Source organism: Microbulbifer regidiadema (SeqCode) (assembly GCF_052467605.1).
This window is the reverse complement of sequence record NZ_CP174316.1, coordinates 1,784,649-1,842,319: the sequence shown is the minus strand read 5'-3', so window position 1 is coordinate 1,842,319 and position 57,671 is coordinate 1,784,649. Positions and strand designations below refer to the sequence as shown.

52 protein-coding genes (2 of these 52 cut by a window edge) are annotated in these 57,671 nt (G+C 51.8%); 41 read left to right on the top strand and 11 right to left on the bottom strand.

Annotated features, from left to right (window positions below; genetic code table 11):
- Positions 1 to 403: the 5' portion of a type I methionyl aminopeptidase gene (gene map / locus ACJJIF_RS08705; protein ID WP_444931828.1), read on the bottom strand. 368 nt of this gene lie to the left of the window's left edge; only the first 403 of its 771 coding nucleotides appear in the window; its start codon is at positions 401 to 403; its stop codon lies beyond the left edge, outside the window.
- 323 nt (positions 404 to 726) lie between these two features.
- Here map and rpsB point away from each other — a divergent pair, with 323 nt between their 5' ends.
- From rpsB to rnhB, 15 genes are all read left to right on the top strand, one after another.
- Positions 727 to 1,473, top strand: a complete 747-nt coding sequence (rpsB, locus tag ACJJIF_RS08700) for a 30S ribosomal protein S2 (protein WP_444931827.1) — start codon at positions 727 to 729, stop codon at positions 1,471 to 1,473.
- Positions 1,474 to 1,587: 114 nt separating this feature from the next.
- Positions 1,588 to 2,451, top strand: coding sequence for a translation elongation factor Ts (gene tsf / locus ACJJIF_RS08695; RefSeq protein ID WP_444931826.1), 864 nt, complete (start codon positions 1,588 to 1,590; stop codon positions 2,449 to 2,451).
- Between the two features lie 161 nt (positions 2,452 to 2,612).
- On the top strand, positions 2,613 to 3,350 hold the full coding sequence (gene pyrH / locus ACJJIF_RS08690) for a UMP kinase (RefSeq protein WP_444931825.1): 738 nt from the start codon (positions 2,613 to 2,615) through the stop codon (positions 3,348 to 3,350).
- Positions 3,347 to 3,904 carry a ribosome recycling factor gene (gene frr / locus ACJJIF_RS08685; protein WP_444931824.1) on the top strand — a complete coding sequence of 186 codons (558 nt, stop codon included), beginning with the start codon at positions 3,347 to 3,349 and terminating at the stop codon, positions 3,902 to 3,904. Before pyrH ends, frr begins: the two co-directional genes overlap by 4 nt.
- Complete coding sequence (uppS, locus tag ACJJIF_RS08680) at positions 3,904 to 4,659, top strand: polyprenyl diphosphate synthase (RefSeq protein WP_444931823.1); 756 nt, start codon at positions 3,904 to 3,906, stop codon at positions 4,657 to 4,659. Before frr ends, uppS begins: the two co-directional genes overlap by 1 nt.
- A gap of 122 nt (positions 4,660 to 4,781) precedes the next feature.
- The gene (locus tag ACJJIF_RS08675) at positions 4,782 to 5,627 is read left to right on the top strand and encodes a phosphatidate cytidylyltransferase (RefSeq protein WP_444931822.1); all 846 of its coding nucleotides are present in this window, start codon (positions 4,782 to 4,784) and stop codon (positions 5,625 to 5,627) included.
- 111 nt (positions 5,628 to 5,738) lie between these two features.
- Positions 5,739 to 6,923, top strand: coding sequence for a 1-deoxy-D-xylulose-5-phosphate reductoisomerase (gene ispC / locus ACJJIF_RS08670; protein WP_444931821.1), 1,185 nt, complete (start codon positions 5,739 to 5,741; stop codon positions 6,921 to 6,923).
- 60 nt (positions 6,924 to 6,983) lie between these two features.
- Complete coding sequence (gene rseP / locus ACJJIF_RS08665; protein ID WP_444931820.1) at positions 6,984 to 8,339, top strand: RIP metalloprotease RseP; 1,356 nt, start codon at positions 6,984 to 6,986, stop codon at positions 8,337 to 8,339.
- Positions 8,340 to 8,456: 117 nt separating this feature from the next.
- The gene (gene bamA / locus ACJJIF_RS08660) at positions 8,457 to 11,057 is read left to right on the top strand and encodes an outer membrane protein assembly factor BamA (protein ID WP_444931819.1); all 2,601 of its coding nucleotides are present in this window, start codon (positions 8,457 to 8,459) and stop codon (positions 11,055 to 11,057) included.
- Positions 11,058 to 11,125: 68 nt separating this feature from the next.
- Positions 11,126 to 11,641: an OmpH/Skp family outer membrane protein gene (locus ACJJIF_RS08655; RefSeq protein WP_444931818.1), complete on the top strand. Its 516-nt coding sequence runs from the start codon at positions 11,126 to 11,128 to the stop codon at positions 11,639 to 11,641.
- Between the two features lie 14 nt (positions 11,642 to 11,655).
- Complete coding sequence (lpxD, locus tag ACJJIF_RS08650; protein ID WP_444931817.1) at positions 11,656 to 12,717, top strand: UDP-3-O-(3-hydroxymyristoyl)glucosamine N-acyltransferase; 1,062 nt, start codon at positions 11,656 to 11,658, stop codon at positions 12,715 to 12,717.
- A 78-nt stretch (positions 12,718 to 12,795) separates the two neighbouring features.
- The gene (gene fabZ, locus ACJJIF_RS08645) at positions 12,796 to 13,236 is read left to right on the top strand and encodes a 3-hydroxyacyl-ACP dehydratase FabZ (protein WP_444931816.1); all 441 of its coding nucleotides are present in this window, start codon (positions 12,796 to 12,798) and stop codon (positions 13,234 to 13,236) included.
- A gap of 106 nt (positions 13,237 to 13,342) precedes the next feature.
- On the top strand, positions 13,343 to 14,122 hold the full coding sequence (lpxA, locus tag ACJJIF_RS08640; RefSeq protein WP_444931815.1) for an acyl-ACP--UDP-N-acetylglucosamine O-acyltransferase: 780 nt from the start codon (positions 13,343 to 13,345) through the stop codon (positions 14,120 to 14,122).
- 99 nt (positions 14,123 to 14,221) lie between these two features.
- Positions 14,222 to 15,394: a lipid-A-disaccharide synthase gene (gene lpxB, locus ACJJIF_RS08635; protein WP_444931814.1), complete on the top strand. Its 1,173-nt coding sequence runs from the start codon at positions 14,222 to 14,224 to the stop codon at positions 15,392 to 15,394.
- A 6-nt stretch (positions 15,395 to 15,400) separates the two neighbouring features.
- Positions 15,401 to 16,018, top strand: a complete 618-nt coding sequence (rnhB, locus tag ACJJIF_RS08630; protein ID WP_444931813.1) for a ribonuclease HII — start codon at positions 15,401 to 15,403, stop codon at positions 16,016 to 16,018.
- A gap of 15 nt (positions 16,019 to 16,033) precedes the next feature.
- Here the strand turns inward: rnhB and ACJJIF_RS08625 are convergent, their stop codons facing one another.
- Positions 16,034 to 17,305 carry an HlyC/CorC family transporter gene (locus ACJJIF_RS08625; RefSeq protein ID WP_444931812.1) on the bottom strand — a complete coding sequence of 424 codons (1,272 nt, stop codon included), beginning with the start codon at positions 17,303 to 17,305 and terminating at the stop codon, positions 16,034 to 16,036.
- Between the two features lie 79 nt (positions 17,306 to 17,384).
- Positions 17,385 to 18,185 (bottom strand): cytochrome C assembly family protein, encoded by an 801-nt coding sequence (locus ACJJIF_RS08620; RefSeq protein WP_444931811.1) that lies wholly within the window; start codon positions 18,183 to 18,185, stop codon positions 17,385 to 17,387.
- Between the two features lie 205 nt (positions 18,186 to 18,390).
- Between ACJJIF_RS08620 and ffh the strand changes: the two genes are divergently transcribed.
- The 6 genes from ffh to ACJJIF_RS08590 all read left to right on the top strand — a co-directional run bounded on the left by ffh (position 18,391) and on the right by ACJJIF_RS08590 (position 23,024).
- A complete protein-coding gene (ffh, locus tag ACJJIF_RS08615; RefSeq protein WP_444931810.1) occupies positions 18,391 to 19,812 on the top strand; it encodes a signal recognition particle protein in 1,422 nt (473 codons plus the stop codon).
- A 155-nt stretch (positions 19,813 to 19,967) separates the two neighbouring features.
- A complete protein-coding gene (gene rpsP, locus ACJJIF_RS08610) occupies positions 19,968 to 20,207 on the top strand; it encodes a 30S ribosomal protein S16 (RefSeq protein ID WP_444931809.1) in 240 nt (79 codons plus the stop codon).
- 22 nt (positions 20,208 to 20,229) lie between these two features.
- On the top strand, positions 20,230 to 20,769 hold the full coding sequence (rimM, locus tag ACJJIF_RS08605) for a ribosome maturation factor RimM (RefSeq protein ID WP_444931808.1): 540 nt from the start codon (positions 20,230 to 20,232) through the stop codon (positions 20,767 to 20,769).
- Positions 20,770 to 20,781: 12 nt separating this feature from the next.
- Positions 20,782 to 21,546 (top strand): tRNA (guanosine(37)-N1)-methyltransferase TrmD, encoded by a 765-nt coding sequence (gene trmD, locus ACJJIF_RS08600; protein WP_444931807.1) that lies wholly within the window; start codon positions 20,782 to 20,784, stop codon positions 21,544 to 21,546.
- Positions 21,547 to 21,619: 73 nt separating this feature from the next.
- Complete coding sequence (rplS, locus tag ACJJIF_RS08595; protein ID WP_444932332.1) at positions 21,620 to 21,976, top strand: 50S ribosomal protein L19; 357 nt, start codon at positions 21,620 to 21,622, stop codon at positions 21,974 to 21,976.
- 295 nt (positions 21,977 to 22,271) lie between these two features.
- Positions 22,272 to 23,024 (top strand): DsbC family protein, encoded by a 753-nt coding sequence (locus ACJJIF_RS08590; RefSeq protein ID WP_444931806.1) that lies wholly within the window; start codon positions 22,272 to 22,274, stop codon positions 23,022 to 23,024.
- 262 nt (positions 23,025 to 23,286) lie between these two features.
- On the opposite strand, the gene ACJJIF_RS08585 is transcribed toward ACJJIF_RS08590, so the two are convergent.
- Entirely contained in the window at positions 23,287 to 23,913 is a 627-nt protein-coding gene (locus ACJJIF_RS08585; protein WP_444931805.1) for a transposase, read from the bottom strand.
- 1,639 nt (positions 23,914 to 25,552) lie between these two features.
- Here ACJJIF_RS08585 and ACJJIF_RS08580 point away from each other — a divergent pair.
- The 4 genes from ACJJIF_RS08580 (at position 25,553) to ACJJIF_RS08565 (ending at position 33,488) form a co-directional block, all read left to right on the top strand.
- A complete protein-coding gene (locus tag ACJJIF_RS08580) occupies positions 25,553 to 26,671 on the top strand; it encodes a hypothetical protein (RefSeq protein WP_444931804.1) in 1,119 nt (372 codons plus the stop codon).
- A 135-nt stretch (positions 26,672 to 26,806) separates the two neighbouring features.
- Entirely contained in the window at positions 26,807 to 28,696 is a 1,890-nt protein-coding gene (locus tag ACJJIF_RS08575; RefSeq protein ID WP_444931803.1) for an RHS repeat domain-containing protein, read from the top strand.
- Positions 28,697 to 28,798: 102 nt separating this feature from the next.
- Positions 28,799 to 30,586, top strand: coding sequence for a hypothetical protein (locus ACJJIF_RS08570; protein WP_444931802.1), 1,788 nt, complete (start codon positions 28,799 to 28,801; stop codon positions 30,584 to 30,586).
- Positions 30,587 to 30,656: 70 nt separating this feature from the next.
- Positions 30,657 to 33,488, top strand: coding sequence for an RHS repeat-associated core domain-containing protein (locus ACJJIF_RS08565; protein WP_444931801.1), 2,832 nt, complete (start codon positions 30,657 to 30,659; stop codon positions 33,486 to 33,488).
- Positions 33,489 to 34,145: 657 nt separating this feature from the next.
- On the opposite strand, the gene ACJJIF_RS08560 is transcribed toward ACJJIF_RS08565, so the two are convergent.
- The 4 genes from ACJJIF_RS08560 to ACJJIF_RS08545 all read right to left on the bottom strand — a co-directional run bounded on the left by ACJJIF_RS08560 (position 34,146) and on the right by ACJJIF_RS08545 (position 38,877).
- Positions 34,146 to 35,132, bottom strand: coding sequence for a transposase (locus ACJJIF_RS08560; protein WP_444931800.1), 987 nt, complete (start codon positions 35,130 to 35,132; stop codon positions 34,146 to 34,148).
- Between the two features lie 237 nt (positions 35,133 to 35,369).
- Complete coding sequence (gene aspA / locus ACJJIF_RS08555) at positions 35,370 to 36,836, bottom strand: aspartate ammonia-lyase (RefSeq protein ID WP_444931799.1); 1,467 nt, start codon at positions 36,834 to 36,836, stop codon at positions 35,370 to 35,372.
- A gap of 106 nt (positions 36,837 to 36,942) precedes the next feature.
- Positions 36,943 to 37,758 (bottom strand): helix-turn-helix domain-containing protein, encoded by an 816-nt coding sequence (locus tag ACJJIF_RS08550; protein WP_444931798.1) that lies wholly within the window; start codon positions 37,756 to 37,758, stop codon positions 36,943 to 36,945.
- A 102-nt stretch (positions 37,759 to 37,860) separates the two neighbouring features.
- Positions 37,861 to 38,877, bottom strand: a complete 1,017-nt coding sequence (locus ACJJIF_RS08545) for an asparaginase (RefSeq protein ID WP_444931797.1) — start codon at positions 38,875 to 38,877, stop codon at positions 37,861 to 37,863.
- Positions 38,878 to 39,274: 397 nt separating this feature from the next.
- Here ACJJIF_RS08545 and ACJJIF_RS08540 point away from each other — a divergent pair, with 397 nt between their 5' ends.
- The 16 genes from ACJJIF_RS08540 to ACJJIF_RS08465 all read left to right on the top strand — a co-directional run bounded on the left by ACJJIF_RS08540 (position 39,275) and on the right by ACJJIF_RS08465 (position 54,638).
- Positions 39,275 to 40,597 (top strand): homoserine dehydrogenase, encoded by a 1,323-nt coding sequence (locus tag ACJJIF_RS08540; RefSeq protein ID WP_444932331.1) that lies wholly within the window; start codon positions 39,275 to 39,277, stop codon positions 40,595 to 40,597.
- Between the two features lie 87 nt (positions 40,598 to 40,684).
- Positions 40,685 to 42,085 carry a threonine synthase gene (gene thrC, locus ACJJIF_RS08535; RefSeq protein WP_444931796.1) on the top strand — a complete coding sequence of 467 codons (1,401 nt, stop codon included), beginning with the start codon at positions 40,685 to 40,687 and terminating at the stop codon, positions 42,083 to 42,085.
- Between the two features lie 61 nt (positions 42,086 to 42,146).
- A complete protein-coding gene (gene recJ / locus ACJJIF_RS08530) occupies positions 42,147 to 43,874 on the top strand; it encodes a single-stranded-DNA-specific exonuclease RecJ (RefSeq protein WP_444931795.1) in 1,728 nt (575 codons plus the stop codon).
- 75 nt (positions 43,875 to 43,949) lie between these two features.
- Entirely contained in the window at positions 43,950 to 44,864 is a 915-nt protein-coding gene (locus ACJJIF_RS08525) for a DMT family transporter (protein ID WP_444931794.1), read from the top strand.
- A gap of 9 nt (positions 44,865 to 44,873) precedes the next feature.
- Complete coding sequence (locus tag ACJJIF_RS08520) at positions 44,874 to 45,497, top strand: LysE family translocator (RefSeq protein ID WP_444931793.1); 624 nt, start codon at positions 44,874 to 44,876, stop codon at positions 45,495 to 45,497.
- 33 nt (positions 45,498 to 45,530) lie between these two features.
- On the top strand, positions 45,531 to 45,989 hold the full coding sequence (locus ACJJIF_RS08515) for a hypothetical protein (protein ID WP_444931792.1): 459 nt from the start codon (positions 45,531 to 45,533) through the stop codon (positions 45,987 to 45,989).
- Between the two features lie 22 nt (positions 45,990 to 46,011).
- Positions 46,012 to 46,404 (top strand): MerR family transcriptional regulator, encoded by a 393-nt coding sequence (locus ACJJIF_RS08510; RefSeq protein WP_444931791.1) that lies wholly within the window; start codon positions 46,012 to 46,014, stop codon positions 46,402 to 46,404.
- 93 nt (positions 46,405 to 46,497) lie between these two features.
- Positions 46,498 to 47,593 (top strand): peptide chain release factor 2 gene (prfB, locus tag ACJJIF_RS08505; RefSeq protein WP_444931790.1). Its coding sequence is split into 2 segments (ribosomal slippage): positions 46,498 to 46,569 and positions 46,571 to 47,593, totalling 1,095 coding nucleotides; the frame shifts between segments, so codons are not numbered across the junction.
- 79 nt (positions 47,594 to 47,672) lie between these two features.
- The gene (gene lysS / locus ACJJIF_RS08500) at positions 47,673 to 49,157 is read left to right on the top strand and encodes a lysine--tRNA ligase (protein WP_444931789.1); all 1,485 of its coding nucleotides are present in this window, start codon (positions 47,673 to 47,675) and stop codon (positions 49,155 to 49,157) included.
- Positions 49,158 to 49,308: 151 nt separating this feature from the next.
- Positions 49,309 to 50,199: a hypothetical protein gene (locus ACJJIF_RS08495; RefSeq protein WP_444931788.1), complete on the top strand. Its 891-nt coding sequence runs from the start codon at positions 49,309 to 49,311 to the stop codon at positions 50,197 to 50,199.
- 299 nt (positions 50,200 to 50,498) lie between these two features.
- Positions 50,499 to 51,056, top strand: a complete 558-nt coding sequence (locus ACJJIF_RS08490) for a hypothetical protein (RefSeq protein WP_444931787.1) — start codon at positions 50,499 to 50,501, stop codon at positions 51,054 to 51,056.
- Positions 51,057 to 51,336: 280 nt separating this feature from the next.
- Complete coding sequence (locus ACJJIF_RS08485) at positions 51,337 to 51,663, top strand: type II toxin-antitoxin system Phd/YefM family antitoxin (RefSeq protein ID WP_444931786.1); 327 nt, start codon at positions 51,337 to 51,339, stop codon at positions 51,661 to 51,663.
- 225 nt (positions 51,664 to 51,888) lie between these two features.
- Complete coding sequence (petA, locus tag ACJJIF_RS08480) at positions 51,889 to 52,458, top strand: ubiquinol-cytochrome c reductase iron-sulfur subunit (RefSeq protein ID WP_444931785.1); 570 nt, start codon at positions 51,889 to 51,891, stop codon at positions 52,456 to 52,458.
- A 205-nt stretch (positions 52,459 to 52,663) separates the two neighbouring features.
- Complete coding sequence (locus ACJJIF_RS08475) at positions 52,664 to 53,446, top strand: YwqG family protein (protein WP_444931784.1); 783 nt, start codon at positions 52,664 to 52,666, stop codon at positions 53,444 to 53,446.
- Between the two features lie 47 nt (positions 53,447 to 53,493).
- Positions 53,494 to 54,090 carry a BRCT domain-containing protein gene (locus ACJJIF_RS08470; protein ID WP_444931783.1) on the top strand — a complete coding sequence of 199 codons (597 nt, stop codon included), beginning with the start codon at positions 53,494 to 53,496 and terminating at the stop codon, positions 54,088 to 54,090.
- Positions 54,091 to 54,269: 179 nt separating this feature from the next.
- Positions 54,270 to 54,638 (top strand): lysozyme inhibitor LprI family protein, encoded by a 369-nt coding sequence (locus tag ACJJIF_RS08465; RefSeq protein WP_444931782.1) that lies wholly within the window; start codon positions 54,270 to 54,272, stop codon positions 54,636 to 54,638.
- A gap of 504 nt (positions 54,639 to 55,142) precedes the next feature.
- Here the strand turns inward: ACJJIF_RS08465 and ACJJIF_RS08460 are convergent.
- From ACJJIF_RS08460 to ACJJIF_RS08450, 3 genes are all read right to left on the bottom strand, one after another.
- Positions 55,143 to 56,213: a hypothetical protein gene (locus ACJJIF_RS08460; RefSeq protein ID WP_444931781.1), complete on the bottom strand. Its 1,071-nt coding sequence runs from the start codon at positions 56,211 to 56,213 to the stop codon at positions 55,143 to 55,145.
- A gap of 143 nt (positions 56,214 to 56,356) precedes the next feature.
- Positions 56,357 to 57,427 carry a hypothetical protein gene (locus ACJJIF_RS08455; RefSeq protein ID WP_444931780.1) on the bottom strand — a complete coding sequence of 357 codons (1,071 nt, stop codon included), beginning with the start codon at positions 57,425 to 57,427 and terminating at the stop codon, positions 56,357 to 56,359.
- Positions 57,428 to 57,440: 13 nt separating this feature from the next.
- Positions 57,441 to 57,671, bottom strand: the 3' portion of a protein-coding gene (locus ACJJIF_RS08450; RefSeq protein WP_444931779.1) for a hypothetical protein. Its footprint extends 1,095 nt past the window's final position; the window shows 231 of its 1,326 coding nt (coding positions 1,096–1,326); the start codon falls outside the window, past its right edge — the gene reads right to left on this strand; it ends in the stop codon at positions 57,441 to 57,443.

Here is a 57,671-nt window from a genome sequence, read left to right as displayed (position 1 = left end):
TGTACATGCACTCCTGGGTGATTTTCACCAGGCGCTCGGCGTGAGCGGCGGGCTTGCCGACAAAAAACATCTTGCTGGTGTCACCGTACCAGCCATCTTTGATAACGGTTACATCGATATTGATGATGTCGCCCTTCTTGAGAATTTTGCTCTCGGAGGGGATGCCGTGGCAGACCACTTCGTTGACGGAAGTGCAGATAGATTTTGGAAAGCCGCGATAGCCGAGGCAGGCCGGGATCGCTTTTTGTACCTTCACGATATGTTCGTGGCAGCGTCTATCCAGTTCTTCAGTGGTGACTCCTGGAACGACATACTCGCCAATCATTTCCAGCACCTCTGCGGCCAGGCGGCCAGCGGTGCGCATCTTGGCGATTTGTTCTGGGGTCTTAATGGCTGAGGTCATGCGTATCCTTTGTTTCTGGGTTGGGGCGGGTAGCGCCCAAGAGGCGGGCTATTGTAGCGGATTGCTGGCTGTAGGACACATTTTGCCGCTATTGGCGCAGGGATGATCCAGGCGTCTCGGGAATGCGGTGTCGGCGTGACCCTTTGCGCGAAATTGGTGTCACGCCTTCACTAAGGGGGCCGATTGTGGTATAAAGCGCGCCGCCTGGGGGTGCTCCCCGGGTGAGTAAAAGCCGCACACGCATCGACACATGTGTCTGGGTGCCCTCAAGGGTTGACGCATGGGATACGTGGAGGACTAACCCGTATAGATAGAGGTTTATTATGCCGCAAGTAAGTATGCGCGATATGCTGCAGGCTGGTGTTCACTTTGGTCACCAGACCCGCTACTGGAACCCGAAGATGGGTCAATTCATCTTTGGTGCCCGCAACAAGATTCACATCATCAACCTTGAGCACACTGTACCGGCTTTCAACGAAGCCCTGCAGATCATCAAGGGTATGACTGCTCAGAAGAAAAAGATTATGTTTGTTGGCACCAAGCGTGCCGCTCAGAAATCTATCAAAGAGCAGGCAGAGCGTTGTGGCCAGCCTTACGTCAGCAACCGCTGGCTGGGTGGTATGCTCACCAACTACAAAACCATCCGCGCTTCTATCAAGCGTTTCCGTGAGCTGGAAGCCCAGTCTCAGGACGGTACTTTCGAGAAGCTGACCAAGAAAGAAGCTCTGATGCGTACCCGTGCTATGGACAAGCTCGAGCGCTCCATCGGTGGTATTAAGGATATGGGTGGCCTGCCTGACGCGATCTTCGTAATCGACGTTGAGCACGAGCGCATCGCTATCCAGGAAGCTAACAAGCTGGGTATTCCCGTAATCGGTGTTGTCGACACTAACAGCGATCCCGCTGGTGTTGATTACGTGATCCCCGGTAACGACGACGCTATCCGCGCAATCAAGCTGTACACCACCGCTGTAGCCGACGCAGTACTTGCCGGCGCCGCAGAAGCTGGTAACAGCGTTGCGAAGGACGAGTACGTCGAAGCTAGCGATGACGAAGCTGCTGCAGAGTAATTTGCAGGGCTAAGTGGTGTAACACGCTTGTTTTACACTGCGAACTCAAAAAGGGGCCCGAATTACGGCCCCTTTTTTCTAATTTTTTAGTGACAGAACCCCGAGGATTGAATCATGGCGATTACCGCGTCTATGGTAAAAGAACTGCGCGAGCGCACCGGCCTGCCGATGATGGAGTGTAAGAAGGCTCTGACCGCTGCCGATGGCGATATCGAAAAGGCGATCGAAGACCTGCGCAAAGCCTCCGGCCTGAAGGCCGCTAAAAAAGCTGGCCGTACCGCTGCTGACGGCGTTGTTGCCGCTAAAGTTGCAGAAGACGGCACCTACGGCGTACTGGTTGAAGTGAACTCCGAGACCGACTTCGTTGCCCGCGATGAAAACTTCCAGGCGTTTGTTGCCAAGGTTGTAGAGAAGGCATTTGCCGATCGCCAGCAAGACGTTGCCGCGCTGATGGAAGGCGAGCTGGAAAATGCTCGTGAAGCTCTGGTACAGAAAATCGGTGAGAACATCGGCGTGCGTCGAATCGAGCTGGTTGAAGCGCCGGTAGTTGGCGCTTACGTTCACTCCAACAACCGCATCGCTGCCCTGGTAGCTCTGAGCGGTGGCGAGATCGAGCTGGCTAAAGATGTTGCTATGCACGTGACTGCGGTTAACCCGCAGGTGAACAAGCCGGAAGATATGCCTGCTGACGTCCTGGAAAAAGAAAAGGACATCATCAAGGCTCAGCCGGATATGGAAGGCAAGCCGGCTGAAATCGTAGAGAAAATGATGGGCGGCCGTATCAAGAAGTTCCTGAAAGAGAACAGCTTGGTAGAGCAGCCTTTCGTTAAGAACCCGGATGTAAGCATCGGCAAGCTGGTTAAAGACGCCGGTGCCGATGTGGTTTCCTTTGTTCGCTACGAAGTGGGTGAAGGTATCGAGAAGGAAGAGGTGGACTTCGCAGCGGAAGTTGCGGCCCAGGTTAAGTCCTCTTCTTAATCGCACACTATTGGGTGCCCTCGGGTACTCATTCGCAGGGGGTGCTTCCACTGGGGTTTTTTGCCCACAGTGGGGCGCCCCTCTGTGTAAATGACTGAAATTGTTGTAATGTTCAGCGGCAAGGCCTGGCCACTAACAGGTACATTGAAGGGGACTAACGAATGCCCGGTATTAAAGACCGCAAATATAAGAGAATTTTGTTAAAGCTCAGCGGCGAAGAGCTGATGGGTGATCAGGGTTTCGGTATCAGTCCCAAGGTGCTGGACAAAATGGCCCTGGAGATCGGACAGTTGGTCGGTATCGGCGTCCAGGTGGGCCTGGTTGTTGGCGGTGGCAACCTGTTCCGCGGGGCCGCGCTGAGCGCTGCGGGTCTCGATCGCGTGACTGGCGACCACATGGGAATGCTCGCCACGGTAATGAATGCCCTGGCACTGCGCGACGCCCTGGAGAGATCTGATATCTCCTCGAGAGTGATGTCCTCGATTCAAATGAGCGGCATTGTCGATCACTACGATCGCCGTGCGGCCATTCGCTACCTAGAGCGTGGCGAAGTTTTGATCTTTGCTGCCGGCACCGGCAACCCGTTCTTTACCACCGACTCCGCAGCCTGTTTGCGCGGTATCGAAATTGAGGCCGAGCTGGTCTTGAAGGCCACCAAGGTTGATGGCGTCTACTCTGCCGATCCCAAGCTCGACCCGACAGCAACTCGCTACGACCAGTTGACTTACGATGAGGTTCTCGACAAGAAGCTCGGCGTGATGGATTTGACCGCTATCTGCCTGTGTCGCGAGCACAATATGCCGGTGCGCGTATTCCGTATGGATAAGAGTGGCGCGCTGCTGAATATTGTGGTCGGCGGCGAGGAAGGCACCTTAATTGAAGAGGAAGTGAAATCGTGATTGAAGATATAAAAACAGACGCGAAAACCCGTATGGGCAAAGCGCTCGACGCCCTGGCTGGAAATTTCAACAAGATTCGCACCGGCCGTGCCCACCCGAGTATTCTCGATGGTATTCAGGTTTCCTATTACGGCTCTGATACCCCGCTGTCCCAGGTGGCCAATGTGACTGTTGAGGATGCGCGCACCCTCTCCGTAACTCCCTGGGAGAAAAACCTGGTTCCCGATATCGAAAAGGCCATTATGAAGTCCGATCTGGGCCTCAATCCCAGCACGGCCGGTGCGGTTATTCGCATCCCGATGCCGATGCTGACTGAAGAGACCCGCAAGACCTTTATTCGCCAGGCCAGGGGTGAGGCGGAGACCGCGCGAGTTTCCATCCGCAATATTCGCCGCGATGCGCTGGCGGATGTGAAGTCACTGGTCAAGGACAAGGAAATTTCTGAGGATGATGAGCGCCGCGCTGGTGACGACATCCAGAAAATTACCGACCAGTTTGTCGCTGATGTGGACAAAGCACTGGCAGCGAAAGAAAAAGACCTGATGGAAATTTAATGAGCATCGGTGGTACCGAGCTAAATGCTCCAGGCCCGCGCCACATCGCCATTATTATGGATGGCAATGGGCGCTGGGCCGCCCGCAAGGGCCTCCCCCCTTCAGCCGGCCACAAGGCCGGTGTCGAGCGTATCCGCGAGTTGCTTTCAGCCTGTAAAGCTCGCGGAGTAGAAGCGCTCACCCTGTTTGCCTTCTCCAGCGAAAATTGGCAGCGGCCCCCGAAGGAGGTCGAGCTGCTGATGAGCCTGTTTAATTCCTACTTGCGCAAAGAGGCCCGACGGATGCGGGAGGAGGGCGTGCGCCTGAGAGTGATTGGTCGGCGGGACCGCTTCTCGCCGCGTCTACAGCGCGCCATTGCCGAAGCGGAAGAGATCACTCGGGCGGGGACCGAGGGGGACTTAATTATTGCCGCCGACTACGGCGGGCGCTGGGATATTGCCCAGGCGGCGCGCAAGTTGGCGCAAGAGGTCGCCGAGGGCACACGCGATCCGGATTCAATTACAGAGGATGCGCTCGGCGAATATATGCAGCTCGAAGATCTGCCCCCGGTCGATCTTCTGATTCGCTCCAGTGGCGAGCAGCGTATCAGCAACTTTATCCTGTGGCAGGCCGCTTACAGCGAGTTCTATTTTACTGATACGCTCTGGCCGGATTTTGACGAGGCCGCCCTGGATAAAGCGATTGCGGCATTTGGGGTGCGCGATCGCCGCTTTGGTGGTCGCACCGAGGGGGATGACGCGATCGCCCAGGCGTGATTCGGGCGGGCCCGCAATACCGGGTTTGCCGTATAAATTGATTGGAAATCTTTGCCGACATGCTCTCGGTCTGTGCAGTGTATCCAGACGGGGCGGTCAAGCTACTTACAAAGGGGTTTGCGGTGCTAAAACAAAGAATAATGACTGCTGTGGTGCTATTGGCACTGTTTGTGGGGGTCTTGTTTTCGCTTCCAATGCAGTGGTTTTCGCTGGTATTTGTCGGGGTGATCCTGCTGGGGGGCTGGGAGTGGGCCAATCTCTCAAATCTGAACCGGGCCCTGCGCTTTGTTTTCCTGGGTGCATTGGGTCTCTCCCTGATGGCTACCGCCCAGTACGTCTTTTCTATGAATTTTGATGCCCCGGATATCGATCGCGGTCGCCAGATTTTGGCGGTGGCCTGTGGTTGGTGGGCGCTCGCTTTTTTGTGGGTGCAGAGCTATCCGTCGAGTGCCGTGCTCTGGGGCAACCGCTGGGTGCGGGGCCTGATTGGCCTTGTGGTGCTGGTGCCGACCTGGCTGTCGCTGGTGGTTTTGCGCGGTTTGGATCACGGCCCCTGGCTGGTTCTCTATGTGGTGGCGATCGTTGCGGCGGCGGATGTGGGGGCCTACTTTGTCGGGCGCAAGTTCGGCAAGCGCAAGTTGGCTCGTGAGGTCAGTCCCGGCAAGTCCTGGGAGGGCTTTTTTGGCGGCCTGGGGGCCTGTCTAATCCTGGCTCTGGGCACGTGCTTCCTGTTTGAGCTACCGCTAAAAAACACTATCTTGTTTACCTTTGGGGTTTTGGTAACGGCTCTGGCCTCGGTCATCGGCGACTTGGTGGAGAGTATGTTCAAGCGGCATCGCGGCATTAAAGACAGCAGCCATATGTTGCCCGGCCACGGCGGTCTCCTCGACCGGATAGATAGTCTTTCCGCTGCCCTCCCAGTTTTCACCATGGCCGCACTGGCCAGCGAGCTGCCGAAATATCTATAGCCGGCGTTTCTATCGCCAACTCCCTGAGTTTCATTCGAAAGTGCCCGGCGAGTCCCGGGCATACAATTGTTGGGGGCCTTAGCGGTGCCCCCAGAGGTACGATAAGGGCTTATGCAAGTTACACCCCAGCAAAATATCACTGTCCTTGGCTCCACGGGCTCAATCGGTGTCAGTACCCTGGATGTGCTGGCGCGACATCCGGAAAAATATTCTATTTTTGCCCTGACTGCCCGCGAGCGCGTTGCCGAGCTCGCCCAGCAGTGCCGGCGATTCAACCCTCAATTTGCGGTTGTCGTAGATGAGGTGCGCGCTGAGGAGTTGCGCCAGTCGCTCGTTGGGGAGGTGGATACGCAGGTGTTGAGTGGGGTGGAGGGCTTGTGTCGCGTGGCCTCCGATGCTCAAGTTGACACTGTAATGGCGGCAATTGTGGGGGCGGCGGGGTTGCGCCCAACACTGGCGGCGGTAGATGCCGGCAAGAAGGTGTTGCTCGCCAATAAAGAGTCCCTGGTTATGGCGGGACCTATATTTCAGAGGGCGCTGAGTGAGAGCGGCGCGCAGTTGCTGCCAATCGATAGTGAGCACAATGCGATTTTTCAGTGCCTGCCATTTCCGTGTGAAAGTCTCGATCGGGCTGGGGTAGAGAAAATACTGCTCACGGGTTCGGGCGGTCCCTTCCGCACGCGGGCGGCGAGCGAACTGGTCGCCGTCACGCCGGATGAGGCCTGTGCGCACCCGAACTGGTCGATGGGGCGGAAGATTTCTGTCGATTCCGCCACAATGATGAATAAAGGGCTCGAATTTATCGAAGCGTGCTATTTGTTTAATGCGCGTCCCGAGCAGATTGAGATTGTGGTGCACCCGCAGAGTATTATTCACTCGATGGTGCAGTATCGGGATGGCTCGCTGCTGGCACAAATGGGCAATCCGGATATGCGCACGCCGATTGCCCATGCTCTGGCATTTCCCCAGCGTATTGATGCGGGTGTAGCGGCGCTGGATCTGATCGCCCAGGGGCGGCTGGATTTTGAAGCCCCGGATTTCAACCGTTTTCCCTGCTTGCGTTTGGCGCGAGAGGCGGTGGATGAGGGAAAGAGTGCTCCAACAGTACTAAATGCAGCGAATGAAATTGCCGTAGAGGCTTTCCTTGAGGGGCGCTTGGCGTTTACCGATATTGCCGTCGTTATAGAAAAAGTGATGAATAGTGCCCCGACGGTTGAACTGTCGGGACTCGAGGCAGTCGAAGCCATTGATCTCACTGCGCGAGAACTGGCCAAGCAGGCGCTTGCCGCCCTATAAACTTATTGCCCGGCGTATAATGGCCGTTAAATTGCGTATGACAAGAAGTTGTAGCTGAGTATGGATCTAATTCAGACAGTAATCTGGGCCTTGGTGGCTCTCGGTGTGCTGGTGTCTTTCCACGAGTTTGGGCACTTTCTTGTGGCGCGCCTGTGTGGTGTCAAGGTGCTGCGCTTTTCTGTGGGGTTTGGTCGCCGGCTGATCTCCCGCTACGATCGCCACGGTACAGAATTCACCATTTCAGCAATTCCCCTGGGCGGCTATGTCAAGATGCTCGACGAGCGCGAGGGTCCCGTGGCTGCCGAAGAACAGGATCGGGCACTCAATAGTAAGAGTGTCTGGGCGCGGATGGCGATTGTCGCCGCCGGTCCCGCCGCCAATTTTCTTTTGGCTATCGTCTTTTTCTGGGCAGTGTTCCTCGGCGGTACAGCGGGCCCGGTGCCTATTGTGAAATCTGTTACACCCGAGAGCATCGCCGCAGCGGCGGGACTTGAACCGGGGCAGGAAATTGTGGCGGTCGATGGCGAGGCCACGCCTACCTGGCAGGCTCTCAACTGGCGTCTCGCAAACCGCCTGGGTGATAGTGGCACTATAGAATTTTCTGTACGCTACCCGGATTCCAACCTCGAATATCATATGGTGGCGGATATCAACCGCTGGCTGGCGGGCCGCGAAGTTCCCGATCCGCTGGGCGAGATCGGTCTACAGCTGTGGACGCCGCCGGTGAGTATGACCCTTTACCGCGTGGTTGAAGGGAGTCCGGCCGCTGCGGCGGGCCTCAAGGCCGGGGACAAGATTGTCTCCACCGATGGCCGTGAATTTTCATCGTTCCAGGGGTGGAGCGAGTATGTGAGAGCGCGCGCCGGCGTGCCGATGGATATTGCGATTGAGCGCGAAGGCAAAATACTTGAGGTGTCAGTGACACCGGCAGAAGTCAAGCTGGAGAATGGTGAGACTATCGGGCAGGTGGGGGTTCAGCCGCAGTCCGAATCCTGGCCGGAGGACCGGGTTCGCGTCTATCACTACGGGGTAGGCGGCGCTCTGGCAAAGGGGTTGCAGGAGACCTGGGACAAGACGGTTTTTACCCTGAACAGCTTGAAAAAACTACTGCTCGGGCAGCTGTCGACCAAAAACTTGAGCGGCCCAATTACCATTGCTAAAGTGGCGGGCACTTCCGCAGAAGCGGGATGGCAGTCATTCTTGTCACTGCTGGCGTTGCTCAGTATTAGCCTGGGTGTACTTAACCTTTTACCTATACCGGTACTCGATGGTGGTCACCTTCTTTACTACGGTATTGAGGCGATCAAGGGCTCCCCTGTGTCAGAGCGAGTACAGACAATCGGCTCGCTGGTGGGGATGGTTCTGGTGTTCTGTATGATGGGGCTGGCTCTATATAACGATATTTTGCGTTTATAGTCGGCAAAACGCTATTGTTCCTACTGCACGGAGTGCGAGAGGAAAAGTGTACTGGGGAGTTGGCAGTATTTTTGTTCGAACTCCTCTGTTGCGATAAAAAAGACTCGGAATTAGTAGATGAAACATTTCCTGAAAGCGGCTTCTCTTAGCCTGGCGCTGCCTCTCAGTGCTTTAGCACAATCATTTGTGGTTGATGATATTCGTGTGGAAGGGCTGCAGCGCGTCTCTGCCGGTACCGTATTCTCTGCGCTCCCTGTGCGAGTCGGTGATGAGGTGGAGGCCCTGGAGATTCAGAGCGCTACCCGGGCCCTGTTTCGTACCGGCTACTTTGAGGATATCCAGATCGGCCAGGAAAATGGTGTCCTGGTTATCACTGTGCGCGAGCGCCCTGCAATTTCCAAGATCAATATCACGGGCAACAAGGCGATCGGAACTGAAGACCTGTTAAAGGGGATGAAGGAAAATGGCCTTGCCGAGGGTCAGATTTTTAAGCGCGCGACCCTTGAAGGGCTGGCCCAGGAGCTGCAGCGTCAATACGTTGCTCAGGGCCGCTATGACGCCAGTGTCAAAACAGAGGTCAAAGAGCTGCCGCGCAACCAGGTTGAACTCCGGGTTATTGTTGATGAAGGGTCAGTTGCTGCAATTAAGCACATCAATATTGTTGGCAATGAGGTGTTTTCCGATGAAGAGCTGGGAGATATTTTCGAGCTGCAAACCACCGGCTGGTTGTCCTGGCTGCGCAGTGATGACAAGTATTCCCGTGAAAAGCTGACCGGGGATTTGGAGCGCCTCGAATCCTACTATCTGGATCGCGGCTACCTGGACTTTAAAATTGACTCCACCCAGGTTTCCCTGAGCCCGGATAAAGAGAGTGTTTTTATCACGGTCAATGTGAGTGAGGGCGATGTCTACACCATTAGCGAAGTGGACTTGGCCGGTGATCCGATTATCCCTGAGGAAGAAGTTAAGCGCCTGCTGCTGGTGCGAGAGGGGCAGACTTTTTCCCAGGTGCGCATGACCACCACTTCCGATTACATTACCAAGCGCCTGGGTAATGAGGGCTACACCTTTGCCGAAGTCAACGGTATTCCTGAGCCAAATAAAGAAGAGAAAACGGTAAAAATCACCTTCTTTATCAATCCCGGCAAGCGGGCCTATGTTCGCCGAATCAATTTCCGCGGCAACACTCGCACTACAGATGAAGTGCTGCGCCGCGAGATGCGCCAGATGGAATCCGCTTCAGCTTCCTCGGCGCGTATAGAGCAATCCAAGGTTCGCCTTGAGCGCCTGGGCTACTTTAAGGAAGTTGCCGTAGAGACCACAGAAGTACCGGGTACCTCTGATCAGATTGATGTTGAATACACCGTTGAAGAGCAGCCCTCGGGTTCAATTGGCGGTACTATCGGTTGGGCCCAGAGCAGTGGTTTGGTACTGGGCGCCAATATCCAGGAAAATAACTGGCTGGGTACGGGCAAGTCGGTTGGCATTGGCTTGAATGCCTCAACCTATCAAACCTCGCTGAATTTTTCCTACCTGGACCCCTATTTTACCCCCGATGGGGTGAGCCGCGGTTTTAGTGTTTTCTATACGGAAAATGATTACTCCGAGGTAAACCTGTCCGACTACAACACCACGACTTACGGTGGTGGGGTTAGCTTTGGTTACCCGATGTCGGAAATCTCCCGCGTTGGCCTGAATATTAACTTTAATCACCTGGAGCTATCGGCCTCGAGCTACTCCGTACAGGAGATAGTTACAACCCCACAGGCCGATGAGGGTGCGACTGGCGTTATTACACAAACTAATGCCACTACAGTTTATGACGATTGGGTGGACGGCACAGCGGCAGAAGGCCTGGATATGTCATTAACTGACGATCTGTTTCCCACTGCAGACGGTTTTATCGATCGCTATGGCGATGCATTTAATAGTGTTGGGTTTACGGCTTCCTATGCGCGCTCCACTTTAAATAGGGGCGTTTTGGCAACTCGCGGCGCCTCGCAGAATCTCTCGCTGGAATTCACCCTGCCCGGCAGTGACCTCGAGTACTATAAGCTGATTTATACGGCCCAGTACTTCCGCCCCTTGACTAGAAGTCTGACTTTGCGTTTGCGCACTCGCCTGGGCTACGGCGACGGTTTTGGCGATCTCGACGAGCTGCCGTTCTTTAAGAATTTCTATGCCGGTGGCTTTGGCTCTGTGCGCGGGTTTGAGCGCAATACTTTGGGGCCTCGCTCTACTCCTGCAGTAGGATTGACTCCTTTCTACTATGACTCCGATGGTGATGGTTATGACGATTCATCCACCACGTTTGCTCCCTGCTCAACAGATGGTGAGGAGATAACCTGGTCTTGCTATCTGGTCGATGATGATGGGAATCTGGAGACATATACTTACGATGACGCAGACCCCTTCGGCGGCAATATCCTAATCGAAGGTAGTGCCGAAGTGATTTTCCCACTGCCGTTTATTAAAGATCAGCGCTCACTCCAGTCGGCTTTCTTTATCGATGCGGGTAACGTTTTTGATACCAGCTGTGGTGATACCCAGATCAACTGTTACGATGTGGACTTTGGTAAAATGAACGTTTCTGCGGGTATTGGCTTGACCTGGATTACCGGGTTTGGTCCGCTGACCTTTAGCTTGGCCAAACCGCTGAAGAAAAATGAAGATGACGATGTGGAAGTATTCCAGTTCACTCTGGGCAACAGCTTCTAACCTTGTCAGATAGGGTAAATTAAGCGTATAACAGCGCAATTACAATAAAGTCTATTGGAGAGACCGACGTGCTTAAGAATGTAAAAATTGTTGCAATACTACTCGCAGGTATGACCTTGTCCGGCGCAGCGCTGGCACAGACCAAGGTTGCGGTGCTGAATATACAGGCTGCGATCATGAGCACCGACGCCGCCAAGACCAAGGTAAATTCGCTGAAAACCAGCTCTGAATACTCCAAACTGCAAAGCAGCGCCGAATCTATTCGAGCGGAGCTGCAAAAGATGGCGGAAGACGCGCAGAAAAATAGCGTGACCTGGTCGGATGAGCAGAAGAGCGAATACCAGCGCAAAATGAACTTCCAGCGCTCAGATTTTGAGACCACTGCGAAGAAACTGCGCGCTATGGAGGCCCAGGTTGGGCAGGAAATCCAGTCGGCGATGGCTCCCAAGGCCAGAGATGCTCTGGACGCACTGATTAAGGAGCAGAAGCTCGACGTGGTACTGGATTCCAACACCGCCTACTATGTAAGCCCCAGTGTCGACCTGACCAAGACGCTTATTGATCGCATGAACGCGGCCAAATAAGTCGATAGCCCTATATGAAAGAGCGTTTTTCCCTTGCCCAGTTGGCGCAAGAGTTGGGTGCCGAGCTGCGCTTGGCACCCGGTTCAGACCCGGATCGAGAAATCCTGGGGTTAAATACCTTGCAGGATGCGGGGGCTGAGCAGCTGGCCTTCCTCGCCAGCCCCAATTATCGACGCTTCCTGAAAACGACCGGTGCCGGTGCGGTACTGGTTGCGGAGGAGTTTGTAGATGAGTGTCCGGTAGCCGCTCTGTGTGTTGCCGACCCCTATCTGGCCTTTGCCCGCGCAACGGCCCTGTTCGATACCACCCCCGAGGCACCTGCCGGCATCCATCCCGCCGCCGTGGTTCACCCCGAGGCCGAGATTGGTGCCGGCGCCAGCGTCGGCCCCGGCGCCGTGGTTGAGGCCCATGCAAAGCTGGAGCCCGGTGCGATTGTGGGAGCCAATTGCTTTGTGGGGGAGAGTAGCCTGATCGGTGCAGGTGCACGCCTGTATGCCGGCGTGGTTGTCCACCACGGCTGTTCAGTAGGAGCGCGAAGCATTATCCACAGCCAAACGGTTATTGGTGCCGATGGTTTTGGCTTTGCACCGAACAAAGGCGACTGGGTGAAAATCCATCAGCTCGGCGGGGTGCGGATTGGCGAAGATGTGGAAATTGGAGCCAATACCTGTGTGGACCGCGGGGCGTTGGGCGATACGATTATTGGGCGGGGAGTCAAGATCGACAATCTGGTTCAAATCGCGCACAATGTGAAGATTGGTGACTACACGGCCATTGCCGGTAGTGCCGTAATTGCCGGTAGTGCCGTGATAGGGAAGCACTGTCTTCTCGGTGGTTGCAGCCGTATTAACGGACATATAACAATTGCAGATGGCTGTCAGGTGACAGGCAACACATTTGTTACTAAGTCGATACCGCATACTGGCAACTATTCGGGGGCGCTATCCTTTGCTGATAGTGCTACCTGGCGTCGCAACGCTGTGCGTTTTGGCCAGCTGGACAAAATGGCGCGCAGACTGAAAGAGATGGAAAAACAGCTTCAGGCGCTGTCCTCAAAAGACGAGGGCGGCGGCTGAGTTTATTGATTAATTAAATTTGGCTTTGTTGTTTTCGGGGCGTTTTACGCCCCGAAGTGGTTTCTGGGGACGTTTGGAATGATGGATGTACGTGAAATTCGCGAGTACCTGCCGCACCGTTATCCTTTTTTATTGGTGGATCGCGTTGTCGAACTCGAGGAAGGAAAGTATATAAAAGGTTATAAAAACATTTCTGCTAATGAAGAAGTGTTTAATGGCCACTTTCCGGAAATGCCTATTTTCCCGGGAGTGATGATTGTTGAGGCCCTGGCCCAGCTTTCGGGAGTCCTCGGGTTTAAGACATTGGGGAAAAAACCGGAAGATGGATACCTGTATCTGTTTGGCGGGGTGGATAAGGCGCGCTTTAAGCGTCAGGTTATCCCGGGTGACCGCCTTGAACTCGAATCTGAAGCGGTATCTGTGCGCAGAAATATCTGGAAATTCGCCTGTAAAGCCAGTGTTGATGGCGAGTTGGCGGCTTCGGTTGAGATCCTGTGTGCGGTTAAAGAGGTCGCATAGCGCGCTAGAGCCCGCTAAATAACCATGGCCTATGGTTTCGCGGGCTGCTTTTATGTTTAGGGTACAGGTTACCCTCTACGATTAATGTCGAGGAGTAGATTCCAGAATGCAGACAAGTATCCACCCTACAGCTATTGTCGACCCTACGGCAGTAATTGGTTCCGGGGTGAGTATCGGTGCTTACACCATTATTGAAGCCGGTGTGGAGATAGGTGATGGCTGTGATATTGCCTCCCACGTCGTACTCAGCGGACCGACCAAGCTGGGAAAGAATAATCGTATCTACCAGTTTGCCTCTGTAGGGCAGGACACCCCGGACAAAAAATATCGCGGCGAGGAGACAACCCTCGTTATAGGCGACAATAACGTGATTCGCGAGGGGGTTACTATCCATCGCGGTACGGTTCAGGACCGGGGCGAGACTACGATCGGCAACGACAACCTGATTATGGCTTATGCCCATATCGGCCACGATAGTGTTGTTGGCAATCACACGATTCTGGTGAATAACTGTGGCCTGGCCGGTCACGTTATTGTGAAAGACTGGGCGATCCTGAGTGGCTACAGTCTGGTTCACCAGAACTGCACAGTGGGAGAGCACGCTTTCCTGGGCATGGGTGCTGCAATTGGCAAAGATGTGCCCGCCTATGTCATGGTTGCCGGAAACCCGGCCGAGGCGAAGACGATCAATGCGGAAGGACTGCGCCGACGGGGTTTCTCACGGGAAGATATTGCCCTGATCAACAAAGCCTACAAGACCGTTTATCGTCGCGGTCTCACTACGCAAGAGGCGCTACAGGCCCTGACTGAGTTGCGCGAACAGTCTCCCGTCATTCAGCCGTGGATAGACTCTTTGCAGTCTGCTACTCGCGGCATTGTCCGCTAGTTCACTTCTTTGTGGGGCCGCGCCGTGCGGCTCCAATTGCAATTTATGCAAGCTCCCAATAACTAAAGCTAACGGCTCCCTGAGAGGAGGGATTTAGGCGTGTCAGAAAAAAATAAGCCGATACGAATTGGTATTGTTGTCGGTGAAGCGTCGGGGGATATCCTCGGTTCTGGTTTGATGGCCGCATTAAAGGCGCGGCTTCCCAATGTGCAGTTTGAGGGCATTGCCGGGCCGCGAATGCTGGCGTTGGGGGCTGAGAGCTTATTCCCCATGGAGCGGCTGTCGGTAATGGGCTTGGTTGAACCCCTGAAACGCCTTCCGGAGCTGTTGAAAATCCGCAGGTCCCTGCGCCGCCATTTTACCGACAACCCACCGGATCTGTTTATCGGTGTGGATTCGCCGGATTTTACCCTGACCCTTGAGGCTGCGCTGAAGGCGGAGGGTATTCCCACGGTTCACTATGTCAGCCCTTCGGTTTGGGCCTGGCGGCAGGGGCGGATTAAAAAAATCGCCCGCGCTGTGGATCATATGCTGACGCTGCTCCCGTTTGAGGCGAAATTTTATCGGGAAAACCAGGTGCCGGTTACCTTTGTTGGCCACCCCCTGGCCGATGAAATCCCTCTTCAGGTAGATACTGTCAGCGAGCGCAAGGCGCTGGGTTTTGAGAGGGACGACCGGGTCATTGCCCTGTTGCCGGGCAGTCGCGGCGGCGAGGTCCGCATGCTCGGGCCGCTGTTTTTGCAAACGGCGCGCTGGTGCCATCAGCGCCACCCGGATATTAAATTTGTTATCCCCGCTGCCAGCCAGCAGCGTATGGTGGAAATCGAAGAGCAGCTAAAAGATTACCCTGAGCTGCCGATTACGCTGTTAGATGGGCAGTCGAGGCGGGCGGTTTCCGCAGCCGATTGCGTGCTTATCGCATCGGGCACTGCAACCCTTGAAACCATGCTGCTAAAAAAACCGATGGTTGTTACCTATAAGCTGGGGCGACTGACATCTATGATCGTCTCACGGATGCTGCATACCCCGTGGGTCTCCCTGCCGAATTTGTTAGCGCAAAAAGAGTTGGTCCCGGAAATTTTGCAAAATGATGCGATCCCGGAAAATCTCGGTGCGGCGTTGATGCGATACTTTGACGACCCGCTTCTCGGGGATCATTTGCAGCGCGAATTTTTTGAGATGCATCAGCAGTTGAGACGCAACGCTTCTGAGCGGGCTGCGGATGCAGTGCTGGGCCTGTTGGATGCAGGGTCCGAATCCGATAAGCAGTAGTAAATTATGAGCAGTAAGAAAGAATTACCCCCCTATGTCTGCCCTTTCAAGGGCGAATTGATAGCCGGTGTCGATGAGGTCGGGCGCGGCCCTCTGGCCGGCGACGTGGTGGCGGCGGCTGTAATCCTCGACCCGAAGAAGCCTATAGCAGGGCTCGCGGACTCGAAGAAGCTGACTGAGAAAAAGCGCGAGCAGCTTTTTGATGAGATTTGTGAGCGAGCACTCAGTTACTCCATAGCCCGTGCCACTGTTGCCGAAATCGACCAGTTAAATATTTTGCAGGCGAGCCTGCTGGCGATGCACAGAGCGGTGGCCCAGTTATCCGTACAGCCTGAATTTGTGCTGGTGGATGGCAATAAAAAACCGAATTGGGATTACCCCTGTGACACGGTTGTAAAGGGCGATGGTCGCGTCGCTGCCATTGGGGCCGCGTCTATATTAGCCAAGGTGACCCGGGATAGAGAGATGGTGGCGTTGGATTCCGAGCATCCCGGCTACGGCCTTGCGGGCCACAAAGGCTATCCCACCAAGGCGCATATGGAGGCTTTGCAGGTGCAGGGGCCGAGCCCGATACACCGCACCAGCTTCGCCCCGGTCAGGCGCTTGCTGGAAGGCGGGGAGTGACAGCTAGCCTTGGGGCTACTTGTCGATTCGCTTGACTCTGGCCCGGGTGATCATCTTGTCGGATACCTCCTCAATTTCCACCAGGTAATTGAGGATATACAGGCTGATATTGCCGTCGGGAATACTCTCAAGGTGCTCCATCGCCAGGCCGTTAAAGGTTTTCGGTCCGTCGGTGGGCAGCTCCCAGTCCAGGGTGCGATTGATATCGCGAATAGAGGTGCCGCCTTCGATCATATACCAGCCGTCCTCTATCGCGACTATTTCCTCGTCGTCACTGGGTACCGGGCTCGCGGTAAAATCGCCGACAATCTCTTCCAGGAGGTCCTCCAGAGTGACAATACCCATCACCTCTCCGTACTCGTCTACCACCAGTCCCATGCGGCGTTTGGTTTTCTGGAAGTTCATCAGCAGGGTGGGGAGCGGTGTTGCCTCGGGGACAAAGTAGGGCTCATCGGTAAAAGAGTTGAGGCGCTCTGCGGTTAAGTGCTCCGGCCCGTCGCGCAGTATTTGTGCGGCCTTGCGCAGGTGGAGAATGCCCACCACCTGATTGATATCGCCCCGATATACCGGAAGGCGAGTGTAAGAACTTTCCGACAGTTGTTGCAGAATCTGCTCGGCGCTATTTTCCAGATCGATCCCCACAACTTCATTGCGCGGGATCATAATATCTTCAACGGTCGCCTGATCCAGATCCAGCACGTTGAGCAGCATGCCTTTGTGTTTGCTGGGAAGTAGGGCGCCGGATTCGAACACCACGGTTCGAAGCTCTTCGGGGGCCAGGTGCTCCGCTTCACTGCCGGCAGTTGCCTCTACACCCACCAGGCGTGCAAGCCCGTTGGAGATGCCACCTACGAGCAATACAAACGGTGTCAGGAGCCACTGTAGTGGACGCAAAACCAAGGACGCTGGGAACGCTACTCTTTCCGGGCGCAAAGCGGCAATCGTTTTTGGAGTGACTTCCGCAAAGATAAGAATAACGATGGTGAGTGCACCGGTGGCATAGAAGAGGCCGGCGTCGCCATACAGTTGGGTGAAAACAGCACCGGCGATAACCGAAGCGAGAATATTGACCAGGTTGTTGCCGATCAGGATAACGCCGATCAATTTATCCGGGCGCGCGAGCAGCTCCATGGCCCGTTTGGCCCCGCGATGCCCGCTCTTGGCTTGGTGCCGCAGGCGATAGCGGTTCAGCGCCATCATGCTGGTTTCGGAGCTGGAGAAGAAGGCGGATATCACTATCAATAGGGCCAGCAAACCAAATAGCAGACCCGTTGGCATCTCGTTCAAGGGAGAACTCTTTTTATTTCCAAGCGGAGATATTGGAACATATTGCCGACCTCCGCAAGTTTTGCAGTCATATATTCGACTATCCGCGCTGGAGGATAACCTCCATAACCAGCTTGCTGCCAAAATAAGCGAGCAGTAGGGCGGCGAAAGCACTCAGGGTCCAGCGCACGGCAGTATTGCCTCTCCAGCCCAGCCGCCAGTGCCCCCACAGGAGTATGCTGTAAAGCGCCCAGGCGACCATAGAGAGAATAGTCTTGTGGATCGGCCCCTCTTCGAACAGGTTGCCGACAAAGACAAAGCCGGTCAGCAGGGAGACGGTCAAAAGCAGTTGCCCGAAAGTAATCAGGCCAAACAGTAGGGACTCCATGCTCTGTAGTGGCGGCAGGAGTCGGGTGGCACCCACCGGCCGGTGGTTGTGCAGCTGCTGGTTAAGGTAATAGAGGTAGATCGCCTGCAATGTGGCTAGGGTTAACAGCGAGTAGGCGGAAATAGACAGCAGTGCGTGTACGGCGATGCCCGCAGAAATCTGTTGGTGTGGTGTGACTGCGCCCCAAATATGAGAGGCGGCAAATTCGGTGGCGGCGCCTACCGGTGCGAAGATAAGAATAAGCAGTGTCAGCGGCCGCCCGACCGCCAGGATCAGCAGGAGAAAATTCACTACCCAGGAGATCAGTGAGAGCATTGCCAGCAGATCGAAGCGGTAGCCCTCAGGGGAAAAGAGCATATGCCCGAGAGATATTCCGTGGGTGACAAGCGCACCGGCCAAGAGGCTGAGAAGTAGCTTGGAATCCGGCTGTTGTTTTCGGGCCAGAGCCGCACCAGCAACGACTGTTGTGGCCAGGTAGAGCGCGATAGCTATCCAGTGGGCGAGAGCCGCCATGGGTAAATCCGTGTCTTCATTGTTGCGATAAGGCGGGAGTGTGTCACAGCCTGTTGCAACAAGGAAGGCTTGGTGATATTTCGGCTGTGACGCGACCTGGGCTATACTGCCGCGCCTCAGAGTGGGAGTTGCAGTTTGCTCCCCCTAATTTCGCGCCCCTCCGCACTGGGGTTGAGTCCGTAAACGGAGAGATCGAGACGAATTTATGTTCGACAACCTGAGTGACCGCTTATCGGCGGCCTTAAAAAAAGTTACCGGTAAAGCGCGCCTTACGGATGACAATATCCGCGATACTTTGCGCGAAGTGCGCAAGGCGCTGTTGGAGGCGGATGTCGCCCTGCCCGTGGTCAAAGCATTTGTTCAGCAGGTGCGCACCGCAGCGGTGGGACAGAAGGTTAGCAAGGCCCTGAATCCGGGGCAGCAGTTCGTCAAGATTGTTCAGGATGAACTGGTTAAGGTGATGGGCGCGGCGGCTGAGCCTCTCAACCTCGCCGTACAACCCCCGGCGGTAATCCTGATGGCGGGCCTACAGGGCGCCGGTAAAACCACCAGTGTGGCCAAGCTGGCCAAATACCTGCAAGAGCGCGAAAAGAAAAAAGTTATGGTGGTGAGTGCGGACGTGTACCGCCCCGCCGCGATCAAGCAGCTGGAAACTCTGGCCGGCGAAGTGGGAGCGCACTTCTATCCCTCTACCGCTGAACAGAAGCCGCTGGATATTGCCAAGGGCGCTGTCGATGCCGCGCGCAAACAATTTGCCGATGTGCTGATTGTGGATACGGCGGGCCGACTGCATGTGGACTCCGAGCTGATGGATGAGATCCGTGAGCTGCACAGCGAGTTGAACCCGGCAGAGACCCTATTTGTGATCGACGCCATGATCGGTCAGGACGCGGTGAATACCGCAAGCGCCTTTAACGATGCGCTGCCGCTGACCGGTGTGATTCTCACCAAGGCCGACGGCGATGCCCGCGGTGGTGCCGCCCTCTCCGTGCGCCATGTTACCGGCAAGCCGATTAAGTTTATCGGTGTCGGCGAAAAGACCGACGCCCTGGAAACCTTCCACCCGGATCGTATCGCCTCCCGTATTCTGGGGATGGGCGACATTCTGTCTCTGATTGAAGAGGCGGAGCAGAAGATCGACAAAGAGAAAGCTGAAAAGCTGGTTAAGAAGGTCCAGAAGGGCAAAGGCTTCGACCTGGAAGACCTGCGCGACCAGCTGCAGCAAATGCAAAATATGGGTGGCTTCGGCTCCCTGCTGGAGAAAATGCCCGGTATGGGCGGTGTGGCGCAGGCTGCACAGCAGGCCGACATGGGTAAAGAATTCAAGCGTATGGACGCCCTGATTTCCTCCATGACGCCCGCCGAGCGCCGCAATCCCGAGCTGCTCAACGGTTCGCGCAAGCGCCGTATCGTCGCCGGTTCCGGCACCCAGCTGCAGGACCTGAACCGCCTGCTCAAGCAGCACAAGCAGATGGGCAAAATGATGAAGAAGCTCAAGGGCGGCGGCATGGGCAAGATGATGCGCGGTCTCGGCGGCCTGCCCGGTATGGGTGGCGGCATGCCCGGCGGTATGGGGGGGATGGGTGGAATGCCCGGCGGCCTGCCACCGGGTATGAAAAAGAAATAGAGAGCGGCGGCTCCCGGGGCGGCTTGACGACCCTATACAAATCTGGGGTGGTACATTAGAATACGCCGCCTTTCTGCCGGCCCTGCTGCCGGTAAAAAGTTGTTGTGGTGACTGCTTAGTGCGGTCGCCTAGTGTTGAATCTATAGGAAAGTTACATGGTAACCATTCGTTTGGCCCGTGGTGGTGCTAAAAAGCGCCCGTTTTATCATCTGACCGTTACCGACAGCCGCAACTCTCGCGACGGTCGTTTCATTGAGCGTGTTGGTTTCTTCAACCCGGTTGCCCGTGGTCAGGAAGAGCGTCTGCGTGTTGATCGCGAGCGCGTTGATTTCTGGCTGGGTCGTGGCGCACAGGTTTCTGACCGCGTCGGCAAGCTTCTGAAAGAATCTGCTTAATTTGCGCGTAAGTGGTGCTCCTGTGACAGATAACGGAAAACCTTCCGAAGAGTTGGTCACGGTTGGGCGCGTTACTACCGTTTATGGTGTGCGCGGCTGGGTCAAGGTTCACTCCTATACCGAGCCGATGGACAACATCCTGCAGTTCCCTAATTGGCGCTTGCAGGGGCCGAAAGGTTGGGAAGCTCTCGAAGTTGACGCCGGCAAGCGTCACGGCAAGGGCTTGATTGTGCATGTGAAAGGCATTGATGACCGCGATTTGGCGGCTCGACTTTGCCAGCGCGATATTGCTGTAGCTCGTGAATTGATGCCTGAGCTTGAGCAGGGTGAGTATTACTGGCACCAGCTCGAGGGATTGAAGGTTATCAGCCATTTCGATGGCGAAGATCACGACTTTGGTAGCGTCGCTCGCATGATGGAAACTGGCGCCAACGATGTGATGGTGGTGCGCGGTGGGACGGATAAGCGCGAGCGCTTGATTCCCTACCTGCCCGATCAGTTTATTACCAATATTGACCTGGAAGTCGGTGTAATTACCGTCGACTGGGACCCGGCTTTTTAAGGCGTTGGAGCGATGGCGAAAAGAATCGCTCTGGTGAGCATTTTTCCGGAGATGTTTGCCGCATTGACCGAGTATGGCGTCAGCGGACGGGCTGTGAAAGACGGTCTGTTAGAAGTTCGCTGTTGGAATCCTCGGGATTTTACCAGTGACAGGCACCGAACTGTGGACGATCGCCCCTACGGCGGCGGACCGGGCATGGTGATGTTAGCTGAGCCCCTTTACCAGGCTCTCGAGGCTGCTCGAGCTTGGGCTGGTGAAGACGGCGAATCTGTGCGCAGTATCTACATGTCTCCCCAGGGTCGACAGCTCGATCAGGGTGGAGTGGAGCAGCTGTCCGCAGCTGGCAACCTGGTGTTGTTGGCGGGGCGCTACGAAGGTGTGGATGAGCGTATCGTCGAATCTATGATCGACGAGGAGTGGTCCATTGGTGACTATGTCCTCAGCGGTGGCGAATTGGCCGCGATGGTGATGGTGGATGCTATTACCCGCCTGATTCCCGGCGCGCTTGGACACAACCAATCGGCGGTTGAGGACTCTTTCTCCTCTGGCCTGCTGGACTGCCCACACTACACCCGACCGGAACAATATCGGGGGGTAGCGGTACCGGAAGTATTGCTTTCCGGCAACCATGAAAGAATACGCCGCTGGCGCCTGAAACAGGCATTGGCGCGCACGCAACAGCGACGCCCGGATTTATTGCAAGGGTTGGCGCTGAGCGATGAGCAGAAGTTGTTGCTGGACGAAATCCAGCGGGAACAGAAGCTCGAAGAATATTGAGGCCGAATTCGCCGGGAGGCGCGAGTAGTTCGGTGAACTAGCTGAGAAGCTACACAATCTGTATTTGGGAGCGATCCAAATGACTAACAAAATTATCCAGCAGCTGGAGCAGGAACAGCTGAAGAGCGAAGTACCTCCCTTCGCACCGGGCGACACCGTAATCGTTCAGGTAAAAGTAAAAGAGGGCAACCGCGAGCGTCTGCAGGCGTTTGAAGGCGTGGTTATCGCTAAGCGCAACCGTGGTCTGAACTCCTCCTTCACCGTGCGTAAAATTTCCCACGGTGTTGGCGTTGAGCGTACTTTCCAGACTCACAGCCCGCTGGTTGACAGCCTCAAGGTTAAGCGTCGCGGTGACGTGCGCCAGGCCAAGCTGTACTACCTCCGCAGCCTGACTGGTAAAGCTGCACGTATCAAAGAGAAGCTCAACTAAGCTCTCCTTGGACGCAGAAAAAGGCCGAAGCATATGCTTCGGCCTTTTTGTTTGTGGGTTGGCAATAATGGGATTGTGCCGGCGCTTTTTGAGCCCTCTGGCAGAGGCCGATTGGCGCAGTGTGCCAGGTTTCGCTAAAGTGCTCACGTCTTGCGGTGTTTTACATAGCTCGGGGTGCCTGGATATGTTAAAACGTGCCAAATAGGTTCGCAGCGGTAAACAGTTGCCATACTGGCTGGAACTGAAGGCCGACGATTAAGTCGAAGCCCAATGAGAATTTAAGGAGCAATTGGTAATGACGCTTATCAAGAAGCCGCTGGCGATCGCTGGAGCACTACTCAGTCTGATAGGTTCTACGGCGGCCTTGGCGGAAGTCGATGCGGGAGTGGCAAAAACTATCAAGGCGCGCCTCGAGGCGAGCAGCCCGCAGATGGCCTACGGAGAGGTGCGTGAGAGCCCGATCAAGGGCCTTTATGAAGTGGATATTGACGGTACCAGTACCACTGTCTTTGTCTCCGCAGATGGCAATTACTTTGTCCACGGTGATCTCTTCCAGGTGCAGAGCAGTGGCGTTGCCAATCTCTCCGAGCAGCGTCGAGCGACGCGACGCGCCGAAGTGATGGGCGAGTTGGATAAAGAGGATATGATCGTCTTTTCCCCAGAGGGGGAGACCAAGGCGAGTGTCTATGTATTTACCGATGTAGACTGCGGTTACTGCCGCAAGCTGCACCAGGATGTGCCCGAGTTGAACAAGCGCGGCATCGAGGTGCGCTACCTGGCATTCCCGCGCGGCGGCCTCAACTCCCTGGGCTACCGCAAGCTGGCGACCGCCTGGTGTGCCGATGACAGCAACAAGGCTCTGACAGCACTTAAGAACCGTGAAAATGTGCCGTTGGATGTGTGTAAATCAAACCCTGTTGCGGCTCAGTACAAGCTGGGCAATGAGGCTATCGATGTGCGCGGTACGCCGACGATAGTGATGGAAGATGGCCGGGTTGTTCCCGGTTACCTGCCGCCGGATCGCCTGATCGAAGAGCTGGGCATTTAATTCCGGCTGATAGTTTTAAAAAACCGGCAACCGCAAGGCCGCCGGTTTTTTTCGTTTAAGGCATGGCTGCCGATAACGAGCGTGCAGGGGTGTGCTCATAGAGCGTCTCAAGGGTAGTGTTTTCTTCTCTTCCTGAGGTGTTAGACAGTCCTCGTGATTTAACCGCGATAGCTATTCCGATTAATTCATCCCACTCTACTGGCCGGAGTTGTAGCGCGACATCTGTGCCGCCCATAAAAGGGCCATTTTCATACAACTGTTATTACATGGTGCAACTATCTTGACGTAGGGGGCAGTCTGCCAGCTCCAAATAGCGATCCAGCTGAAACGGCAATCCTTTCGGCATATTGAGGCGCTCGTCGCCTACAAAAGGAAGTAGCCCTTTCGGTTGCTCACTGGAAACGGCAGCGCGAATGCGTTGTTGGATGGAAGTGTAATCGGAATCTTCTGGAGTCTTCGCCATATCGGCGCGGATGGGATTGAGGTCGACATAGGCCATACAGGTGGCCAGGGCGCTTTCATCCAATAGTGCTTGAGACTTAAAGCGGTCCTCCCAGAAACGACCAGTACAACGATCTTCTGTATTGGCCTGGCGGGCAATCGACTCGTTCAAGCAGCGCATAAACCAGCTGATATCCATCAACCTTTCCCGCCACAGGCTGACCTGTTCATTAAGCTTGTCCTTTTCACTGCGATCCAGAGCTTCGCCCTGAATAAAGCGCTGAGCCAAGCTGGAAGCTTTGAATAGCGCCTGCCAACGGGTAATAACCTCAGTATCAGACCAGGATTTGGCTGTTTTGGTATCGATATAGAGCGCGATATGGTAGTGATTGCTCATCACCGCATAGGCGGCAATATCCAGGGAAAAGATATCGGTCAATTCCTGCATCCTGGTTTCAATCCACTGGCGCCGGTGCTCGTAATCCTGTCCTGACTGAGCATCTGTTCCACAAAGAAATACAGCGGCAGACCCAGTGATAGTAAGGTGTCGCGTCGAGAGAGATTTGTGAGTGGCGAGGCTGGGTCATCGGGGGGGATCATCTATTTTAATATTCAGTATTTTTATTGCGGCCTTGGTGTTGTGTCAATGAACGTGACGCTTTAAGTTTTGCCTTTAGTGGGTGTCCAGAAAAATGTAAAGATGAAAATCCCATGTGCGGTGTTGTATATGATGGCTTAACAGTTCGCAATAATCAGCTTCTTTCTTGGTTGTCTAGGTCAGAGCTTTCGTTTTAGAGGTGGGCATTTTCAAGCTGGAATAAGTTTGAAGGAGATGGCTTCCGTTGCCCCAAATGGTTAGGTTTTGGGTGGTGGGGGATAAAGCGGTTTTTGAGTGGTTCTGCATATTACCAAACAATTGCTCGTTGCCAAATTTGACTGCAAAGGTATGTGTACAAATAACTAGTATCACAAATTTTCCTTACAGAGAAGTTTAGTTTTGTGAACTTTGCAACATTGATATGGTGGCACACTTAATAGTGTCTTGATATCCTTCGTCAGATTTTCTGGGGATTGGGTTGTGGTAAAGGTGTGTAATCACATACCTGCGATGTTTAATAATTAATAAAGAGTTTACTAATGCTTAGTTGTCCTGAAGTTAAACATTAAGTGCTCATCGCCCCTGGAGAAATATTAGCATAACTATTTAATGGAGAGTGGCCTGGATATTTGCTTGGGGAATTTAAAATTTTAAAGTTAGTGCTGAATAGTAACCTTCAAAGATGAATGCGGGAGCTATTTACTCGTCGAGTTAATAATATAAGTTTGTGTTGAGTTGAATGTAGATGTGTAAGGTCGTTATATATGTTTTCATTTTATTTTTTCCATATGTGGCTTTTGCTGAGGGGGAGGAATGTACAGAAATAGTGGTAGGGGTTTATAGCTCCTCGGCGGCTGCATTTTCTGCCTGTAAGGAAAATCCAAATATTGGTAACTGTAGAAGTACAGGGCCCCAGTGGACAAAATATGCAGTTCCAGTAGTTTGGGATGTAGTTGCTGTAAGGCAATCTGATGGGTACGGGAGATCTGGTATCGCAGGTTACGGCTGTGATGACATATTAAACTGGTGGACAGGGTATGATATATATTTTTATCAATATCCTTGGTATTCATCAGGTTGTCCCGAAGGAATGGTGGAATCCGAGGGGCAATGTAGCTGTGGCTTGGGTGAATACAATGTAAGAACAGGGACTTGTGAAGAGCAGGTTATATGTCAATTACCAGCTACTTACAATTCTGATAGCGGGATGTGTGAGAAAGAATGCCCAGTAGATAAACCTTGGTCTAATGAGGCTCGCGATTGCATAGCTCCCGCCGAGCCCCAAAGCTGCTCCAATCAAACTGGCGCCCCCTCTAATTTGGCTGGTAATCCGATTAATTTCTTTAATGGCCATAAATTACAACGAGAGCCAGTATTCGCGGCGAGTGGTGACTTCCCGTTGACTTTCTCTTGGCTGTATAACAGTTTTGGTAATTTAGAGAAGTCGGGGGCGGGGTATACGATTAATTTTGTTTACCCAGGAGAGACAGTGACCCATTCTGAGGCGCCGGTTATTGAAAGTGGCTATACCTTTACTTTACCACTGGATGAAGACTCCACTTCCGAATATACCGGCAGTGCCACAGACAACTGGCGTCACAATCATAGTTACTTTCTTGCCTATTACATCTTGCCCGATGGTGAAACCGAGCGGGTAATTGCCTATCGTCCGAATGGTAGCGATCTGCATTTTTCTGATGAAGATGGCACTTTTGTAGGGGAGGCTAATCGGGATTGGCGTGTTACTAGAGAACTTGATGAGAGCGACGAGCTATCTGGTTGGAAGCTGGAAATTGGCGGAAGAATAGAAACCTACGATACTGCTGGCCGGGTTTTGCGAGTGGAGAACCAGCAGGGTGAGGGTATTAGCTACACCTATGACGATAGCGGCGTTTATCAGTCAGCTATCGCTGATGATAACGGTAATAGTGTTGATCTGACCTGGAGTGATGGGAAGCTTACCCAAATTACTCGCAATGATGGCTCTGTGTATGAATTTACCTACACAGACGACGGTTTGCTCAAAACTATTACTTTCCCCGGTGATGAAAATCCTCAGCGTACTTTCCGTTATGAAGATGATCGATTCCCCAATGCCCTGACAGGAGTTACTGATGAGGCGGGTAAGGTTTACAGTACCTTTACCTATGATGATCAGGGGCGAGCCATTCGCACGGAGCACAATGAGGGGGCGGAATCAGTCGATGTGGAATATATCGATGATTATACGCGCCGTACCACCAACGCATTGGATAAGCAAACCACCTATAACTATACAGAAATAGATGGCGTAAAGCGTATCACCTCTGTAGACGGTGAGGCATCGGCTAATTGCGCTGCGGCTAATAAAGGTTATACGTACGATGCTAACGGGTTTGTTGCCAGTGAGACTGATTGGGAAGGAAATACTACCACTTATACCCGTGATAATTTAGGGCGTGAACTGACTCGCACAGAAGGTTCGGGCACTGCTGAGTCAAGGGTGATCGCTACTGAGTGGCATGATTCCCTTAATGTACCCGTGAAAATTACTACACCTGAAGATGTTGTTGAGTTCACCTATGACTCCGAGGGTCGTCTTCACAATAGAAAAAGAAAGTCGAAATAGGGGTGGTGGAGTTCGATTCTTGTTAATCCTACTTCAGCTCGGAAGTGTATTAGTTGATTGCCTGGAAAGAATATAGAATGTCCAGCTGACAAATTTGGTGTGTGTTCTGTTTTGAATGTAAAGTTGGGTATTTAAATGTTAATTTTGGATGTTGTGATTAGGCGGGCTAATATGCGATATTTAGCAGTTTTTATGGTGTGCTTTGCATCAAGTCAAGCGATTGCATACTGCTCATATAATATAATTGGAATGTATCCAGGTAGACTTTCTGCCTACAATGCTTGTGAATCTGTTGATTCCCGTAACAGTTGTAATGAGATTGTTATAGATGGGCGCTATATCCGTGGGGCGCAATGGTGGTATCGGCATTCCGATCAGCATGAAAATTTTTTTAACATAACTTCAGATGCTTTTTGCACTGCACCATCTGGACCTGAGGTTGATGTTAGATTCGATATTGCATTTTTTTCTTATGATGGTTGCCCCGAAGGCTCTTCTCCTAATCAGGATGAAGGTAGTGTGTGTGAATGTGAGGAGGGTATCATGAGTTACGATACTCTTACCTGTGAGCCCCTCCAATGCCTGCCTCCAACTGTTTATAATGAAAGCACGGGGCTGTGTGAGAAAGAATGCCGAGTAGATAAGCCTTGGTCTGATTCTGCTAGAGATTGCATAGCTCCCGCCGAGCCCCAAAGCTGCTCCAATCAAACTGGCGCCCCCTCTAATTTGGCTGGTAATCCGATTAATTTCTTTAATGGCCATAAATTACAACGAGAGCCAGTATTCGCGGCGAGTGGTGACTTCCCGTTGACTTTCTCTTGGCTGTATAACAGTTTTGGTAATTTAGAGAAGTCGGGGGCGGGGTATACGATTAATTTTGTTTACCCAGGAGAGACAGTGACCCATTCTGAGGCGCCGGTTATTGAAAGTGGCTATACCTTTACTTTACCACTGGATGAAGACTCCACTTCCGAATATACCGGCAGTGCCACAGACAACTGGCGTCACAATCATAGTTACTTTCTTGCCTATTACATCTTGCCCGATGGTGAAACCGAGCGGGTAATTGCCTATCGTCCGAATGGTAGCGATCTGCATTTTTCTGATGAAGATGGCACTTTTGTAGGGGAGGCTAATCGGGATTGGCTTGTTACTAGAGAACTTGATGAGAGCGACGAGCTATCTGGTTGGAAGCTGGAAATTGGCGGAAGAATAGAAACCTACGATACTGCTGGCCGGGTTTTGCGAGTGGAGAACCAGCAGGGTGAGGGTATTAGCTACACCTATGACGATAGCGGCGTTTATCAATCAGCTATCGCTGATGATAACGGTAATAGTGTTGATCTGACCTGGAATGATGGGAAGCTTATCCAAATTACTCGCAATGATGGCTCTGTGTACGAATTTACCTACAATGATGATGGTTTACTCAAAACCATTACTTTCCCTGGTGAGGAAAATCCTCAACGTACCTTCCGTTATGAAGATGACCGGTTCCCCAATGCTCTGACAGGGGTTACTGATGAGGCGGGTAAGATTTACAGTACCTTTACCTATGATGATCAGGGGCGAGCCATTCGCTCGGAGCACAATGAGGGGGCGGAATCAGTCGATGTGGAATATATCGATGATTATACGCGCCGTACCACCAACGCATTGGGTAAGCAAACCACTTATAACTATACCGAAGTAGATGGTGTAAAGCGCATTACCTCTGTAGATGGTGAGGCATCAGCTAATTGCGCTGCGGCTAATAAAGGTTATACGTACGATGCTAACGGGTTTATTGCCAGTGAGACTGATTGGGAAGGAAATACTACCACTTATACCCGTGATAATTTGGGGCGGGAGCTGATTCGTACAGAGGGGGCGGGCACGTCTGAATCTAGAATAATTACTACTGAGTGGCATGAGACCCTTAATTTGCCAGTCAAGATTGGAACACAACAAGGTCTTACTGAATATTCTTATGACTCTGAAGGAAAATTGCTAAGGAAAACAGTTGTATTTATAGATGAGATTTAGCAATTAGAGGCCTTTCTATGGTTAGATTTTGTAAGGCTGCCTTAGTTTATTGCGTTTTAGTTGTTTTTATTCGTTTGATATGTGAATCAGGAGTGTCAAGCTTTGTCAGTAAGGATAATTTCACTTTTTATTTTTTGTTGTGGGGTGCTCAATGCTAGTGCAGTCGAGTATGAGTATTGGCATAATTCAACAGTGGGGAGGCCGGTATTTCCAGACCCTAAGCTTGGGTGTGACTATATTTTTCTTGTTTTTTGGGCCGGTACAGATTTTGAGAGCCGTTATGGCCCTGAATATAATGAATATATATCCGACAGAATTTATGGTTGTGCTCTTTTAAAGACGGATGAAATAACTTTCAGTCATTTATATACTAATTTCAAGCTACATACAAAAACGTGTTCTGCTGGATATGATTTTGATTATGAAACAGCTTCCTGTGTTGAGCTGGATGAACCATTATGTAATCCTCCCCTCGAATGGGATGGTACTTTTTGTATAAAAAAATGCTCGACTGATAAACCCTGGTCTGATACCGCTAGAGACTGCATAGCTCCCGCCGAGCCCCAAAGCTGCTCCAATCAAACTGGCGCCCCCTCTAATTTGGCTGGTAATCCTATTAACTTCCTTAATGGTCATAAACTGCAAAGAGAACCGGTGTTCACTGTAAGTGGTGATTTCCCGCTGACTTTCTCTTGGCTGTATAACAGTTTTGGTAATTTAGAGAAGTCGGGGGCGGGATATACGATTAACTTTGTATACCCTGGGGAGGCGGTGACCTATTCTGAGGCGCCAGTTGAGGAGAGTGAGTATACCTTTAGTTTACCACTGGATGGTGATTCCACTTCTGAATATACCGGCAGTGCCACAGATAACTGGCGACACAACCACAGTTACTTCCTTGCTCATTACACATTACCCGATGGTGAAACTGAACGAGTAATTGCCTATCGCCCGGATGGTAGCGATCTGCATTTTGCTGATGAAGACGGTACTTTTGTGGGGGAAGCTAATCGAGATTGGATTGTCACTCAAGAGCTTGATGAAAGCGGCGAGCTATCTGGTTGGAAGCTGAAAATTGGTGGAAGAATAGAAACCTATGATACTGTAGGCCGGGTTTTACGGGTGGAGAACCAGCAGGGTGAGGGCATTAGCTACACCTATGACGATAGTGGTGTTTATCAATCAGTTATCGCTGATGATAACGGCAATAGTGTTGATCTGACCTGGAATGATGGGAAGCTTATCCAAATTACTCGCAATGATGGCTCTGTGTACGAATTTACCTACAATGATGATGGTTTACTCAAAACCATTACTTTCCCTGGTGAGGAAAATCCTCAACGTACCTTCCGTTATGAAGATGACCGGTTCCCCAATGCTCTGACAGGGGTTACTGATGAGGCGGGTAAGATTTACAGTACCTTTACCTATGATGATCAGGGGCGAGCCATTCGCACGGAGCACAATGGGGGGGCGGAATCAGTCGATGTGGAATATATCGATGATTATACGCGCCGTACCACCAACGCATTGGGTAAGCAAACCACTTATAACTATACCGAAATAGATGGCGTAAAGCGCATTACCTCTGTGGATGGTGAGGCATCAGCTAATTGCGCTGCGGCCAATAAAGGATATACCTACGATGCCAACGGTTTTATTGCCAGTGAGACTGATTGGGAAGGTAATACTACCACTTATACCCGTGATAATTTAGGACGTGAACTGACTCGCACAGACGGTTCTGGCACTGCTGAGTCAAAGGTGGTCGTTACTGAATGGCATGATTCCCTTAATGTACCCGTGAAAATTACTACATCTGAAGATGTTGTTGAGTTCTCCTATGACTCCAAGGGCCGGTTGCAATCAAAAAAAGTTACTCCCAAATAGGATTGTGAATAAATAGTTTGCCCAAATTAACGAAGTAGTTTAACGAACAAGAAAATTCGAAGGATTTGATATGTATTTTAGCAAGTCTATTCTTGCGGGGGCGTTTAGCCTGTTGGTTGCCCATGGCACCCAGGCGGCGATTACTGAGCAGAACTGGTCCTATACCTATAATGAAGCGGGTAAGATGGAGACGGCGGATGGTCCGCGTACGGATGTCTCTGATATCACAACTTACGCTTACGATAGTAATAACCGCCTCACCACGACGACCAATGCGTTGGGGCATTTGGAATCTATTCTTGAGTATGATGGGGCGGGTCGTCCGCTTAAGGTTGAGAATTCTAATGGGGTGCAAACGCACTTTACCTATACCGCGCGGGGCTGGTTGGAAACCACTACGGTAAAAGCGGCATCCGGTGATTTGGTGACTACCTACACCTATGATGCAGTAGGGCAGGTGACTAATATTGCGTACCCGGATAATTCCAGTGTTACTTTTGAATACGACGCTGCGCGCCGTTTGACCGCTACCCAAAACTCCCTGGGAGAGAGGGTTGAATATACCCTGGATGCTGCCGGTAATATTAAAGAAGAAAAAGTTTTTGCTGCGGATGGTACAACCTTGGTTCGCTCTGTTAGCCGCAGTTACGACGAGCTGAGTCGGTTGATTGATGTCGATGGTAATAACGGCCAGAACACTTCTATTGCCTACGATAAAAATGGCAAGCGGGTTTCCACTACCGATGGCAACTTAAATAGTACGGGCGAGGCGCGGGATGCTTTGGGTCGTGTTGAGACGGTGACCGATGCCGATGGCAATGATATCCAATATACCTACGATAGTGCCGATCGTATTACATCTGTAACCGACCAGCGCGGTAATACCACCAGCTATGAATACGATTTTGCTGGTAATCTGATCAAGCTCACCAGCCCGGATACGGGGATTACTACTTACGATTATGATGAAGCGGGCAATTTAAAAGTTCGCACTGATGCCCGTGGAATTGTTGCCAACTATAGCTATGACGCGCTGAATCGCCTTACTGCGATCAGCTATCCCGGTAATAGCAGTGAGGATGCGCTGTTTAGTTATGACAGTATAGAGGAGGATAACAAAGGGGTTGGCCAGCTTACGGGCTACAGCAACGATGCGGGCTCTACGGCTTTAATGTATGATGACTTGGGTCGTATTATCCAGCAGGATGATACTATCGATAGCTGGAGCTTTAGCACCCAGTATAGCTACGATAGCCTTGGTCGTATTAGCAGTATCACTTATCCCTCCGGCCGTATTGTTAGCTATAGTCGCGATGCTCTGGGGCGTATCTCAGCGATAAGCTCTCAGACTAATGCGGAAGCCAGTGCGCGCACTATTGTCAGCAATATCCAATACCAGCCCTTTGGCGGTATTAGTTCTATGGATTACGGCAATGGCATTAGCCAGAGTTACAGTTACGATCTGGATGGCCGCTTGGAAACTGTGAGCGCCTCGGGGATCGGTAATATCCGCTCTGAGTTTTACACCTATGACTTTGCTAATAATATCACCGGTATTGCGGATAACCTGGATAACGCCAAGGACCGGGGATTTATCTACGATAAATTAAATCGGCTTACGGATGAAGGCTACATTGAGGGAGAAAACAGCTATCACTACGACTTGGTGGGCAATCGCACTCAGCAGGATGCTACCAGCACCGATGATATTGAGAGCAGTACTGTTTACAGCTATGAAGCCAGCTCCAACCGCCTGACCAGCAAAGGTGATGAGGCCTGGGTGACCGATGAGGTGGGCAACACCATCAATACGGGTGATGGTGCCAAGCAGTATACCTACAATCATGCCAACCGCCTTAAAACCTATAGCGAAGACAGCATCCTTAAAGGCACCTATTATTACAACGCCCTTGGTCAGCGAGTGCGCACGGATAAAACGGAAGATAATCTGCTGCACTATGATCTGAGTGGGCAATACTTGGCGGAGACAAATATCGCTGCCGATGACAGTGAGGTCCAAAGTCAGGTCGATTATATCTATCTCGACAATATGCCGGTAGCGCAGTTTGAGATTAGCTATAGTGACGGTGAGGTACAAACTAGGACATTGACCTACCTGCATGCTGATCACCTAAATACTCCGCGTATTGCTACTAATCAAAGTGAAACGATTGTCTGGCGCTGGGATAGTGATGCGTTTGGTAAGTCTGAGCCTAATGCTGATCCGGATGGTGATACTAACTTGACATTGGTCAATCTTCGATTCCCAGGGCAGATTAAGGGTGGTGAGGCAGAGCATTATTATAACTACTTCCGGGATTATGATGCGGGTAGTGGGCGATATTTGCAAAGTGATCCGATAGGGTTGAAAGGGGGTATTAATACCTATGGTTATGTGAATCAAAGTCCTTTGAATTTTACGGATGCGTTAGGGTTGGATGGCAAAAGAGCGTATTCATTAGCAACATATTCTTATTATTTTGGTGATGATAATTGGCAGCCATGGGATACTCACCCTGAGTCAAGAGGACGCCTTCGTGGGCAAAGTGGAACTAGGGGAAGTTGGGCTTTGAAATGTAATTTTTTTGTTTGGGATATGCTGTCAAATGGTGGGGATGCTCCAGGCCGAATGCCTGATGGTAGGGTTCCCAGCGCGAGTGAGTGGGCTGATCCCAGTGTAACTATTCCTGGGTATACTGTTCTACCATCAAGTGCTCTACTTATGCCAGGCGATGTAGTAGCGGAAGGTGGGCATGTTGGTATTTATGCCCCGTTGAACGGTGGTGGAGCCACTATCTCTGCAGCTGCCCTTTTTTATGGGTCAGGTTTAGTACACAACGATTGGGGTTTTCGGCCTGGGCAGAGCCCAACAGTTAGGCGTTGTGATTGTGATATCCCCTAGGAGCTTTAGGTGCGAATAAAAAAAATAGTACTTCTTTTTCTGGGGAGTTATGTAGTTGGATCTGTAATTCTTGCTATTTGTTCAATATTGAATGCATCGGATGTGGGTGCGAAAAATTCAAACATTCTTCTTGAAATAATGTTAAGTCCTATTCAAGTTGTTTTTCTACACTATGACTTTTTCATTAGGTCAGAAGGAAAGCTGATGGAAAGTATTATTGTGTTCTATGTTGGCTTCTTTTTTAGTATTTTGAGTGGTGGGATATTTCTTAGGACTAAGAGGAGAGGGTGATCGATTTTTGATCTTTAGATGGTTCTCTAATTTAATAGATTCAAGAGTTGGAGTTTGGATGAGTTTGTGCGCCGCTACCTGGCGCACCCTGTTCAAAATTTTTGAAGCTTAAGGGTGGGAGCACACACAATGGGACAGCCACACACAATGGGACAGCCATAGATTGGCCATAGATTGAGGAGCCAGTTGCAGGCAAGGAGTTTCACGCCACAGGATTACCAGATGGGGAAATCTCGGAAAATATCGGCACAGCAGACAATGACTTGGCGCCGATAACCTTTTTAGATTACAGGTAAAAATATGTGGCTCAGGTGGGAATGCCAGAACTTCGTTGGTAGCCAATAATCGGAAATTTTCTTATTCAGGTCAGCTGGGTGCAGGGCTAAAAAAATGCTGGCAGTCCCGCAATCCATGTACCCAGCGCTTATCGAGCCGGATGCAGGCTTGTCGCACCGCCTCTGCAGATCCCACCAGGCTTTTAAAGCGGCTTTCAAAGTTCCGGTTGAGATAGAGCCAGTGCTTTGCCGAGATGCCCAATCGCTCAAGGATTGGTGGTGTGTTCTGAGGGATGGAACCTCGTTTCTTGGGGTCTAAATGCCGACCGCTCCAGTCTACCAACTCCAAATAGTGATCCAACTGAAATGGCAATCCTTTCGGCATATTGAGGCGCTCGTCGCCTACAAAAGGAAGTAGCTCTTTGGGTTGCTCACCGGAAACGGCAGCGCGAATGCGTTGTTGGATGGAAGTGTAATCAGAATCTTCTGGGGTCTTCGCCATATCGGCGCGGATAGGGTTGAGGTCGACATAGGCCATGCAGGCGGCCAGGGCACTTTCGTCCAATAGCGCTTGAGACTTAAAGCGACCCTCCCAGAAACGACCAGTACAACAATCTTCTGTGTTGGCCTGGCGGGCAATCGACTCGTTTAAACAGCGCATAAACCAGCTGATATCCATTAACCTTTCCCGCCAAAGGTTGACCTGCTCGCTTAGCTTGTCCTTTTCACTGCGATCCAGGGCTTCGCCCTGAATAAAGCGCTGAGCCAAGCTGGAAGCTTTGAATAGCGCCTGCCAACGGAGAATAACCTCACTATCAGACCAGGATTTTGCTGTTTTGGCATCGATATAGAGCACGATATGGTAGTGATTGCTCATTACCGCATAGGCGACAATATCCAGAGCAAAGATATCGGCCAGTTCCTGCATCCTGACCTCAATCCACTGGCGCCGGTGTTCATAATCCCGCCCGGATTGAGCATCTTTTCCGCAAAGGAAGACCCTGCGTACACAGCGGCAAACGCAATGATAATAGGGTGTCGCATCAAGAGATATCTGGTTGCTTCGTGGTAGAGTCATTGGTTGCACGCTCACCAATGTGGATAAACGTCCAGCATTTTGTGGGTTTGCACTCTTTTGTCAATAAGGTTGGCGGTATATACTTTCTATTTGGTGGGTGCTCCTCCAGAAATCGCTCGGTGATGGAAGATGGCCGGGTTGTTCCCGGCTACCTGCCGCCTGATCGAAGAGCTGGGCATTTAATTCCGGCTGATAGCTTTAGAAAACCGGCAGCCGTAAGGCCGCCGGTTTTTGTTTTTAAGCGGGGTTTTTAATTTCTACTTTTCTCGGCTGGGTCATATTTTCCGGTGCGAGGATATCGTTCAGCTCCTCCTCACTCAGCAGGCCCTCATCGAGAATTAACTGCTTCACACTGGCACCGGTAATCAGCGCCTGCTTGGCGATACGGGTGGCATTCTCATAGCCGATATACGGATTGACCGCAGTAATCAGGCCAATACTGTTTTCCACCAGTTGCAGGCAGTGTTCCTCGTTGGCAGTGATGCCGCTTACACAGCGATCCGCCAGCGTAGTCATGGCCTGGGTCATCAGGCGCATGGATTGCAGCAGGTTAAAGGCGATTACCGGTTCCATTACATTGAGCTGCAACTGACCGGACTCTGCGGCCAGTGTGATGGTGAGATCGTTGCCGATTACCTGGTAGGCAACCTGGTTAACCACCTCGGGAATTACCGGGTTGACCTTGCCGGGCATAATAGATGAGCCGGGCTGCATCGGCGGCAGGTTAATTTCATTGAGGCCGGCACGGGGGCCGCTGGAAATCAGGCGTAAATCGCTGCAAATCTTCGAGATTTTTACCGCGGTGCGTTTCATTACGCCGGAGAACATCACGAAGGCGCCCATATCGGAGGTGGCTTCCACCAGATTTTCTGCGCATACAAAATCGATGCCGGAGATTTCCGACAGCGCATTAACAACCAGTTGGCGATATGCCGGGTCGGTATTAATACCGGTGCCAATTGCGGTGCCGCCCATATTAATTTCTTTAAACAGGGCGACCAGCTCTTTAACCCGGTCGACATCCTCGCGCACAGTGGCGGCAAAGGCGGCAAACTCCTGGCCCAGGGTCATAGGCACGGCATCTTGTAGTTGAGTACGACCCATTTTAATTACTGAGGAAAATTCTTTGGCCTTTTTGTCAAACTCGACGCAGAGGCTCTCCATGGAGTGCACCAGGTCGCTGTAGCTGAGCAGAATGGCCAGGTTTATCGAAGTGGGATACACATCGTTGGTGGACTGGGACAGGTTGACGTGATTGTTGGGATGTACTTTTTTGTACTCGGCTTTTTGCTGGCCGAGCAGCTCCAAGGCGCGGTTGGCAATGACCTCATTGGCATTCATATTAGTGGAAGTGCCGGCGCCGCCCTGAATCATATCCACGAGGAACTGGTCGTGCAGTTGGCCTGCGATAATTTCGTCACAGGCTGTGGCAATGGCGTTTTGCAGTTTGGGCTCTAAATAACCGAGCTGGCCATTGGCACTGGCGGCAGCTTTTTTCACCATCGCCAGGGCTTTTACCAGGTTGGGGAAGTGGTTTAGGGTAATGCCGGTAATCTGGAAATTTTCCAAAGCGCGCAAAGTTTGAATGCCAAAATAAACATCGGCAGGCACTTCGCGTTCACCCAATAAATCTTTTTCCAGGCGAGTTTCTGCGCCCGCACTAAAGACCGGCATCGGCTTGAGTGTGTGGAAGTCGTTGGTCATTTGTCTCTCTTCTCTTCATCGTATGGGTTTGTATGGGGCGAGGTAATAGCCGCACCTCCCACAAACCTCGTGTTGGAATAATTTGGTAATTTATCGAGCTGTACAGTTACAGCGGTGTAGCAAAAAAGCTCTGCGGCCCCTCGCAGGAGCTGGCCCGAATGTTTTCGCGAATATTTTTGTTGATTTCGTCGGATTCAGGGCCGAAAACACCGCATAATTTCAGCGCATTTTTAATGCTGATATTGCGCCCCAGGGATTCGAGTACCACTTTGGTACAGACGGGTTCACGCCTGTCGCTGGCGGATGCACCCAGCTTTAATCCGGATAGATAGCTGACACGGCTTTTATAAGTGGGGTAGAGAATGGTTTGTGCGATTTCATTGTGAGTTAACGCTTCATAGCCGACTAAAAAAATACGATCGGCGAGAAAAAGCAGCATGCCCTTGTAGCGGGATTTGTACCATTCGTCCCGGTCCGGGTAGCGCATACGCTCGAAGCGCTGAAAATAATATCCATCACCGTCCGACTCTATATGCAGCAGGCTGCGAATAATATGCTCGGAAAAAGTCATGGAGTAGTGGTATTCAAAGTAGAACCCCAAATACTTATCCGCCCGCCCCTGGGATTCGCGCATCAGAATATCAATATCGCGGTTGTAGGGCCTGGCGGGGAGGTGCTCAGATGCCGGTGCGCTGCGCACGCGAACTATTTGGCTGAACTGCTCGCGGGGCATAAGGATTTCATGGGGTTCTACACCAAAGAAATGGCATATTTTTCCCAGGGTGTACTGTGCGGGTTGGGTATTACCGTTGAGATATTTATTAAATTGTGCGCGGTTTACCCCAATTCGCCGGCATACCTCGGCAATGGAGGGGTAAAAACTGCACAGAAGGCGGAGGTTTTGCGAAAAGTCGTTGCTCATCGGTATTTGGCTTCTGGGTCGAGGCAGTCTCTTCAATCCCTGTAAATCACTCAGTCCCTTTGGTGGGGCGAAGCGGTAGGGCTTCGCCGGTAGTTCCGCTGGTTATCCGTCGGAGTGATTGCACTCTCCGCACAGCGGGCGCTGTAGCAGGGCTTTGATTTCCGCAGCGGCGTAGCCCATCGCCAGTAGGTGGTTGAGTTTTACAAAGCAGGCTTCGCTGGTCATATCCAGGCCGCCGATAACACCGGCGTCGAGCAGCGCGGAGCCCGCCGCGTATTTGCCCAAATCCACCTGGTGCTCCAAACACTGAGATACGGCGACGCAAATGGTGCCGAGCTGCGTGGCCCGTTCCAGCTGCTGGGTAAATGCGCGCTCGTTAGTCGGCGCATTGCCGGTGCCGTAAGTTTCAATAATTAGGCCCCTGGGGCGGCTCTCCAGCACTTTTTCAATCAGCGAAGGGGAGATGCCGGGGTACAGTTTCAGTAAAACGACGCCGCCATTGGCATCTGCGGGAATCTGAAACTGCGGTGCAGCTGCGGGAACCAGCAGGGCGTTGCGGTCGATATGGACCTGAATACCCACCTCCCCCAGGCAGGGGTAGTTGGGGCTGCTAAAGGCATCCAGAGAGCCAGAACTCACCTTGACGGCGCGGTTGCCGCGCAGCAGCTTGCCGTTGAAGTACAGGCAAACCTCGCGGATATCCTCTGAACCACTCAACAGTAGTGCCGCGATCAAATTGTTGTAGGCGTCGCTGCGCATCTCCCGCAGGGGGATCTGCGAACCGGTGACCACTACCGGCTTCTCAATGCCCTGTAGGGCAAAGGAGAGGGCCGAGGCGGTGTAGGCCATGGTGTCGGTGCCGTGCAGGACCAAAAAGCCCGAGTACTGGCTATAGTTGTCGCGGATCAGGCTGGCGATGTGGTACCAGTCCTGTGGGCGCATATTGGCGCTATCCAGCAGTGGGTCGAGTGCCTGGAAATCGTACTGCGGAAGCTGGCCGATAACATCTTGTAAAAGGCGCCCCAGCGCGCCCTCCAGATCGGCGTCAGGTATATAGCCCGATTCGCTTCGGCGCATTCCCAGGGTTCCGCCTGTATAAAGGATTAGGGTTTTCTTCATTACTCGACCACTATCTGAGTCCGGATTCGGTACGCCTCTTATTTTGTGCAAAGGCGCGGTGGATGCAATTTCGCAGGTTGCTGTTACCTGATGCTAGTAGATGCTTATATAGCATCTACTGAGGACGCTATTGGTTTCAAGGGGTGATTTTAGGTGACAGAAGTTTCGATACCGTACCTGCGGGAAGGGACGCCTTTGTGGCGCAATTATATTGACTTTTTTACGCCCGGCTCGGTAAGGTTGATAATCTTTTGTCAATTTTATTTGCATTTATTGCGCAGACTCCTGCGGTGGCACCGCTGATGGGGCGGGGACAGTCCCGCTTGATCGGCGGCCCCGGGTCGTTGCGCGGAGGAATATTGTGAGCGCAACGGTTGAAGAGACTGCGGAGGCGGAAGTGGCGGTAAAAAACGCACCCGCCGCCGTGCGGATCGGTATCTGTGGTTTGGGGACTGTCGGCAGCGGCACCGTGAATGTATTGGCGCGCAACGGGCGGGAAATAGCCGCTCGCTGTGGCCGCGCCCTGATTATCGAGCAAATCGGTGCGCGCCGGGACAATCCGAACTGCGATACCAGCCAGTTAAATATTACCCGGGATATTTTCGAAGTTGCCAACAATCCCAACGTGGATATTTTGGTGGAGCTTATCGGCGGCACTACGGTGGCAAAGGAGCTGGTGCGCACCGCGATTGAAAATGGCAAACATGTGGTCACCGCGAATAAGGCGCTGATCGCCGAGCACGGCAACGAACTGTTTGAGTTGGCGGCCGAGAACAATGTCACCATTGCCTACGAAGCGGCAGTGGCTGGTGGTATTCCCATTATCAAATCCCTGCGCGAAGGGCTGGTGGGCAACCAGGTGCAGTGGCTCGCGGGTATTATTAACGGCACCGGCAATTACATCCTCACAGAAATGCGGGAAAAAGGGCGCAGTTTTGATGAAGCTCTGGCCCAGGCCCAAGCTTTAGGGTATGCGGAAGCGGACCCCACTTTTGATGTGGAAGGGATCGATGCCGCTCACAAGCTGGTGATTATGGCCTCCCTGGCATTTGCTATGCCGCTCGCCTTTGACAAGGTGTACACCGAGGGCATCAGCCGGATTTGCAGTGAGGATATTCGCTACGCCGACGAATTGGGGTATCGCATTAAGCACCTGGGGATTGCCCGCCGCACCGACAAAGGGGTGGAGCTGCGGGTACACCCGACTCTGATCCCGCAGCGCCGCCTGATCGCCAACGTCAATGGCGTGATGAATGCGGTATTGGTCAGTGGCGATGCAGTGGGTCCAACCCTGTACTACGGCGCGGGGGCCGGCGATGAAGCCACGGCGTCGGCGGTGATTGCCGATATCGTCGATGTGGCCCGCACCCTAGAGGCCAAGCCGGAACACCGGGTACCGCCGGCGGGTGTCGCCCTGGCAGAGCAGGGGGGTACCCAGGTACTGCCGCAAGAGGACGTTATCACCAGCTATTACCTGCGTATCTCCGCCCAGGACAAGCCCGGTGTTATGTCTCAGGTAGCCACCATTTGCAGCGATCAGGGCATCAGTATTGAGGCGTTGATCCAGCACGAACCGGTTGAAGGTGAGGCGCTGGTGCCGGTGGTGATCTTAACCAGCCGCGCCGATGAGGCCAGCCTGCGCGAAGCGGTTGCGCAGATAGAGGCCCTGGAGACGGTCGAAGGTGAAGTCGTCAGAATTCGAGTCGAGAGTCTCGGTTAAAAATCTTATCGGCGCCGAGAGAGGGATTCTCACGTTCGGCGCCCGATCAATAAACTCCCCAGCCAGCGATAAGAGCCAAGAAATACTGTGAAATTTGTCAGCACACGCGGCAGCGCGCCGTCACTCTCCTTCGCCGATACCGTTCTCACCGGCCTCGCCAGCGATGGCGGCCTCTACGTGCCCGAGACTTTGCCGAAATTTTCCCGCGAGGAAATTGCCTCTATGGCGGGGCTCGATTACGAGCAGCTGGCCTTTCGCATTATTCAGCCGTTTGTGGGGGATGATCTCAGCGATGATGAACTGCGCGGTATTATCGGGCGCTCCTACAAGCACTTTCGCCACAAGGCGATTGCCCCGCTGGTGCAGACCGATACCAATGAGTGGGTACTCGAACTGTTTCACGGGCCCACCCTGGCATTTAAAGATTTTGCCTTGCAGTTCCTCGGCCAGCTTTTTGATCACCTGTTGAAAAAGCGCGGTGAGCGCGTGGTGGTGATGGGGGCGACCTCCGGGGATACCGGTTCGGCGGCGATCGAAGGCTGTCGCCACTGCGATAATATCGATATTTTTATTCTGCACCCCCATAACCGTGTATCTGAAGTCCAGCGCCGCCAGATGACCACGGTATTGTCGGACAACGTATTTAATATCGCACTGGAAGGCAATTTCGACGATTGCCAGAATATGGTGAAGGCGAGTTTTGCCGATCAGTCATTCCTGCCCGATGGGCGCCGCCTGGTGGCGGTGAACTCCATTAACTGGGCGCGGATTATGGCGCAGATCGTCTACTATTTTTACGCGGCCCTGCGCCTGGGCGCGCCGGATAAAACGGTCAACTTTTCTGTGCCCACAGGCAATTTCGGCGATATTTTTGCCGGCTACCTGGCACGGCAGATGGGACTGCCAATCGACCAGTTGGTAATTGCCACCAACGCCAACGATATACTGCACCGCTGTATCAGCAGTAACGACCACACCCCCAAGCCACTGGTACACAGCCTGTCCCCCAGCATGGACATTATGGTGTCGAGCAACTTCGAGCGCTTGCTGTTTGATCTCTACGGTCGCGATGGCGCGGCGGTGGCGGAGCTGCTCGCAGATCGCAGCCGGCCTATGCACCTGGGGGAGCCGGCCCTGGTTAAAGCGAGAGAGGTATTTTCCTCTTACCGGGTGGATGACAGTCGCACCGTTGAGGTGATCGCCGCGACCTTCGCCTCCTGCGAATACCTGCTCGACCCACACACCGCTATAGGTGTCGAAGCGGCGCGCCAGGTGCGCCGCTCGGCCGAACAACCTATGGTTTGCTTATCGACTGCACACCCGGCAAAATTCCCCGATGCCGTCGCTCAGGCCCTACCGGAGAAAGAGATTCCCCTGCCGCTTCATATGCAGGATCTCTGGCAGCGGCAAGAGCGTTTTAAGGTACTGCCCAACAACTTGTCCCAAGTGCATGACTATATGGCGACGACACTGTCTAGTGATAACTAGCCGGGGCACTATTGTGGGTAAAGCGGCTGCCGATTAGCTATTTGTTTTGCTGAGAAATACATTGACTACAAAAATTCAGCGGCGGCCAGTGGATTTTTCCACTGGCCGTTTTGCTTCTGATACACCCAAAATACTGCAACGTGTCCTGTTGGGGCGGGGGATAGTGAGCGAAGAGGCGCTGGATCACAGCCTCTCCCGATTACAGAGCCCGCAGAGTATGCGGGGGCTGGAAGCCGCCGTTGCCCTGCTGGTGGATGCCATCTGCGGGCAAAAGAAAATCCTGATCGTGGGCGACTTCGATGCGGACGGGGCCACCAGCAGCACCCTGGGGGTACTGGCCCTGGGTGCAATGGGGGCGCCGGGGGTGGAGTACCTGGTGCCGAACCGTTTCGACTTCGGCTACGGTCTCACCCCGGAAATTGTCGAGGTGGCCAAGGATTATCAGCCGGATCTGCTGATCACGGTCGATAACGGTATCAGCAGTATCGAGGGTGTGGCAGCGGCAAAAGCCGCCGGTATGAAAGTGATTGTGACGGACCACCACCTGCCCGGCAGCGAACTGCCGCAGGCGGACGCTATCGTCAATCCCAACCAGCCGGACTGTGACTTCCCCAGCAAGAATTTGGCCGGAGTGGGGGTGATTTTCTACCTGCTGAGCCGGCTGCGCACCGCCCTACAGCAGAGCGGCTGGTTTGAGCGAAGCGGTATCGCCCCACCGAATATGGCCGAGTATCTGGATTTAGTTGCCCTGGGCACTGTGGCCGACCTGGTGCCGTTGGATCACAACAACCGGATTCTGGTCCACCAGGGCATCGCCCGTATCCGCGCCGGTCGCTGCCGACCCGGTATCGCCGCCCTGATGGAAGTGGCCGGGCGCGACCAGCGCCGCCTCTCCACTACGGATATCGGCTTTATTTTGGGGCCGCGTATTAATGCGGCCGGCCGTCTCGACGATATCGGTACCGGTATTCGCTGCCTGCTCACCCGCGATCCCAGTGAAGCGCGGGAGCTGGCCGCCGAGTTGGACGCCCTCAACCGGGACCGCAAAGCGATCGAGCAGGGGATGCAGCGGGAAGCTATGGCGGCCCTGGACGAGCTGCGCCTGGAGGGGGAAATCCCCTGGAGTTTGTGTCTGTACGATGCCAACTGGCACCAAGGGGTGGTGGGCATCCTGGCCAGCCGTATCAAAGAGAAATTCCACCGCCCGGTAATTGCCTTTGCCGAGGGGGATAACGGCTTGGTGAAGGGCTCTGCGCGCTCAATTCCCGGGTTGCATATTCGCGATGCCCTGAGCGATGTGGCTGCGGCCCACCCGGACCTGATCAGCAAATTCGGTGGCCACGCTATGGCGGCGGGCTTGAGCCTGCCGGGGGAAAACCTGGATGCTTTCCGCAGCGCCTTTGAGCGGGTCGTGCGCAATCGTTTGAACGAAAACCAACTGCACGCGGTGATCGATTCCGATGGTGAGCTGGACGTTGCCGATTACACCTTGCATACCGCTGCCATGTTGCGCGCCTGCGCGCCCTGGGGACAGGCGTTCCCAGAGCCGGTATTTGACGGCGAGTTTTTGTTGTTGCAACAGCGTATTGTCGGCGAGCGCCACTTAAAAATGGTGGTGGCGCCACCTCAGGCACCGCAGCTGCCGCTGGATGCTATTGCTTTTAATGTGGATACCGAGCAGTGGCCGCAGCCCACCGAGAGAGTGCGCCTGGCTTTTAAACTCGATGTTAATGAATTTCGCGGGCGGGAGTCCCTGCAATTAATGGTGAGCCTGTTAGAAGCGGTATAGGGCGCACTTTGTATTTGGCTGTTGGGAAAAACACGGAGTTTTTGCAACAGCTCCCAAGTTGTTTGGAAGTAATAAGTGGTGAAACGTAAACAAGTCCAGGCCGAAGTCCTGTTGTTATTGGCCGCGCTGTTCTGGGGCGTTGCCTTTGTGCCGCAAAAGATTGCCATGGCGGATATTGAGCCGCTGGCATTTAACGCATGGCGCTTTATTCTCGGTGGTTTAATCCTTATCCCCATCGTTTACTGGTTGTCCTCCCGCCGCGATGCCCAGCCCGGCGAAACTGATGGGCAAGCGGTGAATCACGCCTGGCGCGCCTGCCTGCCCGGCGGCGCGCTGCTGGGTTTTTGGCTGTTTCTCGGCGCGGCACTGCAACAGGTAAGCCTGCTGTACACCACGGCGGGCCGCGCCGGATTTATTACCGGTTTTTATTTGCTGCTGGTGCCGGTGATCGGTTTGTCCCTGGGACATAAAACCAATCGCTGGACCTGGATGGGAATTGGCCTAGCCCTGTTCGGCCTCTATTGGCTGGCGGACTTTAGCGAGGAGTCCCAGCTGATCGGCGACCTAATGGTATTCGCCAGTGCGTTTGTGTTTGCGATCCAGGTGCTGACGGCAGACCGGCTGGTAAAACGCTACGATGCCCTGCGACTGGCCTGCATTCAGTTTTTGATATGTGGTTTTCTGTCCGCTGTGGCCTCGCTGTTTACCGAACAGACGACCCTGCAAGCGGCGATCGATGCGGCCTGGCCCATCGCCTATATGATGATTTTCTCCACGGCGCTGGCGTTTACCTTCCAGCTTCTGGCCCAGCGCTACGCCGCGCCCTCTCACGCCACTGTAATTATGAGCCTGGAGGCGGTTTTCGCCCTAGCGGCGGGCTGGCTATTCCTCAATGAAATGCTCAATACCACGGAGTTAATTGGCTGTGGTTTGATGCTGGCGGGCATGCTGGTCAGTCACTACGGCAACCACAGCGGCACCCACCACTAAGGAATAACTATGGAATTATCGGCATTGGCACTCTTTGTTCCCGCAAGCTTCTTTGCCTCGGTTACACCGGGGCTCTGCATGATGCTGTCGCTCAGCCTGGGAATTACCCTGGGCGTGCGCCACACTTTGTGGATGATGGTGGGAGAGTTGCTCGGTGTCGCGTTGGTCGCTATTACCTCCGCACTCGGCGCTGCGGTATTGATGGTGCAGTATCCCGCGCTGTTTCAGTTATTCAAATACTGCGGGGCCGCCTATCTGGCCTGGATGGGGGTGCAGATGTGGCGCTCCCGGGGCCAGCTGGCGCTGCTGGATCAGGGCGGGGTTGGGGTGAGCCGGCCAGCGCCCAGGGCATTGGCGCTACAGGGGTTTGTCACCGCCGTAGCCAACCCCAAGGGCTGGGCGTTTTTTATTGCGCTGCTGCCGCCTTTTATTAACGATGCCAAGCCTTTGCTCCCCCAGCTTTCAGTCTTGTTGTCGATATTGTTATTTTTGGAAGCGCTGTGCCTGCTGCTCTATGCCAGTGGCGGCCAGGCGCTCAGCCGATTGCTGGCGCGGGCGGAAAATGTGCGCCTGGTAAATCGGATTTCCGGGACTTTGATGCTATCGGTGGGGGCCTGGTTGGCGCTATCCTGAAGCGGCTAATTATTGATGGACGGAGGATGTCTTGTGCTGAACAAAGGGTTGTCTTTCTTGTGGGTATGGGTACTGCTTATCTCGCTGAGCGGGTGCGGTCAGTCGCGGCAGGAGCCGGCGCTGGAGGGTGAGGTTGAGACCACACCGAGCGCTGTCGAGTCCGAGGCCGTATCGGCGCCTGCCGCCGCAACGATGCCCTCGGGAGAAATGGTGTGGGTCTATCGCAGCAGTGGTAGCAAGCAGTGCGAGGGCGGTGGTATGACCTTGCAGCAGAGCTTGGCCAAGTTGCGCGGCGATGGAGTACTGGTGCAGGAGTCCCGCTGCGGAGTGCGCACCGACAGAATGTTTACCGCCGTGTGTGGCGCACCCACCGGGGATATTCTGCTGCATTCTATCGGCGTGGACGCTCTGGATTCCGCCCTGGAGCTGGGGTACAACCCCGCAGAGAAGGTGCGCTATCAGTTTACCGGCTGCCGGGACAACAGCATCTGAATCCTGCTCTGAGGGGGTAAGCGTGAATATTTCCCAGGCCGCAGCACATTCGGGCCTCAGCGCCAAGGCCCTGCGCCACTACGAGAGTATCGGTCTGCTGGTGCCCGGCCGCTCTGCAAACGGTTATCGGGATTACACCAGTGCCGATATTGAGACCCTCTGTTTTGTACGCCGCGCGCGCGCCTGTGGCTTTGCGACGGAAGAGGTGCGGGCCCTGCTGGGGCTACGGGACAACCCGGCGCGCCACAGTCGCGAGACCAAAGCTCTGGTCAATCACAAGTTGGCCCAGATCGAGGAGCAGTTGCAGACCCTGTTGGGGATGCGCGCTACTCTGCGGACATTTGCCGACAGCTGTGCGGGGAATGAGTCCCCGGATTGCGCAATTCTGCAAAAGCTGTCCGGGCAGACTGCTTAATCGCGCATTCCCGCAGGGTTCTGACTGGAAGGACCCCCGCGCGCTGCGGTAGAATACGCGCCGCTTTTTATTTTGTCCGGACACCGAAAGTTCATGGAAATCAATCCCCTCCTCAATCAATTAAAAGACCTCGAAGAGCGCACCGACGTTCTTAGGGGGTATCTTTGACTATGCCAGCAAGAAAGAACGCCTTACAGAAGTAGAGCTGGAGCTGGCCGAGCCGAGCGTTTGGGACGATCCCAACCGCGCACAGGAGCTGGGGCGTGAACGCTCCTCCCTGGAAACGGTAGTGAACACTATCGAAAACCTCGACGCCGGCATCGCCGATTGCCGCGAACTGCTGGATATGGCCGTCGAGGAAAATGATGAGGACTCCGTCGACGAGGTCTCTACTGAGATCGAAGGCCTGCAACAGCAGTTGGGAGTTTTGGAATTCCGCCGCATGTTCTCTGGCGAGAACGACGAGAACAATGCCTACCTGGATATCCAGGCCGGCTCCGGGGGCACCGAGGCCCAGGACTGGGCGGAAATGATTTTGCGCATGTACCTGCGCTGGGGTGAAGCCCACGGCTTTAAGACCACCCTGGAAGAGGTCTCCGCAGGGGAAGTGGCCGGTATCAAGAGTGCCACCGTACACTTCGCCGGCGATCACGCGTTCGGCTGGCTGCGCACGGAAACCGGCGTCCACCGCCTGGTGCGCAAATCGCCGTTTGACTCCGGCAACCGCCGTCACACGTCTTTCAGCTCGGTATTTGTGTCACCGGAAATCGATGACAATATCGAGATTGAAATCGACAAATCCCAAGTGCGTGAAGATACCTACCGCGCCTCCGGTGCCGGTGGTCAGCACGTGAACAAAACCGATTCTGCCGTGCGTTTGACCCACACAGAATCCGGTATCGTCGTACAGTGCCAGAGCGAGCGCTCCCAGCACCAAAACCGCGATAAAGCCTGGAAAATGCTGCGCGCAAAAATGTACGAGCAGGAAATGCTCAAGCGCAACGCAGAAAAGCAGGCCATGGAAGACAGCAAGGCCGACATCGGTTGGGGCAGCCAAATTCGCTCCTACGTGTTGGACGACCAGCGTATCAAGGACCTGCGCACCAATGTTCAGACCAGTAACTGCCAGGCAGTACTGGACGGAGACCTGGACCAATTTATCGAAGCCAGCCTCAAAGCCGGCCTCTGATTTAAACGCTCCACACTCACCGCGCCCCCGTCTCTACTGAGGCGAGGGGCAATATCACTCACAAAACTGATAGATCACCATGACTGATATCCAGCAAGACGAAAACAAACTGATCGCCGAGCGCCGCACCAAGCTTTCCGCTCTGCGCGAGAAGGGCAATGCTTTCCCCAACAGTTTTCGCCGCGAGAACCTCGCTGCCGACCTGCAAGCTGAGTTCGGCGATAAACAGAAAGAGGAGCTGGAAGAACTGGGTAAACGGGCGTGCGTAGCCGGGCGAATCCTGGCTAAACGCGGCCCCTTTATGGTGATCCAGGATGTGTCTGACCGCATCCAGCTGTACGCCGATAAAGCGGCACAAAAAGATATTAAAGAGCGCTTCGGTGCCTGGGATATCGGCGATATCGTCGGTGTGAAGGGTACGCTGCACAAATCCGGTAAGGGCGACCTCTACGTCAACTGCGAAGAGTACAGCCTGCTGACCAAAGCACTGCGCCCGCTGCCGGAAAAATTCCACGGCATTGCCGACCAGGAACTGCGCTACCGCCAGCGCTACGTGGACCTGATCGCCACGCCGGAAGCCCGCGAAGTGTTCCGCGTGCGCTCCAAAATTATCGAGTACATCCGCGATTTTCTGAATGGCCAGCAGTTTATGGAAGTGGAAACCCCCATGCTGCAAGTTATTCCCGGTGGTGCCAGCGCGCGCCCGTTCGTCACCCACCACAATGCGCTGGATATCGATATGTACCTGCGTATCGCCCCGGAGCTGTACCTGAAGCGTCTGGTCGTGGGCGGTTTTGAGCGGGTTTACGAGATCAACCGCAACTTCCGTAACGAAGGCCTGTCCACGCGCCACAATCCCGAATTCACCATGTTGGAGTTCTACCAGGCGTACGCGGATTACAATGACCTGATGGATCTCACCGAGCAGATGCTGCGCGGTATCTGTGAGAATGTATTGGGCTCTACTACCGTGGAATACCAGGACAGCAGCTACGACTTCTCCAAGCCGTTCGCACGTCTGTCTGTGTTTGACTCCATCCTGCACTACAACCCGGAACTCACTGCGGCCGATATCGACAATATCGAATCCGCCCGCGCCGTTGCCGAGAAGCTGGAAATCCCGCTGAAAGATAGCTGGGGTCTGGGTAAGGTACAGATCGAGATCTTCGAGAAGACCGTAGAGCACCGCCTTGACCAGCCGACCTTTATCACTGAGTACCCGACCGAGGTATCCCCGCTGGCTCGCCGCAACGATGACAACCCGTTTGTCACCGACCGCTTCGAGTTCTTTGTTGGCGGCCGCGAGATTGCCAATGGCTTCTCCGAGCTGAACGACGCCGAAGATCAGGCCGAGCGCTTCAAGGCCCAGGTGGCGGAAAAAGATGCCGGTGATGACGAAGCCATGCACTACGACGCCGACTATATCCGCGCGCTGGAATACGGCCTGCCGCCCACCGCCGGTGAGGGTATCGGTATCGACCGCCTGGTAATGCTGTTTACCAACTCGCCGTCGATTCGCGACGTACTGTTGTTCCCGCATATGCGCCCTGAAGCGAACGACTAATCGCCTCTCACTGCCGGGCGCCTGCCCGGCAGTGTCTTCTGCGGCCCTCCTGCCTGTCCCCAATCTTCATTTTTCTCGCTCAGAAATTTTCCTACTCCTATCTATCCTTATTGGGTGGTGTGTACTTCGTATTAATCGGGTAGTGGCAGTTATGAGACAGGGAAAAGAGAAAAGAGAAAAGCGCATACAGGCGCTAGTGCTGGCGCTGTGTATCCTTACCCCCGCTATTATCAACGCGCAGAGTTCGGAGTCCGCATCCACGGCCAAACCGCCCCCCACTGAGGCCGATGACTGGCGCTTTCTCGCCACCCCCTATCTTTTCCTCCCGCTTCGCACTAAAGGGACTTCTACTGTCGCTGACACCAGTGTCGATATAGACCTGGATTTAAGTGAAACCCTGGACCTGCTCAACGCGGCTTTTTCCCTGCGCCTGGAAGCCTGGAAAGGGCGCTTTGGGGTAGTGGCGGATCTCTATTATGTCAATCTCAGGCTGGATAAAGGCGCGACTATCCCGCCGCCGCGCAACCCACAGCTGGATATTGATATAGAGATTGATGTGGAGGTGGACGCCCGCCAGGGCTGGATTAATCTCCTCGGTGGTTATCGAATCCTCGAAGGCAACCTGGCAAAAAGTGGCCGCCGCTATTTTGTTGATGCTGGCGCGGGTTTGCGCTGGAACCGGTTAAAGCAAGAGGTAAAAGCGAGAGCCGGAATTAATATTGGCCCTCGCCCTGAATTCAGCAATCGCCTCGGTGGCAAACAGAGTTGGTGGGAGCCCACCCTGGCCGCGCGCGGAGCGATCGCCGTCAATGATTGCCTCACCTTCTCTGCGCGCACAGAGGTGGGCGGTTTTGGTTCTGGGGGGGATGACTTGCAGTGGAATCTGTTGGCTGGATTCGACTGGCGCGCCTGGCAAACCACTTCGCTGCGCTTTGGTTACCAGTATTACAGCATCGACTACGCCGACCGCCTGGCGGATGGGCGCTTTGCCTACGATATTAGCCAGCATGGGCCCTATATTGCGGCGACTTGGCGCTGGTAGTTGAGCAAGTTCTATTTTTGATTAAAGCGTGTGGGTCTCTTCTTAGTGACCATTACTTTTGAAGAAGTTAGGATCTTTGAGATGATAATTCTAAACTCAAAGAGTTAGTTATTTTTCATGAATTTGTGATGATGGTTATGTGGGTCATTTTCCACTTGGTTCTATAGTCTCGTTTATGCATGTCTAATTGATTTGATAGCGAAACGTAAATGTGAATAGCGGATTTACATTTGAAATAGTAGTCAAGATAATAGTGGTTTGGGTGGCTACTATATAAACGTTAGATTTGAGGAGCATATATGGAACTTCCATCTGTCCTAGATATTAAGGATTACTCGGAATTAAATCATTTTGATAAAAATCAGCTCAAAGAGCTAATTAATGAATGTGAATTTATTATTGATGACCAGTATGATCAGCTTTCACCAGAGGCCTATTCAAGTGTAGAGGGGCTTCTTGAGTATCTTCAGTATAAAGTCGGTGGAGAGGCTACATTAAAAGCAATAAAGAAAAAGGCTGTCGAGGATGTTTGTCAATGGATGTATATTCATCCAAAAGATCTAACTCCAGAAGATGATAAAAGGGCTGTCGAAAGTGGGTTAATTGCAATTCGATTGGGGTGTGGATGGGTAGTTGATGCATATGAAGCTACTACAAATATACCGGGCTATGAAATTGAATGGGCAGCAATATCGTCTATGCCAAACGTGATTTGTGAAGACTCGAAGGCGTTTTCCCAGCTTAAATTAAACTTAGGCCGAGAGCTGACAGAGGAGGAGGTTGTGAGGGTTGTAAACCTTTCTAAGAACTTGGTCAATAGTTATATGGCAAATGATGGAAAAATGAGGGAATGGTAATCTAACAAAGAGGACCTTGTTCAGCTGCTTCGCAGTTTTGATTCCCACTCCGGTGCGCAATAGAATTGTTTAATGGTGTGACTTTTGAGCGGATTAAGGGGTCTTCGAATCTTTTTTGATACCTCTGAGGGAGGCTGTAAGGTTAGCTTCTAAGGCCGCAGATGCTGAGTTTCATTGCCTGCATAGGGCTAAGCCCATTAGTTTCACAGGTTCTTATTACTCGGTGCTGGAAATTTCGATAAGCTCCAACGATAACCCAGGCCATCAGGTGAGAATTTTTATGCTTCAGAAAGTAATATGCAGTTACACAACCCCAATTAGCCAGTTTAAGGCCAATCCTAATGCGGCCATACAAGAGGCAAATGGGGAGCCAGTTGCAGTTACAGAACATAACCAAGTGAAGTTTTACGCCGTTCCCACTGACCTTTTTCAGGAATTAATTGGATTTTGTGAATATGCTCAGCGCGGCACAACTGAGCTGAAACACAGTACGGCCCGCTTTACTGGCTCAACTGAAAAAAGTATGGAAGAGTCTGCTATATCTATGGCGAAGCGCTTGGTGGAGATGGGGGGTGCTGAATTAAAGGACTATAAGAAGGGAGGTTAGCGAGATCACTAGGCATAGATGTGACTCTGGCGGATTCTTGTTGATGATCTTAATCGTTAAAAAAGGTTGTCTTCAAACTGCTAAATCTCTGATCCGGGCACTATGCCGCAGTGAAGAAATAAAAGCGTATACCGCTGGCTTTATGGGTGCCCTGGGGGCTTACTTTGGAGTCGCCATTTTGCTAAACCGGCTCTTTGTGTGAATCGTTAAAAGGCTATAGGAAATATGAGTTTTCGAAGAAAATTCCTTCAGTATACCGTTGTAGGAATGGCTGGAGTTGGGCTTCTAGGCTCCCTCGTTCCTTTCTCTAAGTCGTGGAATATCCGCAAAGGGCGCATTAGAGATTTTAATGTCGAAGTTGATATATCCACTCTAAAAGAAGGTGACCTTATCCGTACAGAATGGATGGGTAAGGTCGTGCATATATATAGAAGAACCCCTGAAGACTTTGATTTTTTTGAGATACATGAATCAAGACTTCGCGACCCTAAATCTCAAGATTCTGAACAGCCTGAAGCTGCTAAAAATAAGTATCGATCTATAGATCCAAGTATATTTGTCTATGTACCTTTTTGTACACACCTTGGCTGCAAGACTATACACAGCCCCGATGCTGCTGATCTAGGTTTGGATGAAGAAGAGTGGTCTGGCGGGTATTTCTGTCCGTGCCATGGTAGCAAATTCGATTCTGCGGGTAGAGTCTTTAAAGGGGTTCCCGCCCCAGTCAATTTGGAAATTCCTCCTTACGGATATGAAAAAGGAAAATTAATTCTAGGGTTGGGGTATGAAGTATAGTTTTTTACGGATCGATCAATAATACTTGATTTTCTCGCAGCATGGAAGTTTATGCTGAGCGAGAGCTAGCCATCCGCCCGTAGCGAGAGTTGTAATATGATAAATATGATTTAGCAATCCCCCCCCCTGTCATTAAAGTTAACTTATTCCAAGCGTTTACCTTAATGGTATATGTCAAGTGTAGAATATCCAAAAGGAGTATAAAGTGGATATTGAAGTAGAAGGAAAGAAAATCCGATCTGAATTGGAGAAATTTTCCCTGCCAGTTCTCAAACTGAAACCAATAGCAGAGGCTGCTAAGAATAGATGGAGTAGTAAGTTTGGAGGGAAGCCATACTGGCCGAAAGGTATGGAGTATCCAGAATCCAAATCTGGACAAAAGTTGTTTCTTCTTGCGCAGATAAACTTTGCTGATCTACCGGGCTTGCCCGGCTTTCCTCAAAGTGGTGTCCTTCAGTTTTTTATTGCAGATGATGACCTTTATGGTCTCGATTTTGATTTGTCAACCGAGGAAATTGTTAACTCTCCGGATGGTTATAGAGTGATCTATCACGCTGATGTAGAAGTAAGTGAAGATCTTATTGAAGATGACCTCCCCGAAGCCAGCCAGAAAAACCCTCTTCCTGTCTGTAGGGAGTATCGATTGGAATGTACACAAGACAGTGAAATTCCATCACCCACAGATTTTCGATATGAAAAATATGCAACTGATCCCTTTGAATATGAGAGTGAACTTGCGAATTATATTTACGAAAATTTTATAGCAGATGGAAGTAAGCTCGGTGGTTATGCCAACTTCACACAGGATGACCCTCGTATAAATGGAGAACATGACAACTGGATTCTATTGTTTCAGATGGATTCAGAGTTTTCTGATGATATTGATATTATGTGGGGAGATGTAGGGGTAGGTAACTTCTTTATTGAAAAAGAAGCTCTTGAGCAACTGGACTTCTCAAGGGTTTGGTACAACTGGGATTGTTGTTAAAATATTAGGTTCTAGTCTAGTTATCTATTTTCCATAAGAGTTTTATTGTGTCTGAGCAATCATTTATCGTAGTCATAAACCCTAAGGGTGAGTCAAATCTACCAGAGATCAACAATCTACTTACTTCATTGGATCACAATACGTACCATGACTTAGAGTGGTGTGAAGAGTCGGGGCTTATAAGGTTGACTTTCTATACGGGCACTTTGTTCGTATTTGAAAAATTTGTTGATCTCCTGTTATCTGGAGGGGCTGCAGATATAGAAGCTAGCGTATTTAACAGCCAGTGTGGAGAAAATTCTTACTATAAAAATAAAGAGTGTTATGAATCTTATAAAGAAGTTGATTGGAATTGGATTGAAAGTCAAGATCCTGATTTGGATTTTAGCAATCAGTATATTGTATTGACGGGTGAGTTTGACGATTACCTGGAAGATCACTGTAAGGATGACCTAGAGGCCATCATTGAGGAGTATGACGGTATACTGGAAGAGGTTGTAAGTGAAAAAACCACAATGCTTATTGAGGGAGAAGATCCTGATTTAAATGAGATTGCCAGCGCGAAGAAATATAAAATAAAAATAATAACAGGTAGTGAGTTTGAGGGCCTTATTAATGAGGCGTATGAGGCGATTGATGATTGATCGTGATCGATTTGAGAGACTAGCCCGCATAAAATTTGCGATGGAGTTGTCAGCAATAGATAAAAATTATTGTATAATCTGTACGGGGTTGTGAAAAGTGTACTTATATATAAGGCCTACAATTTGTAGGGGCACCCCTGTATTGATAGATGTTATGTTCGAAAATGGAAAAGATTTCAATGAAAAAAGTGATGTTAGCTTTTTTGTTAGTATCCCCTTCAATGGCATTTGCAGATAATTGCGATCGACCAAGAGATGATTTTGATGGGCTGTACTGTTTAAACAAGGTTTATCAGGCAGCAGATGCTGAGCTGAATGAGACTTATGTTAAGCTGCGAGGCCATTTGAATAGTTCACAAAAAGCCAAGCTTAAAAAAACTCAGGTTGCTTGGATTAAAAAGCGTAACAAAAGCTGTAGTCGTCGGGATGCAGATGGATTTTTTGTTAACTTGTCTTGTACTACCAAAACTACGATTTCTCGTACAAATACGTTAAACGATCGTATTCGGGAGTGTAAAGCTACAGGCTGCCAATCTAGCAAGCTGTAACTTATAATAGTGCGGGCTTGATCTGACTTTTGCCTTTTTAGTAATTGCTTTGACAGGTCAAGCTTGACTAATAAGATTTCCTTATGTTTTCTATAGATCTATTAGTTTCTGTTTCAAGAAAGGATTTTTTGATTTATCTGTGGTTGATATATTTAATGCCTAGGTCAACTGTTAGGGCCCGCTAACTAAGTAATATCAATAGGGTGTATTTGTAAGTTTTCTGCTGTCCACTACTGTAAATGGTTGAGGTATATGCAATTCCATCTGTCTCTAATGGTAGTGAGCTAGTGCAAAGTGTGTGTCCCCACTTCTTTTGGTTTAGCTCAGCTTCTATTGTCCACGGGCCACAGAAAATTAAATTTAGCTTGAGGGAAGCTTAGGTAGATTGAGCTTTATTTTAGTAAAAGTTATGGGCTCTATGGGCTTTACAATCTCTAAAGTCAGGTTTAAATGGAAAGTCCTTCGCAACCATTGTAAATGGTGCTAAGGGAGCTTCACAGAGAATTACTTCCTGCCTATAAAAGGTTTTTGGATCAATTCGGGCGGCAATCTGGAAATTACCTCTATCTTCTCTTCAAGAGGGTAGCTGTTATGCAGAGGTCTGGGCTGAATACGTTTATCGATAAATTCTGAGACGTCCTCTGGGGAAGCGCGAAGATCTGCATCTCGACTCTTACCAGATTCCATATAGCCTGTATCGCTCCACATTCTCATTACATATTTAGCGTCTTCTATTTGCTGTGGTGTGCAACCAAAAATTGGCTTGCTACTAGCGCAGGGTTGAGATTGAACTTCTATACGGCGAGCAGAGAGCTCTGGCGATAGTTCAAGTTTGAGCGAATCCATTATGTGCTGTACAAAATTTATATAGTTTTCCCAATTGGCTCGCTGATTTATACGGAAAGCATTGCCGGCATTCGAGCAAGCTCGAGTAATTGTAAAGTTGCAGCTGAGGATATGCTTGTCGCTTATCGCGGTGTGCCAGCCGATACTATCAGAGTCGCAAGCTAGCGGCTGGGTTTCAAAATAAAGCCAATCTAATCCGCCTTGCTCCACCCATTGGCTATTTAGTGGTCCGAGATAGCTGGGCCAGCGGTACTGAGTGAGGTCAAAGAAGTCAATGTTTATTCCGCTGTTAAAATTTTGAAGTCTCGTTAGATCATATCTGCGGAATATCTCCTTCAGAAAGGTTTTATTGTGAAATAGTGTTTCATTGATGGGGAGATCATCTATAGCTGTTAAGCTAATTCCACACTGTATGTCCCCTTGATAGTCTGAGAAAATTGGTATGCCTTTAAATCCCCAAATACTAGAAAATAATGTTTGTACTTTAATGTTTGAATACTCAGCAAACTCATCTATATTTTTAGCGGATCTATATTTAATGGGGCGGTAAGTTTCCATATTAAATATATCTACAGAATCTGGCTCGGTCTCCCAGTCTTCTATTGATGAGAATGGATCAGAGTAGGGTGGAGCCATAAGCGAAAGTTGGTGACCGGATAAGTTTTTCTCAATCTTTCTCGCTCGGCGGAAACTTGGTGCTCTAGGGGATAAATTTTTAACAAATTTCATTGATTGGCCCCATTAGCTAGGGGTTGATTTGTGTGATATCGGTTTGCTGGGGCTCGGTAGTATTTGTAGATCCTGAAAGTTTAACTTTAGAGAGAAAGCCCTTCGAAACCATTGTAGATGATAATAAAAAGTTTCACGGAAAGTTACCTTAGGCCTGTAAAGGGTTTCTGGATCAACTCCGGCGGTAGTCTGGAGACTACCTCCATCTTCTCTTCAACGGGGTAGCTATTATGTAGAGGTCTGGGTTGAATGCGTTTATCGATAAATTCTGAGACTTCTTCTGGGGAGGCGCGGTGACTTTCATTTTTGTCTCTGTTACTGTCTGTGTATCCTCTGCCGCTCCACATTTGCATTACATGTTTGGCGTTCTCTATTTGCTGTGGCGTACAACTAAAACTTGGCTTACTATTGCTGCCAATTTGGGATCGAACTTCCATGCGACGAGCAGAGAGCTCTGGTGATAGTTTAAGTTTGAGAGAGTCCATTATTCGCTGTATAAAGTTTATATAGTTGTCCCAGGGCGTTCGTTGATTCATGCGAAAAGCATTGCCTGCATTCGAGCCGGATCGTGTAATTGTAAAGTGACAACTTAAGATGTGCTTGTTATCTATTGCTGTGTGCCAGCTGACAATGTCAAAACTACTAACTAACGGTTGGATTTCGAAATAAAGCCAATCTAACCCATCTTGTTCTATCCATTGGCTATTTAGTGGGCCGAGATAGTTTGGCCAGCGATATTGAGTGAGATCAAAGAGGTCAGTTTTTAGCCCTTCATTACATTCACGAAAAATCATTAAGTCATATTTGCGAAAAATTTCTCGTAGCAATACTTTGTTATTGTGTATGGACTCATTGATAGGAAGATCGTTAATAGCGCTGATTTCAATGCCAAACCCAATATAGCCACCGTAACCGCCAAAAATCGGCAGTTCTTTGAAAGCCCATCGACTAGAGAACACCCCTAATAGTCTAAGGTTGGAAAATTCAGCATCTCTTTCCAGTTCTCCAAGTGGTGAATATTTGATCGGCTTATAGTTGTCTGAGTCAAAAACATTAAATATATCAGGCTCAGTTTCCCATTCTTGTATTGATGAAAAAGGGTCTGAGTAGGGGGGGGCCATAAAAGAAAGCTGGCAGCCCGACAGATTTTTTTCAATCTTTCTCGCTCGGCGGAAGCTTGGTGCTCGCGGAAAGGCTTCTTTGATAAATTTCATCAGCTAACCCTAATTATTTAGATAGTAGTTTGCGCAATAGTTGTTTGGTTGGTTCAGCAGGATCTTTGTGATAACCTTCATTTAGACTCGGAATACTCGCTAAGGTCGTTGTGGCAACACCTTTTATCGTTTTTAATCCTAGCACCCCTAAAAATACCTGCGCAGTAGTAAAGGATATCCCCATGGTGGAAAATAACGTTGCTCCAGCAATAGCGCCGGTAGCCATAGAGGAAACTTTCAGTGC

Coding starts and splice junctions, on each gene's coding strand:
- ACJJIF_RS08565 (WP_444931801.1), top strand. CDS start 30,657: ATGTATTTTAGCAAGTCTATTCTTGCGGGGGCGTTTAGCCTGTTGGTT.
- aspA (WP_444931799.1), bottom strand. CDS start 36,836: ATGACCAACGACTTCCACACACTCAAGCCGATGCCGGTCTTTAGTGCG.
- trmD (WP_444931807.1), top strand. CDS start 20,782: ATGGCGAAAAGAATCGCTCTGGTGAGCATTTTTCCGGAGATGTTTGCC.
- rnhB (WP_444931813.1), top strand. CDS start 15,401: ATGAGCAGTAAGAAAGAATTACCCCCCTATGTCTGCCCTTTCAAGGGC.
- ACJJIF_RS08620 (WP_444931811.1), bottom strand. CDS start 18,185: ATGGCGGCTCTCGCCCACTGGATAGCTATCGCGCTCTACCTGGCCACA.
- uppS (WP_444931823.1), top strand. CDS start 3,904: ATGAGCATCGGTGGTACCGAGCTAAATGCTCCAGGCCCGCGCCACATC.
- ACJJIF_RS08585 (WP_444931805.1), bottom strand. CDS start 23,913: ATGCAGGAATTGACCGATATCTTTTCCCTGGATATTGCCGCCTATGCG.
- ispC (WP_444931821.1), top strand. CDS start 5,739: ATGCAAGTTACACCCCAGCAAAATATCACTGTCCTTGGCTCCACGGGC.
- ACJJIF_RS08575 (WP_444931803.1), top strand. CDS start 26,807: ATGTTAATTTTGGATGTTGTGATTAGGCGGGCTAATATGCGATATTTA.
- ACJJIF_RS08550 (WP_444931798.1), bottom strand. CDS start 37,758: ATGAGCAACGACTTTTCGCAAAACCTCCGCCTTCTGTGCAGTTTTTAC.
- lpxA (WP_444931815.1), top strand. CDS start 13,343: ATGCAGACAAGTATCCACCCTACAGCTATTGTCGACCCTACGGCAGTA.
- ACJJIF_RS08545 (WP_444931797.1), bottom strand. CDS start 38,877: ATGAAGAAAACCCTAATCCTTTATACAGGCGGAACCCTGGGAATGCGC.
- ACJJIF_RS08485 (WP_444931786.1), top strand. CDS start 51,337: ATGCTTCAGAAAGTAATATGCAGTTACACAACCCCAATTAGCCAGTTT.
- rpsB (WP_444931827.1), top strand. CDS start 727: ATGCCGCAAGTAAGTATGCGCGATATGCTGCAGGCTGGTGTTCACTTT.
- ACJJIF_RS08495 (WP_444931788.1), top strand. CDS start 49,309: ATGAGACAGGGAAAAGAGAAAAGAGAAAAGCGCATACAGGCGCTAGTG.
- ACJJIF_RS08560 (WP_444931800.1), bottom strand. CDS start 35,132: ATGACTCTACCACGAAGCAACCAGATATCTCTTGATGCGACACCCTAT.
- ACJJIF_RS08490 (WP_444931787.1), top strand. CDS start 50,499: ATGGAACTTCCATCTGTCCTAGATATTAAGGATTACTCGGAATTAAAT.
- lpxD (WP_444931817.1), top strand. CDS start 11,656: ATGAAAGAGCGTTTTTCCCTTGCCCAGTTGGCGCAAGAGTTGGGTGCC.
- ACJJIF_RS08455 (WP_444931780.1), bottom strand. CDS start 57,427: ATGAAATTTATCAAAGAAGCCTTTCCGCGAGCACCAAGCTTCCGCCGA.
- ACJJIF_RS08590 (WP_444931806.1), top strand. CDS start 22,272: ATGACGCTTATCAAGAAGCCGCTGGCGATCGCTGGAGCACTACTCAGT.
- rseP (WP_444931820.1), top strand. CDS start 6,984: ATGGATCTAATTCAGACAGTAATCTGGGCCTTGGTGGCTCTCGGTGTG.
- ACJJIF_RS08465 (WP_444931782.1), top strand. CDS start 54,270: ATGAAAAAAGTGATGTTAGCTTTTTTGTTAGTATCCCCTTCAATGGCA.
- pyrH (WP_444931825.1), top strand. CDS start 2,613: ATGCCCGGTATTAAAGACCGCAAATATAAGAGAATTTTGTTAAAGCTC.
- fabZ (WP_444931816.1), top strand. CDS start 12,796: ATGATGGATGTACGTGAAATTCGCGAGTACCTGCCGCACCGTTATCCT.
- ACJJIF_RS08460 (WP_444931781.1), bottom strand. CDS start 56,213: ATGAAATTTGTTAAAAATTTATCCCCTAGAGCACCAAGTTTCCGCCGA.
- tsf (WP_444931826.1), top strand. CDS start 1,588: ATGGCGATTACCGCGTCTATGGTAAAAGAACTGCGCGAGCGCACCGGC.
- lysS (WP_444931789.1), top strand. CDS start 47,673: ATGACTGATATCCAGCAAGACGAAAACAAACTGATCGCCGAGCGCCGC.
- rpsP (WP_444931809.1), top strand. CDS start 19,968: ATGGTAACCATTCGTTTGGCCCGTGGTGGTGCTAAAAAGCGCCCGTTT.
- petA (WP_444931785.1), top strand. CDS start 51,889: ATGAGTTTTCGAAGAAAATTCCTTCAGTATACCGTTGTAGGAATGGCT.
- ACJJIF_RS08520 (WP_444931793.1), top strand. CDS start 44,874: ATGGAATTATCGGCATTGGCACTCTTTGTTCCCGCAAGCTTCTTTGCC.
- ffh (WP_444931810.1), top strand. CDS start 18,391: ATGTTCGACAACCTGAGTGACCGCTTATCGGCGGCCTTAAAAAAAGTT.
- bamA (WP_444931819.1), top strand. CDS start 8,457: ATGAAACATTTCCTGAAAGCGGCTTCTCTTAGCCTGGCGCTGCCTCTC.